Here is a 57,671-nt window from a genome sequence, read left to right on the forward strand (position 1 = left end):
GCTGGTGTACCTGCTCGCCATGCCCGGCGGCTGGTTCGGCGACCGCGTCTGGGGTCCCCGCAAGACCGTCGCCGTCGCCGGCGTGGTCATCATGCTCGGCCACCTCACGCTGGCCCTGCCCTCCTCGGGCACCTTCTACGCGGGTCTCGGCCTGGTCGCCATCGGTTCGGGTCTGCTGAAGGCCAACATCTCCACGATGGTGGGCCACCTCTACAAGGGTCCGGACGACCCGCGCCGCGACGGCGGCTTCACCGTCTTCTACATGGGCATCAACCTCGGTGCCTTCGCCGCGCCGCTGATCATCGGCACCGTCGGCGAGAGCGTGAACTGGCACCTCGGCTTCGCGCTCGCCGCGCTGGGCATGGGCCTGGGCCTGGTGCAGTTCCTGCTGGGCAGCCGCCACCTGGACGCGCACTCCAGCGTGGTGCCGAAGCCGCTGTCGGCCGAGGAGAAGTCCTCGACGCTGCGCAAGGCCGCGCTGTGGGCGGGCATCGCCGTCGTCGCCTACGCCGCCCTCGGCCTGTCCGGCACCTACACGCTGAACTGGGTCCTGGTCCCGCTGACGCTGCTCGGCGTGATCATTCCGGTGACGGTGCTGGTCCGCATCAAGCGCGACAAGGACCTGGACCGCGCCGAGCAGTCGAAGATGTCCGCCTACGTCTGGTTCTTCGTCGCCGCCGCGATCTTCTGGATGATCTACGACCAGGGCGGCTCGACCCTGTCGCTCTTCGCCGACTCGTCGGCCGACAACCGCGTCCTCGGCTGGGCGTTCCCGGTCTCCTGGTACCAGTCGGTCAACCCGGTCCTGATCATGGCGCTGGCCCCGGTCTTCGCGTGGTTCTGGCTGGCGCTGAACCGGCGCGGCAAGGAGCCGAGCACGATCGTGAAGTTCGCCTCCGGTCTGGTGCTGGTCGGCGCGTCCTTCTTCCTCTTCCTGGCCCCGCTGTCCATCGCCGAGGGCGGGCACAAGGCCGCGGCGCTGTGGCTGGTGGCGATCTACTTCACGCAGACCGTCGGCGAGCTGCTGCTCTCCCCCGTCGGCCTGTCGGTCACCACGAAGATGGCGCCCGCGAAGTACGCCTCGCAGATGATGGGCGTCTGGTTCCTGGCCGTCACCGCCGGTGACGCCACGACCGGACTGCTCTCCCTCGCCGGCGTCGACCTGAACAGGACGGGCATCGTCGCGATGGAGGCCGGCCTGGCCGTAATCGCCGGTGTCGCGGTGTGGGCGTACCGCAACAAGGTCAAGTCCCTCATGGGCGACGTCCGCTGAGCCGTCCCCCGGGGAACGGCGAAGGGCCCCGCGTCCGGTGGACGCGGGGCCCTCGCGCGGGGTGCGGGCGGGGCGTCACCGCGGGTGCGGCAGGCAGGCGAGGACCGCCCCGCGGGACGGACGGGGCGGGACGGACCGTGCGTCACCGCAGGACAGGCGGGACGGAGCGGATTACGCGGGAGTCCCGAGTTCCGCCCAGACCGTCTTGCCGGCGACGTCCGGGGTCCGTACGACCCCCCAGTCCAGGCAGAGCCGCTGCACGATAAACATGCCGTGGCCACCGGGCCGGCCCGCCCGGTGCGGGGTGCGCGGGGCCGGCTGGCCCGTGCCCCGGTCGGTGACCTCGAGCCGGATCACCTTGTTGTCGCAGGTGATGGCGAGATGGTCCGGCCCTTCGGCGTGCAGGCAGGCGTTGGTGACCAGTTCGGAGACGACGAGCAGGACGTCCTCGGCGGCGGCCCGCCGGTCCGCGGTGGCGGCGGGCAGCCAGCCCCACGCGTGCAGCGCCTGCCGGGTGAAGTCGCGGGCGAGCGGAACGACCCCGCTCTCCCCGTCGAAGCTCAGCCGGCGGACCCGGCCGCCGTCCGGGGCCCCCGTGGCACCCGGAGTCCCCGGTGGCCCGGTCCGCGCGGTCACGCCACCGTCGGGCGCGCTCCCCGCCGGCACGCCGCCCCCGGGCACCCCGGAAGCGCCGCCGGGTTCCGGACCGCGGTCGCCCGGCGAGTAGGGCCGGGTGGTGCTCATCAGCGCTTCACCTCACCGTGTCACCAGTTCAGGATTCAAAAAATTCCGTCCTCGATCAGTCACGCGCGCACGACGCATCCGGTTCTGGGCGCCCTCGCGGCCACCGGGACCGGAACGTTCACGTTGTCTCCTGCCCGGGCCGACCCGGCGGACACCCCCGTTTTCACGCGGAAACGCGCCACGGAAGAACCCCTCCGGCAACGGGAGCGGCGGAGCGCCCCGCCGGGCCTGCCCGCGCGGGTCACGCCGAATCGTCGGCCAGGGCCGCCTCGAGCGTGTCGTGGACGGCGAACACCGCGTCCGCGCCCGTGATCTCGAAGACCCGCGCGACCACGGGCTGCATGCCCACGAGATGAACCCCGCCCCCGGCCGCCTCGGCCTTCAGCCGGGCACCGAGCAGCACGTTCAGCCCCGTGGAGTCACAGAACTCCAACCGGGAGCAGTCGATGACGAGCCGCTTGAATCCCTTGGCGAGGCAGTCCTCCAGTGGCTCCCGCAACAGATCGGCGGTGTGGTGATCCAACTCACCCGCCGGAGTCACGACGGCACTGGGGCCCTCTTCTCGCACCTCGACCAGAAGCCGGCCCGACTGTGCGCTGCCGACCGTCCCGCGGTCCATGCCGTCTCTCTCTCCCGACGTCGTGGCTGCTTCCTGACGCCCTCGAACATTACGCCCTCCGGCCACGCTCCGACACCCGAACAATCGCGCACAAACGGACATATGCCAACAGAGCGCACTTGCGGTGGGCTCCGGAAAGCGGGTAGGGCTAGTAAGAACACGTACCCGACACCACGGCCGGCTTTGGAGGCGCCGCACACCGCAGTGCACGTATCGGCTTCGGCAGCCATATGCCGAGAACGATGGAGGACATCATGTCACCCCGGCTCGACGCATCGCCTACCCGGAAAGCGACGTCGGCACTCCCACCGGAACATCTGCACCCCCTCGAGCAGGACGACATGAGTGTCGTCCCGGACGACCTGCTCGCAGGTCTTCCGGAGATCCCCCCGTACGACGAGGTGGGCCCGGTCGACGCGCGGGCCCTGTCCAAGACCCTCTTCGAGCGCCTGGAGTCGCTGGAGGAAGGCACTCACGAGTACTCGTACGTACGCAACACGCTCGTCGAACTGAACCTCGCCCTGGTGAAGTTCGCCGCCTCCCGGTTCCGCTCGCGCAGCGAGCCGATGGAGGACATCATCCAGGTCGGCACCATCGGCCTGATCAAGGCGATCGACCGTTTCGAGCTGTCGCGCGGTGTGGAGTTCCCCACGTTCGCGATGCCGACCATCATCGGTGAGATCAAGCGCTTCTTCCGCGACACCTCGTGGTCCGTGCGCGTGCCGCGCCGGCTGCAGGAGCTCCGGCTCGACCTGGCCAAGGCCGGCGACGAACTGGCCCAGCAGCTGGACCGGGCGCCGACCGTGGCCGAACTGGCCGAGCGTCTGGGCATCGGCAACGACGAGGTGGTCGAGGGCATGGCGGCGTCGAACGCCTACACCGCCTCCTCGCTGGACGCCCAGCCGGAGGAGGACGACGCCGAGGGCGCGCTGGCGGACCGCATCGGCTACGAGGACCACGGACTCGAAGGCATCGAGTACGTCGAGTCGTTGAAGCCGCTGATCGCCGAACTGCCGCCGCGGGACCGGAGGATCCTGTCCCTGCGCTTCGTCGCGGGCATGACCCAGTCGGAGATCGGCGAGGAGCTGGGCATCTCGCAGATGCACGTCTCCCGCCTGCTGTCACGGACGCTGGTCAAGCTGCGCAAGGGGCTGACCGTCGAGGAGTGACGGGACCGCGTCCCGCGCCCCGTCGGCGCCCCGTGCCCCCGCACGGGCACCGGGCGCTCCGCGCGCCTCGTCCCCGGCGCGCCCGGAGCGGTGACGGGCGGCCCGGAGCGGCGCCGGCACGGGTCCGCGTCGGCGTGTGCTCAGCACACGCGGACGCCGCTTCGCCAGACGCCCGCGACCAGCGGGACGCCGGGGCGGTAGGCGAGGTGGACGTGGCTCGGGGCGTCGAGCAGGACCAGATCGGCCCGGGCTCCCGGGGTCAGCCGGCCGATGTCGGAGCGGCGCAGGGCCGCCGCGCCGCCGGCCGTGGCCGACCAGACCGCCTCGTCCGGCGTCATGCCCATGTCCCGCACGGCGAGCGCGACGCAGAACGGCACCGAGGACGTGAACGACGACCCCGGGTTGCAGTCCGTGGACAGCGCGACGGTGACGCCCGCGTCGAGCAGCCGGCGGGCGTCGGGCCACTCGGCGCGGGTGGAGAACTCGGCGCCGGGCAGCAGGGTCGCCACGGTGCTGCCGTGGGCGAGGGCGTCCACGTCGGCGTCGGTGAGGTGGGTGCAGTGGTCGGCGCTGGCCGCGTCGAGTTCCACGGCCAGCTGGACGCCGGGGCCGTACGAGAGCTGGTTGGCGTGGATGCGCGGGTGCAGGCCCCTGGCCCTTCCGGCGGTGAGGATCGCGCGGGCCTGGTCGCCGTCGAAGGCGCCCTGTTCGCAGAAGACGTCGATCCAGCGGGCGTGCGGCGCGCAGGCGTCGAGCATCTCGCCGGTGACCAGGGCCACGTACGCGGCCGGGTCGTCGGCGTACTCGGGGGCGACGACGTGGGCGCCGAGGTAGGTGACCTCCTCGGTGTGGGCGGCGGCCACGCGCAGGGCGCGGGCCTCGTCCTCGACGGTCAGGCCGTAGCCGGACTTGGTCTCGAAGGTCGTGGTGCCCTGGCGGAGCGCCTCGCCGAGGAGGAGGGTGAGGTTCGCCTCCAGTTCCCCGTCGCCGGCGGCCCGGGTGGCGGCGACGGTCGTGCGGATGCCGCCGGCGTGGTAGGGGCGGCCCGACATCCGGGCGTTGAACTCCTCGGTGCGGTCACCGGCGAAGACCAGGTGGGAGTGGGAGTCGACGAAGCCCGGCAGGACCGCCCGGCCCCCCGCGTCGAACCGGTTGTCAGTGGCGGGTGCTTTCCTTGTGTCACCGGTCCACGCGATGCGGTCGCCGTCGATGACGACGGCCGCCTCCCGGACCAGACCGAGGGGAGATCCGTCACCGGAGGAGGGGTCGTTGGTGACCAGCGTGGCGATGTTGGTGATGACGGTGCTCATCGTGTCCTCGTGGGTGGTCATCGGGCGCGCAGGGCGTCGACCGCCCGCGCGAGGGCTCCGGGCACATCGGGTACCAGCGTGTGCGCACCGTCGCGTACGACGTGCCGGCCTCCCACGACCGTGTGCCGTACGTCCGCCGCGGTCGCGGCGAATACGGCCGTCTCGGCTCCCAGCCCGGGCAGCGGGCCCGCGGTTCTGACCGAGTCGAGCGCGATCGTCGTGAGGTCGGCGAGGGCGCCGGGTTCGATGGTGCCCGCCTCGCCCCAGCCGAGGGCGGCGTGTCCGTCCGCGGTGGCGGCCCGCAGCAGGGCGGCGGCCGTCCAGTGGCCCCGGGTGCGGGTGCGCAGGCGCTCGTTCAGCTCCATCGCCCGTGCCTCTTCGAGCAGGTCGATCACGGCGTGGCTGTCGGAGCCGAGGGAGAGCGGGGAGCCCTCGTTCTGCAGGGCCGCGGCGGGCCCGATGCCGTCCGCGAGGTCCCGTTCCGTGGTCGGGCACATGCAGGTGCCGGTGCCGCTGCCGCCGATGAGGGCGATGTCCTCGGCGGTGAGGTGGGTGTTGTGGACGCCGGTGGTGCGGGGTCCGAGGACGCCGTGCAGGGCCAGGAGCTGGGTCGGGGTGCAGCCGTGGGCCTCCCGGCAGGCGTCGTTCTCGGCGGTCTGCTCGGACAAATGCACGTGGAGCGGGGCCCGCCGCTCCTCGGCCCACCGCGCCACGGTCGCCAGCTGCTCCGCCGGCACGGCCCGGACGGAGTGGACGGCCGCCCCGATCCGTGCGTGGTCCCGTTCCTTGAGAAGGGAACAGCGTGTGGCCCACGCGTCCGCGTCGCCGTCGGAGAAGCGGAGCTGGTGGGCGGTGGGCGGCCGGCCGAAACCGGAGGAGAGGTAGGCGGTGTCGAGGAGGGTGATGCGGATGCCGGCGTCGGCGGCGGCCGCGAGGAGTGCCTCGCCCATGGCGTTGGGGTCGGCGTAGGGGGTGCCGCCGGGGGCGTGGTGGACGTAGTGGAACTCGCCGACGGCCGTGATGCCGGCCAGCGCCATCTCGGCGTACACGGCGCGGGCCAGGGCGTGGTAGGTGTCCGGGGTGAGCCGGCCGGCGGTGGCGTACATGACGTCGCGCCAGGTCCAGAAGGTGCCGGAGCCCACCTGGACGGCGGAGCGCAGGGCGCGGTGGAAGGCGTGGCTGTGGGCGTTGGCCAGCCCGGGGAGCGTCAGTCCGCGCAGGACCTCGGCGCCGGGTGGCGGGGTGGGGGTGTCGGGGTGGACGGCGGTGATGCGGCCGTCCTGTACGGCGACGGTCACGCCCGGCCCGATGGGGTTCCCCCCTGCTCGAGCGGAGCCGAGAGCTCGGGGGAGGGCGCCGAGCCAGGCGTGCTCCAGCCAGTACGTCCGCTGGGCGGCAGTCACGTGCGGGCCAGTCCTTCCAGTACGTCGGCGAGTGCCTCCACCCCGGCCACGCAGTCGTCCTCGGCCGCGAACTCGGCCGGGGAGTGCGAGACGCCGGTGGGGTTGCGCACGAACAGCATGGCGGTGGGGACCCGGCCGGAGAGGATCCCGGCGTCGTGTCCGGCGCCGGTGCCGAGGACGGGCACCTTCGGGCCCGTGCCGGTGCCGAGGACGCGGGCGAGTTCGTCGCGCAGGACGTGGTCGAACTCGACGACGGGGGTGAAGGACTCGCGCTCGACGCCGAGGTCGACGCCGTGGGCGGCGGCGTACTCCCGCGCGGCCTTCTCCACCCCGCCCACCACGGCGTCCAGGCTCTCCTGGTCGGCGGCGCGGGAGTCGAGCCAGCCGCGCACCAGGGAGGGGACGGCGTTGACGCCGTTCGGCTCCACGGCGATCTTGCCGAAGGTGGCGACGGCACCGGCGAGTTCGGCCTCGCGGCGGGCGGCGAGGACGGTCTCGGCGTACGGCAGCATCGGGTCGCGCCGGTCGGCGAGGCGGGTGGTGCCGGCGTGGTTGGCCTCGCCGCGGAAGTCGAACCGCCAGCGGCCGTGCGGCCAGATGGCGCTCGCGATGCCGACGCGGTCGCCGGACAGGTCGAGGGCGCGGCCCTGTTCGACGTGGAGTTCGACGAAGGCGCCGATGCGGCCGAGCCGCTCGGGGTCGGCGCCGATGGCGTCGGGGTCGTGGCCGGCGGCCGCCATGGCCTGCGGGAGGGTGACGCCCTCCGCGTCGGTCAGGCGGTGGGCCTGCTCAACGGTGAGCGCCCCGGCGGTGAGCCGGGAGCCGACGCAGGCGAGCCCGAACCGGGCGCCTTCCTCGTCGCCGAAGTTGACGATGCCGATCGGCTTGGTGAACTCGGCTTCCCTGCGCCGCAGTTCGTCGAGGGCCGCGAAGGCGGACACCACGCCGAGGGGTCCGTCGAAGGCGCCGCCGTCGGGTACGGAGTCCAGGTGCGAGCCGGTGACGACCGCGTCCCCCCGCGCCGGGTCGCCGAGCCAGGCCCACTGGTTGCCGTTGCGGTCGGTCTCGTAGGCCAGGCCGCGGTCGCGGGCCTGCTGCTCGAACCAGGCCCGGCAGTCGGCGTCGGCCCCGGTCCACGCGAACCTGCGGTAGCCGCCGGAGGCGGAACTGCGGCCGATCGGCAGCAGTTCCGCCCACATGCTGTGGAAGGTCACGCGTCGTCACCCTCGCGCATGGGAACGCGCACGCCCCGCTCGTCCGCCACCGACTCCGCGATGTCGTACCCGGCGTCCACATGACGGATGACGCCCATGCCCGGGTCGTTGGTGAGCACCCGGCGGATCTTCTCCCCGGCGAGCTTCGTGCCGTCGGCGACCGTCACCTGCCCGGCGTGGAGGGAGCGGCCCATGCCGACGCCGCCGCCGTGGTGGAGGGAGACCCAGGAAGCGCCCGACGCCACGTTGACCATGGCGTTGAGCAGCGGCCAGTCGGCGATGGCGTCGGAGCCGTCGAGCATGGCCTCGGTCTCGCGGTACGGGGAGGCGACGGAGCCGCAGTCCAGGTGGTCGCGGCCGATGACGACCGGGGCGGCCAGCTCGCCGCTCGCGACCATGTCGTTGAACCGTTCGCCGGCCTTGTCCCGCTCGCCGTAGCCGAGCCAGCAGATCCGGGCGGGCAGGCCCTGGAAGTGGACCCGCTCCCCCGCCATCCTGATCCAGCGGGCCAGGGACTCGTTCTCCGGGAAGAGGTCGAGGACCGCCTCGTCGGTCCTGGCGATGTCGGCGGGATCGCCCGACAGCGCGGCCCACCGGAAGGGGCCCTTGCCCTCGCAGAAGAGGGGGCGGATGTAGGCGGGCACGAAGCCGGGGAAGGCGAACGCCCGGTCGTACCCGGCGAGCCGGGCCTCGCCGCGGATGGAGTTGCCGTAGTCGAACACCTCCGCACCGGCGTCCATGAAGCCGACCATCGCCTCGACGTGCCGGGCCATGGACTCACGCGCGCGGGTGGTGAAGCCGGCCGGGTCCTTGGCGGCGGCGTCGGCCATGTCCTCGAAGGCGATGCCGACGGGGAGGTAGGCCAGCGGGTCGTGGGCGGAGGTCTGGTCGGTGACGATGTCGATGGGCGCACCCATGGCGAGCAGCCGCGGGAGCAGTTCGGCGGCGTTGCCGAGGACGCCGACGGACAGCGGGCGGCGGGCGTCGCGGGCCTCGGTGGCGAGCTGGAGGGCGTGGTCGGGGGAGTCGGCCCTGACGTCGAGGTAGCGGTGCTCGATGCGGCGGTCGATGGCGCGGGGGTCGCAGTCGACGCAGATCGCGACGCCGTCGTTCATGGTGACCGCGAGGGGCTGGGCGCCGCCCATGCCGCCGAGCCCGGCGGTGAGGGTGATGGTCCCGGCGAGGGTGCCGCCGAACTTCTTCGCGGCGACGGCGGCGAAGGTCTCGTAGGTGCCCTGGAGGATGCCCTGGGTGCCGATGTAGATCCAGGAGCCGGCGGTCATCTGCCCGTACATCGTCAGGCCGAGGGCCTCCAGGCGGCGGAACTCCTCCCAGTTGGCCCAGTCGCCGACGAGGTTGGAGTTGGCGATGAGGACGCGCGGCGCCCACTCGTGGGTCTGCAGGACGCCGACGGGACGGCCGGACTGGACGAGCATCGTCTCGTCCTGCTCGAGGGTCCGCAGCGTGCGGACCATGGCGTCGAAGGAGCGCCAGTCACGGGCCGCCTTCCCGGTGCCGCCGTAGACGACCAGCTTGTCGGGGTGCTCGGCGACCTCCGGGTCGAGGTTGTTCTGCAGCATCCGCAGCGCGGCCTCCTGCTGCCATCCCAGGGCGCTCGGTTCGGTGCCGCGCGGTGCTCGGACGGTGCGGGGTCCGGACATGGTCTGCCTCCTGGTGCTCGCTCCCGGCTGCTCCCGTGGACCGGGCGGCCCCACGGCAACTACGGATATTCACATCCTCATACTCTGAATAGACCTAGTCAAGAGGTCGGCGCGCCGACCCGCCCGTACGGGTGTCCGGCCGGACACGTGCACGCGGCCACGGAGGACACCGGCGGGGCGGGGGAAGCGGTGGCACGCGGGGAGCGGGCGGACGGGACGGACCCGCGGGCGGACCGGCGCGACGAGGACGCGGTGGGGCCGGCCTGTCCCGCGGGGCAGGAGCTGCCGGAACGGGGGGACTTCGCGGCGGCGCCGGACGCGCGCGTACTGCTCCGCCCACCACTACGCGTACAACTCGCTCCCCCGCGCCGCCGTTCACGGTTTCGTGCCGGACGGGACGGGAGGGGCCGCCTTCGCGCCCGTCCGCCGCGCCCAGACGATCGAGGAGATCGTGACCGAGTCGGGCGGCGCCCACGCCGACGCCCTGACGACGCCCCTCACTCCCTGACGAGGGCACGACGGCACGACGGCACGGCGTCCCACCGGCGGGGCCCGGGCCCCGCCGGCCCGGGGTCGGTCAGGTCAGGGCCGGGGCGCGGCGACGGGCACCGCCCGGGGCCGCGTCACCCGCCGCGATGCCGGTGCTGCGGTAGGCCTTGACCGTCCCGCCGGCGGGGCGGCCCGCGCCGGCGTCCAGCCAGTCGACGCGCACCCACAGCAGCACGCCGTCGGCCTGCTCCAGCCGCCCGATCCAGGCCGCCTTCAGCCACAGCCCCGCTCCGCCGCCGGCGAGCAGCAGCCCCCCGGCGGCGGGCAGCGCGAACGCCGCGCCCAGGGCGGCGAGGAAGGCGAGCAGCAGCCACCAGCGGTGTCCCCGGCGCCAGTTGCGCACGGTCACCGCGCGGTCCTGGAGCACGTCGTGCCTGCCCGCCCGGGCCGCCGTGCGGGCCAGCGCGCGATACCGCCCCCGCCGCCCGTACGCCGCGACGGCCGCCGCCACGAGAAACAGCGCGGCCCCCGCCAGGACGCCGATCCGGCGCCCGGTCAGTCCCGGCACCAGGGCTCCGGTGCCCGCCGCGACCACTCCCAGCCACCACAGTGGCGCCGCCCCGGCCCGCACGACGACGGCCACCCGGGCCAGCCCCTGTCCTCCACGCGTCACGTCCAGCCTCCCGTGTCTCACACAGTGCCGCGTCCGACGTCCGACGACGTCCCCTGAGGGACGGAACCGTAGCGGCGGAAGGTGAGACGAGTCTGAGAACGCGGGCCGGACGGGCCGCGTCCGTCACTCCACGAACAGCCCGCGCGCCGCCGCCTTCGCGTCGAACTCCTCCAGCCGCGCCTGCGCGTCGGGCAGGTCGTCGCACATCGCCTCCAGCAGCACCCGGCCCAGCAGCATCGGCGCGCACGCCGTGTCGAAGGCGAGCCCGGTGCCGACGGCCGCGGGCAGCAGCAGGTCGGACACCTTGGCGACCGGCGCGAACGGGGATTCGGCGACGGTGACGACGGTCAGCCCCGTCTCCTTGGCGTGGACGAGGCTGTCGACGACCTCGCGGGGATGCCGGGGCAGCGCGAAGCACAGCAGCGCGCTGGCTCCGGCCCGGGCGGCGGCGTCGATACGGTCGTGGAGCATCGTGCCGCCCTCGTTGAGCAGCCGTACGTCCGGATGGACCTTGGCGGCGAAGTAGGCGAAACCGTGCGCCTGGGCCGCAGCAGCCCGCAGTCCCAGCACGGGCAGGGGCCGGCTGTCCGCGAGGACCCGTCCCGCCCGCCGCACCGGCCCGGGGTCGGCCAGCGCCTCCGCGAGATGCCGCAGGTTCTCGATCTCGGCCTCGACGGCCTGCTGGTACTCGTTGTACGAGCCGGACTCCGGCGCGGGCCCGGCGGGCACGACCTCGCGCAGATGCCGGCGCAGGGAGGGGTAGCCGTCGAAGCCGAGGGCGACGGCGAACCGGGTCACCGAGGGCTGGCTGACCCCCGCCAGCTCGGCCAGCTCCACGCTGGACAGGAACGGCACATCGGCGGCGCGCCGCACCATGCTGTGCGCGATGCGCCGCTGGGTCGGCGTCAGCCGGTGCCCCTCGAAGAGCGCCTGCAGGCGCGCGGCAGGGCTCTCGGTGCCGCTCATGCCGTGACTCCCCCTCGACCTATTCATCCATCGCAACTCCTGCATGCCGTTATACAACCGCGCGCGGAGTCGCGCCGCCCACGCGTCCCGATGAGTGCGGCAGAGCAAAATGAGAGTGCACTCGATAGCACGAACCCCTAAACGATAGTGACGTAGATCACTTTCGAGGGGGATGTGTGCCGCCACGGCGATTAGCACTGGTCACAGCCCCGCTCGCCGATGAGGCCTTCGAATCACGGGTGGACCGGCTGGCGCGAGCGAACATCTGCCCACCGGCCGAGATCGCCGACCTGATGGGGCTGCGCCTTCGAGGGGTTTCCTCGGACGTCCGGCCCCCGTCTTCGGGGTACAGCGTCCAGGGACCGGTTGCGGAAAGCGGCGACCTGCTCGTCCAGGTGCTTGGCCATCGCGCTGACCTGCGACTTCGACAGCTGAATGACGTCGAGGGACTCGGCGATCTTCTCGACTCCGCGGGTGGAGAGCCCGAGCAGGCAGGCGGTGGCGACCCCGCTGATGAGGGCCTGCTCGGCACGTCGGCGACGCTCGAGTTGAGGGGCTGGACGAAGCCGACGGCCTCCAGCAGGCGCAGGCCATCAGCAACGGTCTCACCGCGCTCTTCCTCGGTGAGGACCTGGGCACCTCCGCGGGCGCCGGTGTCCGGTTCGCTCGGGACCGGGTGCGCATGCCGTTTTTCAGCCCCCGCCACCGCCCGGTACCGGCCCTGCGGCGTGCCGGGCCTTGGGGTTCATCGCCAGGTGTCGCGGGTCGCTCGCCCGGTTGATCGCCGACTCGACGGCTGCGATCCGGTCGGCCAGGAGGCCGAGGGCGGAGACGGCCCGGGTGATGTGGTCGTCCTCGGGTCCGCCGAGGGACTGGGCTCGGACGTGGGCCGCCTTCAATTCGGTCCAGCGGGCCGACTGCTCCCCGGTGAGAGTGGCGCGCAGCTCGGCCAGCTTGAGGAGATTGGCCTCGGCACCGCTGGTGAGGGTCTGGGCCTCGGCCCGGTACTGGTCCTCGATCAGCGCGGCCAGCTCCTCGTCGTTCATGACGGGTTGCACGCGCTGGGCGATCTTGTTCATGGTGCGGTAGGAGCCCTGGAGCCGGAAGGGTGGTTCCGTGCGGGTCGTGTCCGACTGTGCTGCCGAGGCGATGTAGGCCGCGTTCACGGCCAGGACCGTTTCCCGGGCGGTGAGCAGGTGACGCAGTACGGCCAGGATCCGCTCCAGCTCTACGGGGGCGTAGGGATGCGTCAGGCGGTCCGCACGAGCTGCCGGGTCGCGTTGCGCGAGGCGGATCAGCAGGTCGAGGTCGGCGCGGTCGCGGCCGGCGAGCGGGGCGAGGACGGGGTTGGCGGTGAGGGCGTTCTCGATGAAGCTGCGCGCGAAGACGTCGTCCTTGCCGGTCAGGACGTCGCCGAGGTTCCACACGTCGGCGCGGTTGGCGAGCATGTCGGGCACCTGGAAGCGGCTGCCGGACTCGGTGTAGGGGTTGCCGGCCATGCAGACGGCGAAGCGTTTGCCGCGCAGGTCGTAGGTGCGCGGGTCGCCGTCCCGCACACCCTCGATGCGGCGGGTGGCGTCGCAGAGGGGGATGAACTTCTGGAGCAGTTCGGGCGAGGTGTGCTGGATGTCGTCCAGGTAGAGGAGGGTGTTGTTGCCCGCCGCCAGCGCGAAGTTGATCTTCTCGATCTCCTGGCGGGAGGTGGCGTTCGGCGCCTCGGCCGGGTCGAGCGAGGTGACGGTGTGGCCGAGTGCCGGGCCGTCGACCTTGACCAGGATCATGCCGAGCCGGTCGGCGACGTACTCCATGAGGGTCGTCTTGCCGTAGCCGGGCGGGGAGATGAGCAGGAGCAGGCCACCGGAGTCGGTGCGCTTGGACTCGCCGGTGGTGCCGAGCTGCTTGGCGAGGCTGTCGCCGATGAGCGGAAGGTACACCTCGTCGATGAGTCCGCTGCGTACGAACGCCGACATCACGCGCGGCCGGTACTCGCCCAGGCGGAGACGGGCATGTTCGGCGTCCACCAGGGCTGTGCGGCGCTGCTGGTAGGCGCGGTGGCCGGGTACGTCTCTGGTGCGGAAACGCCGTGTGCGGGCGAGGAGTTCGTCGACGCGGACCGTGAGGGCACGGCCGGTGATGCGGGGGTGGGTGCCGAGCAGTCCCGTGACGGTCTGCGTGAGCGGCGCGTCGGACTCGTAACGGGGCAGGCCGGGGCAGAGTTCGGCGGTCACCGCCTCGGCCAGGTCGCCTGGGGTGAGGTCGGTGCCGGTGGCGGTGGTGTACGCCGTCAGCCATGCCTCGACCAGTTGCGCGCGGGCGGCCGGGTCGGTGAGGGCGGTGAGGTCGTCGTCGTAGGCCGAGGTGCCCACGGTGCGGCGGAACTTCTCCAGCAGGGTGCGGGTGCCGGTACTGATGACGAAGCCGGGCGGGCCACTGGTCAGCTCTTCGAAGAGGTACGTGGCCGCCGCTTCTCCGCCCGCTACGTCCGCCAGCTCCCGTTGCAGGTCGGCGATCGCGGGTGCCAGGCCGAAGGTGTCCCGGGCCCGGGCGAGGGACACCGCGCGCCGGGTCCAGCTCTGGCGCTCCCCGTCCGTCGTGCCGTGCGCCCAGAACATCTGGGCGGCTGCTCGCGCGGCCGGTTCGTGGCGCAGCGGACCGGCGCCCTCGTGCAGGCGCAGGAGCGCGGTGAGGATCGCTGTCGCGTCGTGGTCGTGGACCCCGCGCTCGTAGCCCTCGTCGTACGCCGCCTCTGCGGCCTGCCGCACGAGGGTGGGCAGGTCGGCCTCTGCCAGCGCCTGGGGACCGTGTTCGTCCAGCAGGCGGGCGGCGAGGTGCTCGGCCCGGTAGACCTCGGGTGACTCCGAGGGCAGGGGGCGGTCCCAGTACGGGTGGGCGGCGGTGAAGTCGGGTTCCGTGACCGGGGAGCGGTAGTCGGTGCCGGTCAGGGCGAAGGCGAGGGTGTCGCCGTGCGGGACGAGGGTGAGGTCGAGGGGCTGGGTGTTGACGGCGAAGCTGTGGGTACCGAGACGGATCGTGCGGCCGTCGTCGCTGTAGAGGTCGGTGCGGTCGCGCAGGGCTCGGAGCGCTTCCTGGCGGGCGGCCTCGAGGCGGCCGTCGAGCTCCTCGGCTCTCGCTTGGTCGCCGAGGTCGCGCAGTTCGTCGGCGATGCGGCGGACCTTGGCGGGCATCGGGTCGGAGGTGAAGTACGTCGCGACGGTGTCCGTGTCCGTCTGGGCGGCGGCCCGGCGGGTGACGGTCCGCAGGATGCGGGCCGCCGAGTCGGCCAGGCGTTCGGCGCGCCGGGCGCGGGCGTCGGCGAGGGTCTGCTTGCGGGCGGAGAACGCCTCGTGGATCTCGTCGCGCCTGTCGGCGAGGGTGGTGAGGAAGTCGTCGAACTCGGCGAACCGGGACTCCAGGTTCTCCACCTGTACGAGCAGGCGGGCGAGCTGCTCGTCGCAGGCCTCCGGGCTGTCGGCGGCGGTGAGCGCGCCGGTGACGGACTGGCCCAGCAGGGCGAGTTCGGCGGAGAACTCAGCCCGTCCCTCCCGGTCGAGGAGCCCGCGGCGACGGCCGTCGAGGGTGGCGCGGGCACGGTTGACACCGCCGAGGACCTCGGCGATGCGCTCCAGGATCGCGGTGCGGACCGTGGCGTCGGCGATGTCGAGACCGGCGACGACCTCGGTCACCGTGCGCAGCCCGTCGGTGAGTTCGTCCGTGCGGGCTGCGACGGGCGCCGCCTCGGCCACGGTGGCGATCGCCTCGGCGTCGGCGACGAGCCGCTCGGCCTGCGCGTGATGGTCGGCGAAGGCGTCCTCGCGTGCGAGGTGCGCCACGGCACGCCGGCCGAAGGCGGCGAGGTCGGACTCGATGGCGGCGGCCAGTTCATCGATGCGGGCTGTGTCCGCGTACCGCATGTCCTTGAGGGTGAGCAGATGGCCCTGCGCGCGGCGCAGCTCGGTCAACCCGGTCACCCAGCCTGCCGCGCCGCGTGGGGCCTCGCCCCGCAATCGTCGTACGACCTCGGCGACCCGGGCGGCGGCTTCGGCGAGCGCGCCCTCGGCCTGCCGGGTGAGGGCCTGGACGGTCTCGAACTCGGCCAGGACCTGTTGGGCCGTGTCGCGGAGTTGAGCCAGCGGGGTGTGGAGGTCGCCGAGTTCGGGGTCGGCCAGCCAGTGGTGGGTGTCCGTCGCCCGGGCGCAGGCGGCCAGGAGTGCCTCGTACACCTCGGTCGTGGGTGTCGTATCGGCGACGGCGCCCGTGACCGAGAGGCAGTCGGAGATGCCGCGCACGAGGTCGGCGTTGCCGATGCGTGCCAGGGGGCCGGTGCCGGCCGGCTGGGCGGCGGCATGGGTGTCCGAGACGTACGGGGAGTTCCACAGCTGCACGGGGTGGACGCGCTGCGGTTCCCCGGCGTCGGCCCGGAGGACTGCGAGCGCGCCGTCGTCGAAGAGCGCCCAGCCTTGGCAGGGTAGGGGGCCCGCCGTCTCCTTGCGGATCGTGTTGTACGGGAGAAGGAGGCTGCGGCCCTCCACGCGTGCGCGGAAGGCGTAGAGCACGTCCTCGCCGTTCGGGGAGCGGATCTCCCGTTCGAACTCAAGCTCCGTCGTGTCGAGTTCGTACGTCTTGTGGCCGCCGGTGGCCAGGCAGTAGCCGCCGGGGAAGACGATCCCCTGGTCGTCGGGCAGGCGGCGGCACGCCCGGCCGATGCCGTCGAGGCGGACGACGGTTCTGGTGAGGGTGTTGAACACCAGGTGGCGGTCGGTGTCCTCCTTGTAGGGGCGGACTCGCAGGAGGACCAGGGCGCCCACGCGCGCGTGCGCGATGTCCGCGTCCGCGAGGGACTGAAGTGGCTCGTCGACGGGCTCGGTGTACACGCCTTCTGCCGTCTCGGTGTCGTCGTCGACCTTGACGGTCAGCACGCCGCCGACCGTGGAGACGAACACCTCGCCGTGGAGGGAGACGAGCGGATGCCGTCCGAGGACGTGGTCCTCGCGCGTGCTGTCGATCCATTCGACGTCGTGGGACGGGGGGAGGACGTGGTCGCGATCGCCCCGCGCGTCGAGGAAGGTGGCCCGTCCGCCGTCGGAGAGGGCCCAGCGCAGCACCCGCGTGTCGTCCGCCTTCTCACCGGTCTGGAAGACGGCGAGAAGCTTGCCCTCGGTGCGTCGGAGCCGGAGCAGGCGGGCGTGGCGGTAGTAGCGGTGCAGGGCGGCGAACTCGCGGACGAAGGCGGGGTCGTCGAGCAGGCCGGGGACGGCGTCGTCGGGCAGCGGTTCCAGGTTGCGGTCGTACAGGGCCAGGACGTCGCCGACGCGTGTGTCGGCCTCCCGGCTCGGGACTGCGTTGCAGCTGAACAGCAGCGCCTCACCCACCGCGACGACGTCCCGGGGCACCGCCGCGTGCTCGGTGCGCAGTCGCTTGGTGCCGGCGAGCTCGAACCGCGTCGAGCCGAACTCCTCGATGCGGCGGGCGTTGAGCGCCTCGGCGCGCCGGGCCAGCTCGGCGGCCTGGGCAGTGAGGCGGTCGCGCAGCACCTCGTACGTGCCCCTGTCCACGGGGTCGTACGTGCCGGCGTCCGGGACGGTCGTCATGGCATGCCTCTCGGGAAGTCGAGGAACGTGGTCCGGAGCCGCCGTCCCCTGTGCGGCGGCTCCGGGCCGAAGGGGCGGGTCAGGCGCGGACGGCACTGCCGTTCAGGGTGGTGAGCGGCTTGTCCGCCAGGCCCAGCTCGCCGGCCCTGTCGAGCAGCTGCTGGAGCTGCCCCGAGTCGGCCCCGCCGGTCCTCATCAGCTTCATCAGCAGCGCCGAGACCGTCAGGTTCTGCACATCGGCCGTGGTGACCGAGCCGAGGATGCGGCCCAGGTCGTCGGTGAAGCTGGAGGTGCCCTCCAGCCAGGGCCGGGCCAGGGCCTGCGCTGTCTCGGAGTGCTGGACGAACCCGTCGACGCCCTTGCCGAGTGCGATCGAGGACATCAGCCGGTCGAAGAAGACCGACTCGCCGCCGACGATGCTGATGTCGGCGCTCTCCAGCCCGGTGGCGAGCACCGTGGCTTGCGCCTCGGCGACCTGCCGCTGCACGTCGAGGCCCGCGAGGCGGATCTCCTTGTCCGCCTGGACGCGCAGCCGGTACTCCTCATGCCCGCGCGAGGCGTCGTCGAGGGCGGCCATGGCTGCGGCCTTCTGGGTCAGCCCCTCGGCCTCGGCCTTGAGCTTCTCACCGATGGCCGCGGCGTCCGCGAGTGCCTGGGCCTGCGCGCCTTCGGCCTCCGCCCGCAGCCGGGCCTCGGTGGCGGCGGCTTCAGCACGGCCCGCCTTCTCGATGACGTCGGCTTCCTTGTCGCGGACCTGGACGGCGGCGAGCCCTTCGGCAGCGGCCTCCGCCTGGATGCCCTCGGCGAGGCGGAGCTTGGCCTGGGCGTCGAGGTCGGCCGTCTTCAACCGGGCCTGCGCCAGCGTCAGTTCCTCGGCCGCGCGGTGGGTGGCGGCCTGCTCGGCGGCTTCGGCGGCCTTGATGTCCTTGACCAGCTTCTCCTGCGCCTCGGCTTCGGCGGCGATGATCACGGTCTGCCGCTGCCGCTCCGCCTCCTCCACGGCCCGCAGCTTCTTGATGGACTCCTCCTGCTCGGCGACCGTGCGGTCCACGGCGACGCGCTCACGAATGACCTCGGCGATGTCCCGCCTCTCCGCCTCGACCTCCTTCTCGGCGGCGATCCGGGTCAGCTGCGTCTCGCGTTCCCGGCCGATGACTTCGAGGAGCCGGTCCTTCTCGATGCGCTCGTTCTCGATGGCGATGACCCGCTCGCGGTTCTTCGCGGCGACGGCGACCTCGCGGGCCTGGTTCTCACGCTGCACCCCGAGCTTCTCCTCGGTGGCCAGGAAGGCTCCCTGGGCACGCAGCCGCTCCTCCTCCATCACCCGCGCCGTCTCGGCCTCTTCCCGGGCCCGGACGGTGGCGATCTCCCGCTTCTGCTTGGTCTCGGCGTCGGCCTGCCGGCGCTCCAGCTCCAGGATGGCCTCGCGGGCGTCGACGTTCTGCCGGGTGATCTCCTTCTCCTCCGTGCGCTGCGCCTCGTTGGTGCGCACGTGCTCCACGACCGTCAACTCGGTGATCTTGCGGATGCCCTGGGCGTCGAGGACGTTGGCCGGGTCGAGCTGGGCGACCGGCGTCTGCTCCAGGTAGTCGATCGCCGCGTCCTCCAGGTGGTAGCCGTTGAGGTCGACGCCGATGACCTCGATGATCCGGTACCGCAGCTCCTCGCGCTTGGTGTAGAGGTCGGTGAAGTCCAGCTGCTTGCCGACGGTCTTCAGCGCCTCGGAGAACTTCGCGTGGAACAGCTCCTGCAGCGTGTCCCGGTCGCTCGCCCGAGCGGTGCCGACGGCCTGCGCGACCTTGATGACGTCCTCGACCGTCTTGTTGACCTTGACGAAGAACGTGATCCGGATGTCGGCCCGGATGTTGTCCTGGCAGATCAGACCGTCCTTGCCGGTCCGGGTGATCTCGATGGCCTTCACCGAGATGTCCATCACCTCGGCCTTGTGCAGCACGGGCAGCACGACCTGCCCGGTGAAGGTCACATCGACCTTCCGCAGCTTGGAGACGATCAGCGCCTTGCCCTGCTCCACCTTGCGGAACAGCAGGGAGACGAGCAGTACGGCGAGCAGGGCGACGGCGACGAGCACGCCGGCGCCCAGGAGGATGACATTCATGGCATACGTCCTTGAGGCGTGAAGGAAAACGAGGCGTGAGGGGGCCGGCGGGGAGGCCGACGGGGGTACTGCTCAGGCGGCGTGGTCGCGTGTCCGGCCGCGACCGGGCAGGCCGGGTTCGTCGGGGAAGAGCCGGTGCAGGGGACGCACGAACAGGCAGGTCGGTCGCCATGCGACGGGCAGGGCGGCGACGGGCAGGAGCATGCGCAGCAGCCCGGTGACGGCACACGGCGGCGCGCACACGGCCAGCAGGAGGACGCCCCCGGCACTGAGGAACCAGGCCATGGCCGTCGGCATGGTGACGGCTACCGCCACGGGTACGCCGCCCATGCCCCAGGCCCGGAGGCTGGCGTCCGCGTCGAAGGTGCCGACCGAGGTGAGACCCGCGGCGACGAGGAGCCAGAAGCACAGCAGCACGACGAGGGCGGTGGTCAACAGGATCGTGGGCGGGCCGGTGACGACCGACAGCAACGTCCGCATGCCGTCCCCCTGTCTCGTCCGCACTGCCCGTCAACCGCGTCGGCGGAACACCGCTCGCTCAGGGGTCCGGTGCCGGACATCTGCCGGTGTCCGGCACCGCATTCCCCGGCAGCGCTCCCCGCAACCCATGCTGCACCCCCGGCGCCTGCCCGCGCATTGCCGGTTCCCGGCAGTGTTGTCTAGGGTCTGGATGCCGGTCAGCGGCCAAGAAGCCGTCAGCGGTGCGTCAAGAACTTGGGGGGAACATGGTGGATTTGGGGATTCCGGATCAGTATCTGGAGGGTTACGCCCAGATACTCGGCGAGGTCGCGGCCACGGGTCGGCGCCTCACCCGGGAAGAACTGACCTTCCGACGGGTACTCGGAGAGCAGGCGGCTGACGACGGCCACGGGCTGCGGGCCCTGGTCAGCGCCCATCTGACCGCCGCACGCGCCGCATGGCCGTCCGGCCCCGCCTCGGCCGACAGCGTCCTGGCCGCCGTACAGCAGGCGACGGACGCCTTCGCCGAGGGCTTCGAGCGGGCCCAGCGCCAGGCCGTCCGACAGGAAGAGGCCGCCCGCCGCGAGTTCATCGACGACCTCCTCTACGGCCGCAGCGACCTCGGACGCCTCGCCGAACGCGCTGAACGCTTCGGTCTGCGCCTCTCGCATGCCCACGCCGTCGCCGTCGCCGAGGGTCCCACCGCCTACGAGGAGGGCGATCGCGTACCCCGCCAGGTGGAACGCGCCCTCATAGCACGCTTCGGAGACCGCAGTATCCTGCTCACCACCAAGGACGGGCGGCTGCTGTGCATCGCCCCCGGCCCCCAGGACGAGGTCCTCGCCCACTTCGCGAAGCAGGCCCATGCCGCCACCGACGGCGGCCGGGTCGCCATCGGCCGCCCCCAGCCCGGTCCCGGCGGGGTCGTCCACTCCTACGAGGAGGCACTCAACGCCCTGGAGCTCGCCGAGCGCCTCGAACTGGAAGATCCGGTGCTGCGGGCGGCCGACCTGCTCGTCTACCCCGTCCTCACCCGTGACCGTCAGGCCATGGCCGAACTCGTCATCAATACCCTCGGCCCACTCACCACGGCCCGCGGCGGCGCCCAGCCCCTCCTGGACACCCTCACCGCCTACTTCGACTCCGGCTGCGTGGCCGCCGAGGCAGCCCGCCGCCTCACCCTCAGCGTGCGGGCCCTGACCTACCGACTGGAACGCATCCACAAGCTCACCGGCGCCAACCCGGCCGATCCGGCCCACCGGTACATGCTGCAGACCGCGGTGATCGGAGCACGGCTGCTGGACTGGCCCGCCCAGGAACTCTGACGCGCCCTGCGGGCGAGGTCAGGTGCGGGCCACTTCGCCGGAGTTTTGGTGGGCCGCCAGATCCTGGGCGCGCCAAGTCGGTCGGGGCCGGCGCCTGGCGCGTCGTCTCCCTGGAGACCGGGTTCAACACATCCGCCGACAGCCATACTTGAGTACGCGGGGCCATCCCGTGGTGACGTGACTCGGGAGAGGCGGCAAGCCGGTGAACAGCGACACTCAGAGCGTGAGCAAGGCCGAGGTACGGCTCAAGTGGGACCCGAGTCCCTGGAACCAGCCATCTCACCATCTCGACATCATCGCCACGACCTACTCGGCGGATGCCCCCTACGGCCGGCCCGTGTACGTCGTCCACTTCGACAGCCGCTCACCGGACGGCACCATCAACATGGGCCGGCACAGCCAGACCGGTCAGGGTTTCGGCTACGTCGAGGTCATGACCCTGGAACTCGATCGCCTCGCTTCCTCCTTCGCACGGGTGGTCGTGGGCGTGGCGATCCACCAGAACAACGGCCCCCGGACCTTCGGTGACATTTCGAACGCCGGCGTACTGGTCGTCGAGGGGTACAGGGAGCTCCTCAAGGACGACTTCACCCAGGTCTCGGGATCCACCGCGGCGACGGTCGCGGAGTTCACCCGGGACACTTCCGGAGCCTGGGAGTTTCACGAGATGGTCCGCGGCTTCGACAGCGACCCCACGGTCTTCACCGCGGAGATGGGCAACGCCCCACAGTCGTGACCGTTGGTGGTCGGGACGGCCGTGCCGCGACGCACCTTCGCCCTCGGCACGGCCGCCGCGTACGCGGTGGCTGCGCGGCCTGCTCGTTCTTCCGCCGCTGGAGTGACCGCGCCCTGGTGAGAGAGTTGCCCGATCGGCCTCGCTTCTTCGGCTGCCGTTCGCATGCCGCTTGGCGGACTTCTGCGCCAGAGCCCGTCTCTCGGGCGGATCGTGGTGGCGGAGTCGGCCCTGGTCACTGCTCCAGGTTGCGCAGGTCCAGCACGTTGCCGAACTGCGTGAACGATGAGTTCTCTCTGCGCAGAGCGGAAACACGCGCTCGTTCACCGGGCAACAGAGCGAGGAGCAGCAAGGGCCCTGTCAGGTCTCGTCCGGAGATGGCCGGTGTCTCAGGGGCAGCTGGTGTGAAGCGCTCGATTTCGATGAGGTCCGCGTCACCGCTCACCAGTAGCTGCCAAGTACGTACGAGTTCCCCTTCGTCGCCGTCTGAGCCACGCCCGGTGTGGACAAGGGACTCGGATTCCGCGACGACGGACATGGAAGCCCCGGCGAGTGCGTCCTCGACCATGGCCGAAGTGCCCAACTCCGTGCCGACCACGCCCCCACTGAGGTGGCCCGGGCGCTCCCAGACACTGCCGGGGCGCCGCACGGAGCAGTACAGCTCCTCGGCGATGAGACCGTCGTCCCTGCGGTGCAGGAGCAGGACGAACCCGAGATCGCCGCTGATCCACACGTCAGCGACGATGACAGTTCCGGTGGGGACGGCCAAGGGGCGGGCCGCAGCGTGGTCGGTTGGTGGGCGCCCCAGCCGGAGGGCGGTTTCGGCGAGGTCGGCCATCGGCTTTCTCATGATCTTCTTGTTCCTCGTCGAGACGATTGCCGGACCGGCCCGCCGAGGAACTGTGACGCGCACTGCGGACGAGGTCAGGCGCGCGCGAGTTCGGCGGCGCCGAAGGACACGTCGAAGCGGTCGCACCAGATGCTCACGCTGGTGTACCGGGACGGGTCGACGTCGGCGGGCACGGTGTAGTTCTGACTGCCCTTGTTGCCCTTGAGCTTGCCGAGGCTCACGTACGCGCCGTCGTCGAAGACGTGCCAGCCGGCACGCCCTTCCTTCACCGGCGCGTCGGTCAGCCACACGCGCAGATCCGGGCCGTTGCTGGTGTCGAGGTCCTCCAGCCGTACGACATGGGATCCGTCGGCGAGCCGTACGAGCTTCACCCTGCCCGAGGTGGCGTGCTCATGGCTGATCAGTTCGCCGCCGGCCAGCGTCCGGGGGCGGGGTGCCGGGGAAGTCGACGCGGACGGCGCTCCGGCCGGAGGGGCCGCAGGGGCTACGGCACTGGGCAGGGCCTCCTGCACGGTTTCGTCCTGCCACAGCTTCCACGGCTGGAACCAGTACGACCCCAAGCCGACACCGGCGAGCGCTACCACCAGCACTCCGATGACCCACGGCCTGCCCCGCGTCTTCCGTCCACGCCCCATGCCCGCCCCGATCCGTGAGTGCTTCCTGTCTCCATTTAAACGCGGCAGGCAGGCGGTGTGTACCCCGACGCGGACGACGGAGGTCTTACGCCGCCACCGCGCCCGCGAGCCTGGCCGCCTCCTCGATAGATGTCCGATGAACGGAACTCGGGCTCCGTATAACGGTCCAGTACCGTTCGCTGGCACTTTCGATCCTAACTGCAAGTTATATGACCTGAGTCACTAAGCACTTGGCAAAGGGTGTGGTAGAACTGCGCAACTCCGCAGGTGGAACGCTCAACCCCACAGCGCGGAGCGCTCGGCATGCACCGGCAGCACGACCGCGGTGATCACAATCCGCATCCGCGGAGCGCCCGGCCAGCGTCGCCGATCGGACAACGGCGTTCGTTCAGAGACCGCACATCAACCGGCGGCACCACCCCCGTGCCCCGGGCTCGCACCATCGAGGTAGCCACTGTGTCACTCGACTCCGTCACCCAGAACGTCGACGAAGCCGTCAGCGATTTCTTCGAACCGATAGCCAAGTGGCTCGGGGAAGTCGTCTTCTACGCGGTTCCCGTAGGCGGAACCGAACTCCCCCTCATCGTCGCCTGGCTCGTCGTCGCCGGTCTGGTGTTCACCGGCTGGTTCGGGTTCGTGCAGGTCCGCAAGTTCAGACTCGCGGTCGACGTGGTGCGCGGGAAGTACGACGAGAAGGGGTCGGCGGGTGAGGTCAACCACTTCCAGGCCCTGACCGCCGCAGTTTCCGGCACGGTCGGCCTCGGCAACATCGCGGGTGTGGCCGTGGCCGTCTCCATCGGCGGTCCCGGCGCCACGTTCTGGATGATCCTGTGCGGCCTGCTCGGCATGGCCACCAAGTTCGTCGAGGTCACCCTCGGCGTGAAGTACCGCGAGGTGCACGCCGACGGCACCGTCTCCGGCGGCCCGATGCACTACCTGCCCAAGGGCCTCAAGGAGCGCTTCGGCAGCGGCGGCGCCAAGCTCGGCAAGGTGCTCGCAGTCCTCGCCTCGATCATGGTCCTCTTCTTCGGCCTGTTCGGCGGCAACCTGTTCCAGACCAACCAGAGCTACGCGCAGGTCTCCTCGACCTTCGGCGGCGAGGACGGCTTCCTCGCCTCCTCCGCCGGTGCCGTCCTCTTCGGCCTGGTCGTCGCCGCGCTGGTCGGTCTCGTGCTGCTCGGCGGCATCCGCTCCATCGCCTCGGTCACCAGCCGGCTGGTGCCCGCGATGGCCGGCATCTACATCGTGGCCTGCCTGGTCGTCATCCTGGGCAACGTCACCGCCGTGCCGGACGCCTTCCAGACCATCCTGCAGGGCGCCTTCGAGGCCGACGGCGTCGCCGGTGGTGTGCTCGGTGCCCTGATCATCGGTTTCCAGCGCGCCGCGTTCTCCAACGAGGCCGGTCTCGGCTCCGCCCCGATCGCCCACTCCGCGGTCAAGACCAACCACCCCGCGAGCGAGGGTCTGGTCGCCCTGCTGGAGCCGTTCATCGACACGGTCGTCATCTGCACCATGACCGCGCTGACCATCGTCATCGCCAACCCGGCCAGCTGGGGCGAGGCCCGCGCCGGCGAGAGCATCGGCGGCGTCACCATCACCTCCGACGCCTTCGCGACCGTCCTGCCCTGGTTCCCGGCCGTGCTCACCGTCGCGGTGCTGCTCTTCGCCTTCTCCACGATCCTGACCTGGGGCTACTACGGTCTCAAGGCCTGGTCGTACCTGTTCGGCAAGAGCAAGGCCAGCGAGACCGTCTTCAAGGTCGTCTGGAGCCTGTTCGTGGTCCTGGGCGCCCTGATGTCCCTCGACTCGCTGATCAGCCTCGCCGACTCCGCGCTCTTCCTGCTGTCGGTCTTCAACATCATCGGCCTGTACCTGCTCGCCCCGGTCGTCAAGCGCGAACTCGCCTCCTTCCTGGAATTCGTCCGCGCCCGCAAGGCCGGCGAGATCAGCGACGGCGACGCAGACCAGGAGTCGGTGAAGACCACCGTCTGACCGCCCCCCGGCGGCCCGGCTCCTGTACGGGCCCGTACCCACCTCGCGCCTTGGTGGATACGGGCCCGTACGTCTGCCGCCAAGACTGGCGGCCCACGAACAGCCGCCTACGACCGGCCGCCGAGCTCCGCCCTGGCGCGTCGCCGGTCCAGGTAGCCGATGGCCGGGCCGCCATGACGCCGTGCAGCACCACCGAGATCACCACGGTGAGGGCCACGACGGCCCACAGCTCCGCTCATTGATCGTTGAACCGCTGCCTACGGGAACAGGAAGCAGTCACCCGCGGCGCGAACCCGCTCTCGCGGGGCCACAGCCAAGTCGCAGAGGAGCAGGTAAACGGCGGGGCCACGCCAGGATCGATAACGGACACCGGAAGTCCCGTGGGAGGCGTGGACGGGCCCCCAAGGCACACAGGGGCGCCACCACGCTGCTCACCACGGGCCCGCGCGCCCGACCGCCAGGCCCATGCGGAGGCGGCCGCTCACACGGGGGCCGGTGCCTGTGGTGGGCCGCCTGACTCCGGGCCACAGACACGGACGAGAGGGCGGCGCGTAACGGGCCAATGGTGGTGGTCAGCCCCACTCTCATTTCCAGTGTCCCGAACCTGCACTACTTCGATGTCCGTGAAAGTGACAGCGCGCAGGCCAGACGCCTTGTCAACTCTCATCTTCAGCGGCGGCCCTCACCCGACGGGCAGGGATCACACCCTCTGCCGGGTTTCGGACCGGTTCCGGAACTCGACGATTCCGTCACGACGTCACCACGGGCCGAAGGGGCCGGTTAGCGTAACGTCTCGAACAATCACGCGCCTCGCTGCGCAGGCGACCCAGGTGTCACCCGACGGAGGACTGGTACGAGCGTGGACGCGCGAAGCCGTGGACAGGCGGACGGAAACGATCCTGCCGACCAGTGGGCACTCGACCCGGAGACCGGCGCGTACGTACCGCGCCCGGACGGCTCCTCCGCCGAGCGGCCGCAGGTCCCCGCCCCCGCAGCGCCCCCCGCCCCGCCTCCGCCGGCCGCGTCCCCGCCCGGCGGGGCCGCCGCGCCGCACCGGCCCCGGAGGACCCGCCCGGTCCCGGCCACCGCAAGCACGAGCCGCGGAAGAAGAACGGCAGGAGGAAGGTGCTGATGTGGACGGGGGGCGCCCTCTCGCTGGTGCTCGTCGGCGGCTCGGCCTTCGCGTACTACTGGTACGAGCGCCTCCACGGCAACATCAGCACCGTCGACATCGGTGACGTGGGCAGCGACACCGTCCTGACGGACGGGCCGGTCAACCTCCTGATCATCGGCAACGACGTCCGCACCGGCAAGGGCAACGAGAAGTACGGCGACCGGGACAACGTCACCGGTCACGCCGACACCACGCTCCTCCTCCACGTCTCGGAGGACCGCACCGACGCGACCGTGCTGAGCATCCCCAGGGACCTCAGGACCGAGACACCGGACTGCGAGACCAGGCGGTCCGGCGGTTCGAGCGGGGTCGTTCCCGGCTCGGCGGGCACCACCGGGTTCAACGAGTCCTTCGGTGTCGACGGCCGCGCCCCCGGCTGCCCCATGCGCACCGTCGAGAGCATGACGGACCTCGAGATCGACCACTTCATGATGTTCGGCTTCAACGCGGTCAAGACGCCGGCCTGGCTGCGGACCGGCGAGGGCGTCCTCGAGTCCACCAACAGGGGCAACGCCCCGGCCCGGGCCGGCAGGACGCGGCTGGAGTACGCGCCGGACCGGGCCGACCAGGCCCGCGCGCTCGCCGGCCTGATGGGCCTGCCCGCCCCGGCACTCGCGCCCGGCACGCGGGACGCCGCCGCGGCCGGGCCGATGACGCTCACGCTCGGGCCGGACTTCGTCAGGGCCGGCGTTCCCGTCATCCCGCCGAGGAAGGCCGACGCCGGACGGTCCCGCACCGACGAGAAGGTCTGCGGGAAGTAGCCCGGCAGGCCGGTCCCCGCCCACGCAAGGAGTTGCCGTGTCCCACCCCCACACCCCGGCCGTCACCGAGATCCGCGTGGCGGACGGGGAGGCCGGCCCGTACGGCATCACGGCCGGCCCCGACGGAGCCCTGTGGCTCACCCTCGTGCACAGCGGCCGCGTCGCGCGCCTCGCGCTCGACGGCGGCCTCGAGGAGTACGCCCTGGACTCCCCCGGGTGCCGCCCCATGGTCATCACCCCCGGGCCGGACGGAGCCCTGTGGTTCACCCTCAACCAGGCCAACGCGATCGGCCGCGTCACCACCGGCGGCGACCTGCGCACCTTCCGCCTGCCGACGCCCGGCAGCGGCCCCTACGGCATCACCTCCGGCCCGGACGGCGCGCTGTGGTTCACGCAGATGAACACCGACCGCGTCGGCCGCATCACCACCGGGGGAGCGATCACCGAGTTCGCGCTGCCCGTCACGGGCGGCTTCCCCTCGGCCATCACCGCGGGCCCCGACGGAGCCCTGTGGTTCACCCTCAACCAGGCCAACGCGATCGGCCGCGTCACCACCGGCGGCACCACCACCGTGCATCCCCTGCCCACCCCGGGCGCCGCGCCCGTGGGCATCACCAGTGACGGAACGGACCTGTGGTTCGTCGAGATCGCGGCGGGCCGGATCGGAAGGATCACGGTCGACGGCGCGATCACGGAGTTCCCGCTCCCCGACCGCACGGCCAGGCCGCACGCCATCGCCGCGGCCGCCACCGGGGACTGCTGGTTCACCGAATGGGGAGCGGGCCGCATCGGCCGCATCACCGCGAACGGCGGGATCACCGAGTACGGGCTGCCCACACCGTCGTCCGAGCCGCACGGCATCACCGTGGGTCCCGACGGCGCGCTCTGGGCGGCCCTCGAGACCGGAGGGGTCGCACGAGTGGCCCCGTAGTCCCGGGGACCGGCGAACCCGAGACGCGAAAGGGGGGTTACCCCCAATGCCGTCGGCCTCCCGGCTGCCTACCGTGGATCGCATGACCGGAATGGACGCGCGGGACACCGAGCTGAAGAAGGAACTCAGCGCCTCCCTGCAGGCACGCAGGGAACTGGGCGAGGAGTACGAGTCCGCGCTGGTCGACTCGTTCCTGGAGAAGGTCGACCAGCGGATCGACGGCGCGGTGGAGCGCCGGGTGCGCCGGCAGCTCGCCGAGCAGCAGATGACGGCGGCCCGGGACGCGCGGTCGCCGGGGGTCACGGACAGCTGGGGCGAACGCTTCGGCTTCGGGATCGTCTCGCTGGTGCTGGCGGTGCCGCTGTCCGCCATCGGCGGCGGCGTGGCCCACCTGCCCGGCCTGCTGGTCGCCTGGGCCGGCATCGTCGGCGTCAACGTCGTCCAGGCCCTCCGCTCCCACCCGGGCCTGTTCGGCCGCCGGCCGTCCCGGGACGGCGGCTGGGAGGACTGACCGGCCCGCGCCGCGAGGAAGGACCGGGAGACCTGACCGGCCCGCGCCGGGGAGGAAGGGCTGCGCGGGGACCGCCGCACCCCCGTGACCGGGGGGCGGGACGACGGCGGTCCCCGCGGGGGACGCGCGCCGGTCGGGACCGGCTGCGCGTCCTGGGCGTCCATGGAGGTCCGGGAGCCGCTCCGGAGGTCCTTCGACGCCGTTCGGGCGCCGGCCGGGGCGGGGAGCCTCCCCCATCGCCCTGCCGACATCCACCAATGTGCCGGAGCCGTGTTAAGCGCGTGCTGCGCGGACGTGACGCCCTCGTACCACTTCCGCGAAGTCCTCGAAGATCACGAACGCGCCGGGGACGCCCCGCCGGACGGACGGCGGGCGGCCGTTCACGTCCGGTTCACCGGTGGTTCCCCGGACGCCCCGTCACTTCCCCGTGCGGGCCAGGAAGGACAGCAGGTCCTGCCGGCTGACCACACCGGTCGGCTTGCCCTCGACGAGGACGATCGCCGCGTCCGCCCTGCCCAGGACGGCCATCAGGTCGGCCACGGGCTCGCCGGAGCCGACCTGCGGCAGCGGCGCGGACATGTGCTTCTCCAGCGGGTCGTCGAGCGAGGCGCTCTTGCTGAACAGCGCGTCCAGCAGCTCCCGTTCCACCACGGAGCCGACGACCTCGGCGGCCATCACGTCCGGGTGACCGGCGCCCGGCTTGACGACCGGCATCTGCGAGACGCCGTACTCGCGCAGCACCTCGATGGCCTGGCCGACCGTCTCGTCGGGGTGCATGTGGACCAGGGAGGGCATGGAGCCGCCCGCCTTGTCCTCGATGACGTCGCCGACGCGGGCGCTCGGACCCGCGTCCTCCAGGAAGCCGTAGTCGGCCATCCACTCGTCGTTGAAGATCTTGCTGAGGTAGCCGCGTCCGCTGTCCGGCAGCAGCACCACCACGACGTCGTCCTCGCCGAGCCGCTCGGCCACCCGCAGCGCCGCCACGACCGCCATGCCGCAGGAACCGCCGACCAGCAGGCCCTCCTCCTTGGCCAGGCGCCGGGTCATCTGGAAGGAGTCCTTGTCGGAGACGGCGACGATCTCGTCCGCGACGCTCCGGTCGTACGCGGTCGGCCAGAAGTCCTCGCCGACGCCCTCCACCAGGTACGGCCGCCCGGAGCCGCCGGAGTACACGGACCCCTCGGGGTCGGCGCCGACGACCTGGACGCGGCCGTCGCTGGCCTCCTTCAGGTAGCGCCCGGTCCCGGAGATGGTGCCGCCGGTGCCGACACCCGTCACGAAGTGGGTGATCCGCCCCTCGGTCTGCTCCCACAGCTCGGGGCCGGTGGAGTGGTAGTGCGAAAGGGGGTTGTGGGGGTTGGAGTACTGGTCCGGCTTCCAGGCCCCCGGCGTCTCACGCACCAGCCGGTCGGAGACGTTGTAGTAGGAGTCGGGGTGCTCGGGCGCCACGGCGGTCGGGCAGACGACGACCTCGGCCCCGTAGGCCCGCAGCACGTTGATCTTGTCCGTGGAGACCTTGTCCGGGCACACGAAGATGCACTTGTAGCCCTTCTGCTGGGCCACGATGGCAAGACCGACCCCGGTGTTCCCGCTGGTCGGCTCGACGATGGTGCCGCCCGGCCGCAGCTCCCCGCTCTGCTCCGCCGCCTCGATCATGCGCAGGGCGATGCGGTCCTTCACGGAGCCGCCCGGGTTGAAGTACTCCACCTTGGCCAGGACCGTCGCCCTGATGCCCTTGGTCACGCTGTTGAGCTTCACCAGCGGGGTGTTGCCGACGAGGCTGATCATCGAGTCGTGGAATTGCACCGTTGTCTCCGGATGCTTGCAAATGAGGTGGTCCTTGTGGTCAGGCCAGCCTAGGCCCTTTCGGGTCCCCGTCCCGGGCGGGTCGTTCACTCGCCGTCGGGATTGGAGCACGGTCCGTACGGGGCAAGCACTGGGTGTACGGCTCGAGGAGGTGGCGGCGGGGCATGACGAACATGTCGACGGCGAGGGTGGCCCGGCGGATCGCGGCCGGCGCGGCGTACGGCGGCGGCGGGATCGGCCTGGCCGGCGCGGCCACCGTGGGTCTGCTGCTGGCCGAGGCCCGGCTGGCGCGGCGCCGCGTGGGCAACGGCACGGCACCTCACGTGCCGAGCGCGGACGGGCTGTACGGCGCGGCCTACACGGTGGCCGGCGAACCGGCCCTGCGGCTGACCATGCTGGGCGACTCCACGGCCGTCGGCCAGGGCGTGCACCGGGCCGGGCAGACCCCGGGCGCGCTGCTGGCGTCGGGCCTCGCGGCGCTCGCGGAGCGTCCGGTGGCGCTGAGCACGGTCGCGGCGCCGGGGGCCCGCTCGGACGATCTGGACCGCCAGGTGACGCTGGCGCTCGCGGACCCCTCCCGGGTGCCCGACATCTGCGTGATCATGGTCGGCGCCAACGACGTCACCCACCGCATGCCGCCCACCCGCTCGGTGCGCCACCTGTCCTCGGCGGTGCGCCGGCTGCGGACGGCCGGTGCGGAGGTGGTCGTCGGCACCTGTCCCGACCTCGGCACGCTCGAGCCGGTGGGTCAGCCCCTGCGCTGGCTGGCCCGCCGCGCCTCCCGCCAGTTGGCGGCGGCCCAGACGATCGGCACGGTGGAGCAGGGCGGGCGCACGGTGTCGCTGGGGGACCTGCTGGGCCCCGAGTTCGCCGCCAACCCCCGGGAGCTGTTCGGACCCGACAGCTACCACCCCTCCGTGGAGGGGTACGCGACGGCCGCGATGGCCGTCCTCCCGACGCTCTGCGCGGCGCTGGGGCTGTGGCCGGCGGAGGAGGAGCGCCCGGACGCCGCCCGCCGCGAGGGCTTCCTGCCGGTCGCCCGGGCGGCGGCGGAGGCGGCGGCGGAGGCGGGCACGGAGGTCGCCGCGGCGATGCCGTCGGGGCCGCGCGGGCCGTGGGCCCTGCTGAAGCGCAGGAAGCGGCGGCGGGTCCCGGAGGCGGAGCCGGTGGTGCCGCTCCAGTAGGCGCCGATGGCCAAGCAAGCGCTTGGCCAGTTGCGTCCCATGTCACACCGCGTCACCCGTGACCGGACGCATACGTACGGGTAACTTCCCAAGCAGCCCGCACCAGCCATCCGGTATGCCCTCCCTCGCCCGACCACCACCCCTCGACGAGGCGCTACGCGCCGCCCCTCCCCCTGGAGCCGTGATGCCCGAAGCCGTGATCGTCTCTGCCGCCCGCTCCCCCATCGGCCGCGCCTTCAAGGGCTCCCTGAAGGACCTGCGTCCCGACGACCTGACCGCCACGATCATCCAGGCCGCCCTCGCCAAGGTCCCCGAGCTGGACCCGAGGGACATCGACGACCTGATGCTCGGCTGTGGTCTGCCCGGCGGCGAGCAGGGCAACAACCTCGGCCGCGTGGTCGCCGTGCAGCTGGGGATGGACCACCTCCCCGGCTGCACCGTCACCCGCTACTGCTCCTCCTCGCTGCAGACCTCCCGCATGGCCCTGCACGCCATCAAGGCCGGTGAGGGCGACGTCTTCATCTCGGCCGGCGTCGAGACGGTCTCCCGCTTCGCCAAGGGCAACTCCGACAGCCTGCCGGACACGCGCAACCCGCTGTTCGCCGAGGCCGAGGCGCGCACCGCCGCCGTCGCCGAGTCGGAGGGCGCGACCTGGCACGACCCCCGCGAGGACGGCCTGCTGCCCGACCCGTACATCGCGATGGGCCAGACCGCCGAGAACCTGGCCCGCGCCAAGGGGGTCACCCGGCAGGACATGGACGAGTTCGGCGTCCGCTCGCAGAACCTCGCCGAGGAGGCCATCGGGAACGGCTTCTGGGAGCGCGAGATCACCCCGGTGACGCTCCCCGACGGCACGGTGATCGGCAAGGACGACGGTCCCCGCCCGGGCGTCACCATGGAGGGCGTCGCCGGTCTGAAGCCGGTGTTCCGCCCCGACGGGCTCGTCACCGCCGGCAACTGCTGCCCGCTCAACGACGGCGCCGCCGCGCTCGTCGTCATGAGCGACACCAAGGCCCGCGAGCTGGGCCTCACCCCGCTCGCCCGGATCGTGTCCACCGGCGTCTCCGGCCTCTCCCCGGAGATCATGGGCCTCGGCCCGGTCGAGGCGTCGCGGCAGGCCCTGCGCCGCGCCGGCCTGACCATCGACGACATCGACCTGGTCGAGATCAACGAGGCGTTCGCCGCCCAGGTGATCCCCTCCTACCGCGAGCTCGGCATCCCGCTGGAGAAGCTGAACGTCAACGGTGGCGCCATCGCCGTCGGGCACCCCTTCGGCATGACGGGCGCGCGCATCACCACCACGCTCATCAACTCACTTCGGTTCCACGACAAGCAGTTCGGTCTGGAGACGATGTGCGTCGGCGGCGGCCAGGGCATGGCGATGGTCCTCGAGCGCCTGTCCTGACCACCCCGCCGTAGCCGTCACGGAACCCTCCGTGAGGCATTGGCCCGGGACTCCGAGGATCCGGGGGTCCCGGGCCGTTTCGTGATCCAATCTCCCCCAGGATGTGACCTATCCCTCGCACCGCGGGGATCCCCGCAGGTCAGCCTCGCGCCCCTGGCGCCCCCGCGACGAAACTCCCGTCCGTTTCGTGATGTTACGCACTGACAGATGGTTAGTCCGCCCTTCAAGCTGATGTAGGAAGTCGAGGGTCGACTTTGAACCGGGAGTACGTCAGTGAGCGCCATGCCGATCGCCCTGCTGATCACCACGGCCGCCACCGGCGCCGTGGGCGTCGCCGTCCTGCGCAGCGTCATGGTGCTGCGCCGACAGGTCGCGGCCCTGCACACCGAGCTGGCCGGGAGCCGCGCCGCCGGGCGCGTCCCCGCGGCCCGCACGGCCGGCACCGACGAGATACGTGCCGCCGTGGCGGACGCGCTCGCCGAGGAGCGGGAGCGCGAGCTCGCCGAGGCGCGGGCCTTCTGGGCCGCCCAGGAGGTCCGTGACGCCTCCGACGCGCCCTCCCTGCTGGGTCTGGCCGACAGCGAGCTGTTCCTGCCCCGGGGGGCCGATTTCGTGGGCCTGGAGCCGGTGACCGAGCCGGGCGCCGACGCCGAGGAGCTCTTCCCCAGGGACTTCGTCCAGGGCGGTACCCCCAAGGAATCCCCGGAGCTGGCCGCGGCCCGCCGCCGGCACCCCTCGCACCCGGACTTCGTGCCCGGCGCCTCGCCGGTCGGCAACGACCACGAGCGCACCGTGGCCACCCTGGAGGAGCTGGCCGCCTCCCGTACCGAGCTGACCGACGTCCGGCCGGGCCCGCTGGGCACCCTGGACGTCTACGTCTTCGCCGACGGTACGACGCTGTGCATGACGCCGGGCCACCGCGAGACCGCGGAGTGCCTGTCCGCCGCGCTGCGCGCGGGCGAGACCCCGTTCCTGCTGGGCGGCTCCGGCATCTCGGGGGCGTACACCCTGACCTTCGCCTGCGGCGAGGAGAACGTCTACATCCTGGCGGACCGCGTCATCGCGTCCCTCTAGGGCCGCCCCGGCCGGGGTTCGCCCTTGGAGGAGCGGCGTCCGGTGCGGCGGGAGCGCGTGCCGGGCGTCGCGGCGGGGCGGACCCCGGCGCGACACCGGCCACCGGCCCGGCCCGGGCGGGTCTACACTCCGGCGCGTCCACGCGCCTCCTCCACCAGCCGTACCGCTTCCACCACCTCGTCGTCGGACTTCAGTACGAGGGCCAGGTCGTGCCCGGCGACGGTGATCTGGTCGGCGGCGGCGAACATGCCGGCGTCCGGCATCTCCCGGGGTTCGGCGCCCGGCTCCTCGACGAGCTGGGTGCGCCGCGCCAGCTCCCTGGCCAGGGCGAGCGCCTCGGCCGCCCCGCCCCGTTGCAGCCGGCTCTGCGGCGCGGCCCGCAGGCGGTCGGCGAAATGATCCACGGCACGGGTGAGGGGCGTCGTATCAACCACGCGGCGAGCGTACGCGGGGCGGCAGCACTGTTGCCAACGGACGAACGCTCGGGCACGGTGACCTGAAGGACCGGCTTACATCCCATGCGTCCGGAGGCGCCGATGTCCCACGTCTTCTCCGCAGAGACCCATCGCAACATGCTCGCCCGCATCCCCCACTGCACCGGTCGTGAGATCTCCGACTGGCTGCGCACCGTCGAGGACGGCCCGGCGCTCTTCCGCTTCGAGGAGAAGGTCAGCTGGCTCCGCCACGAGTACGACCTGGCGTACGGCCATGCCAAGGCGATCGTCCACGAGTACGACCTGAGGCGGGCCGCGCGCAAGCTGCTCTAGCCGGCGCGCCCGCTCACGACGGAGGGCCCCGGGGCGAACCCCGGAGCCCTCGTCGGTACCGCTGGTGCTGCCCGGTCCGCTAGTCGCTGCTGTTGAGGATCGAGATGATCCGCAGGAACTCCATGTAGATCCACACCAGCGTCAGCGTCAGGCCGAAGGCGGCGAGCCAGGCCTCCTCGCGCGGGGCACCGTAGGCGAGGCCGTCCTCGACCTGCTTGAAGTCCAGGGCGAGGAAGCAGGCACCGAGGATGATGCCGACGACACCGAAGACGATGCCGAGCGGGCCGCTGCGGAAGCCGAGCCCGTCACCGCCGCCGAACACCGCGAACAGCAGGTTCACGGCCATCAGCAGGATGAAGCCGAGCGCCGCCGCCATCACGAAGCCGTAGAAGCGGCGGTTGACGCGGATCCAGCCCGCCTTGTACGCCACCAGCACACCGGCGAAGACCGCCATGGTGCCGAGCACGGCCTGCATGGCCGCGCCGTCGGCGATGCGGTTGTCGACGATGCTGGAGATGACGCCGAGGAAGACGCCCTCGAACGCGGCGTACGTCAGGATCAGCGCCGGCGAGGCCTTGCGCTTGAAGGACTGCACGAGCGCCAGGACCATGCCGACCAGCGCGGCACCGATGCCGATGCCGTAGGCCCGGTTGATGTTGGCGTCGTCGACCGGCAGCAGGGCCCAGGAGAGCGCCGCGGTGAGGATGAGCACACCGAGCGTGCTCGCCGTGCGCACGATGACGTCGTCGATCGTCATCCGGCCGGGGACGGCCGGCGCCTGCGGCGGTGCGCCGTGCTGCAGGTCCTGCTGGGCGTAGGGGTTCTGGGCGTACGGGTTCTGCGCGTACGGGTTGCCCGTCGGCTGCGCGTACGGGTTGGCCTGCGTGGCGACAGCGGGACCCCCGGCCTGCGGCGCGGTGTTGAAGCCCGCGTAGCCGTTGTCGCGGCTGAACCCCCGTCGCGAGAAGACCGGGTTTCTGCTCCTCATTTCACTCCTCCATGGCCACACAGCGTGGCCTTGGCTCAAGAGTAATAGGTAGGCAAAGGATTGACCCTAGTGCTTGGGGAGGATCTTTCCCTCGTTGTGCTGCGCAACACGCTACGCGGCTTCGTGATTCCCCTCATCGCCGGGACCGCAACCCTGACCCACCCGGTACCCGCCCGGTACACACCCGGAACCTTTCCCGGGAACCCTTCCCGGGACCCGCGGGATCCCCGGCTCACTCCAGGGGGAAGCCGGTGTAGGCCTCGGCGAGGTCGGTCCCGGCGGCGCGGGAGGAGGTGACGCGCTCCAGCCGGGCGAGCTGGAGCCGGTCCTCGAAGGCGGTGGCGTCCGGGGCGCGGTGCAGCAGGGTGGTCATGTCGCAGGAGAACCGTTCGGCCTGCCAGACCCGGCGCAGACAGGTCGCGGAGTAGGCGTCGAGGAGGGCGGCGGAGCCCGTCTCCCGCTCGTGCGCCAGCGCCCGCGCGAGGGTCACGGCGTCCCCGACGGCGAGGTTGAGCCCTTTGGCCCCGGTGGGCGGCACGACGTGGGCGGCGTCCCCGGCGAGGAAGAGCCGGCCGTGGCGCATGGGCTCGTGGACGTAGGAGCGCACGGAGGTGACCGACTTCTGGGTGACGGGGCCGCGCCGCAGCGTCCAGCCGTCGGCGGTCTCGAAGCGGCGCTCCAGCTCCCGCCAGATCCGCTCCTCGCTCCACTCCCGCGCGTCGGTCCCCTCGGGCACCTGGAGGTAGAGGCGGGAGACGGCCGGGGAGCGCATGGACAGCAGGGCGAAGCCGCGGTCGTGGCGGGCGTAGACCAGCTCGTCATGGGAGGGCGGCACCTCGGCGAGGATGCCGAGCCAGCCGAAGGGGTACCTCTGCTCGAACACCCGCCCGATCCCGGCGGGAACGGCTCCCCGGGACACCCCCCGGAAACCGTCGCAGCCGGCCACGTAGGCGCACTCCAGGACGTCCTCGCGGCCCTCGTGGCGGAAGCGGACGCGCGGACGGCCGGTGTCCGCGCCCTCGACGGCCAGCGCCTCGGCCCCGAAGAGCAGCGGGCCGCCCCCTTCGAGGTGGAGGGCGATGAGGTCCTTGCAGATCTCGGTCTGGGGGTAGACCGTCACGGACCGGCCGCCGGTGAGGGCCGGGAAGTCGACGCGGTGCCGTCGCCGGTCGAAGCGCAGCTCGATCCCGTCGTGCCGCAGCCCCTCACGGTCCATCCTGGCCCCCGCCCCGGCCGCCCGGAGCGCGTCCACGGTCCCCTGCTCGAGGATGCCGGCCCGCTGCCGCCGCTCGACGTGGGCGCGGTCGCGCACTTCGAGGACGACCGCGTCGATCCCGGCGTTGCGCAGCAGCCGGGCCAGCAGCAACCCGGCCGGCCCGGCACCGATGATGCCGACGGTCGTACGCATCGGTCGTTCCCTTCGCCGGCTGTCCGCGTGGTGAACACCTCTTCGCCGGACGGACGCGGGCGAGGGCCCGGCCGCGTCCGCACGCTGTCGACGGTTTTCCGGGCGCTCCGGGGTCCGGGCTCCGCGGGATCCGGCGATTGGGGCCGTTATGCGCGCCATGTGCACACGCTAAGACGTGGACGCGCCGACGACGCCGAGGCGGGGAGGATGCGGCACCGGCCGGTCGTCGCCGAGCGGCGGCGACGTGCGTAGTGGTGCCCGGAGCCGGACTTGAACCGGCACGCCCGCTGAGGGGCAGCGAGGTTTAAGCTCGCCGTGTCTGCATTCCACCATCCGGGCAGGCCATGGGCTCCGCTTTCGAGGTTCCGAGCCTATCGGGGGACCCTCCCGGGAACAGCGGCGGGATGGACCGATCTTGTCTTATTTTATTGATACCTGAGGGTGCATCAGCACTCGGAACCTGCCGTCAGCACGTGCCCACAGCGTTGCGTGTGACGGTGTGTCACGCATGCGGAATGACGGAATTTCACCGTTCGAACAAGGGCGCTCCACCTGTTCCCGGGCCGCCCCCCGGCTCGGGGTCCGCCGTCATCCCCAGGTATGACACCGCGCCCGGCGGTCCGCCCCGAGTCGCCCCCCGGAACGGGAGCAGCGGGTGACTACACGGCGGCAAAGCGGCGAAACGATGGACCACATCCCCAGAGAACGTGTCGTCCCGACAGGAGAGTCCATCCCGTGACCACCGCACCCACCGCCGAACGGACCACCGCCGTGGCCGCCCGCGCCACGGAGCTGTCGAAGATCTACGGCCAGGGCGAGACCCAGGTGGTCGCGCTGGACCGGGTCTCCGTCGACTTCCGGCAGGCCGAGTTCACCGCGATCATGGGCCCCTCGGGCTCCGGCAAGTCCACGCTGATGCACTGCGTCGCCGGCCTGGACACCTTCTCCTCCGGCTCCGTGCGCATCGGCGACACGGAACTGGGCTCGCTGAAGGACAAGCAGCTGACCAAGCTGCGCCGGGACAAGATCGGCTTCATCTTCCAGGCGTTCAACCTGCTCCCGACGCTGTCCGCCCTGGAGAACATCACGCTTCCGATGGACATCGCGGGCCGCAGGCCGGACAAGCAGTGGCTGGACACCGTGATCCGGATGGTCGGCCTGTCCGACCGGCTGAGCCACCGGCCCTCGCAGCTGTCCGGCGGTCAGCAGCAGCGGGTCGCCGTGGCGCGGGCGCTGGCCTCCCGGCCCGACATCGTCTTCGGCGACGAGCCCACCGGAAACCTCGACTCCCGTTCCGGCGCCGAGGTGCTGGGCTTCCTGCGCAACTCCGTGCGCGAGCTGGGGCAGACGGTGGTGATGGTGACCCACGACCCGGTCGCCGCGGCCTACGCGGACCGGGTGGTCTTCCTCGCGGACGGCCGGATCGTGGACGAGATGTACGGGCCGACGGCCGACTCGGTGCTCGACCGGATGAAGCAGTTCGACGCCAAGGTCCGCACCAGCTGACGCCCGCCCGCCCCCGCCCGCCCCCACCCCGTACGTCTGGACTCGAGAAGACACCCATGTTCCGTACCGCCCTGCGCAATGTGCTCGCGCACAAGGCCCGGCTCCTGATGACCGTGCTCGCCGTGATGCTCGGCGTGGCCTTCGTGTCGGGGACCCTGGTCTTCACCAACACCCTCTCCGACGCACTGCAGAACCAGTCCGCCAAGGGCTTCGACCACGTCGACGTCGCCGTCACGCCCAAGTGGAAGGACGCCGAGGGCGACAGGGTCGGCGAGTACCGGGAACTGACCCGCGACCTCGTCGACGACAGCGCCCGGGTGCCCGGCGCCGAACGGGCCATCGGGATCGTCACCGGCTTCGCCGCGCTCGCCGACCGGGACGGCAAGCTGATCGGCGACGGCTTCCAGTCGCAGGGCGGCAACTACTGGGGCACCGAGGACCCCCGGTATCCGCTGGTCGACGGCCGCGCGCCGAAGGGCGGGGGCGAGATCCTCATCGACTCCGAGACCGCGAAGCGGGCCGGCTACGAGGTCGGCGACACCGTACGGTTGTCGGTCGACGGTCCCGTCCTGGAGCCGGTGATCGCCGGCGTCTTCACCACCGACGACGGCAACGTCGCGGCCGGCGGCAGTCTCACCCTGTTCGACACGGCGACCGCGCAGAAGCTGTTCGGCGAGGCGGGCGCCTTCCACGAGATCGCCGTCAAGGCGAAGGCGGGCGTCGGCGAGGCCGCGCTGCAGGCCCAGCTGAGGAAGGCGCTGCCCTCCGACGTCGTGGAGACCACGACGGGCACGAAGCTCGCCGCCGACCAGGCGGAGATCATCGCCTCCTCGATGAGCGGCCTGAAGCAGGGACTGCTGGTGTTCGCCGGCATCGCGCTGTTCGTCGGTACGTTCATCATCGCCAACACCTTCACCATGCTGGTCGCCCAGCGCACCAGGGAACTGGCCCTGATGCGCGCGGTCGGCGCCTCCCGCCGCCAGGTCACGCGGTCGGTGCTGATCGAGGCCTTCGTGGTCGGCACGGTCGCCGCCGTCGCCGGGCTGGTCGCCGGTGTCGGCATCGGCGCGGGGCTGCGCTCGCTGATGGGGACGCTGGACGCGCCGATGCCCGACGGGCCCCTGGTGGTCAGCCCGGGCACGATCGGCTCCGCGTTCGTGGTCGGCATCCTGGTCACCATGCTCGCCGCGTGGCTGCCAGGCCGCCGGGCGGCGAAGATCCCGCCGGTGGCGGCGATGGGCTCGGTGCACGCCGCCGCGACCACGAAGTCCCTGGTGCTGCGCAACACCCTGGGCGCGCTGTTCTCGGCCGCCGGTGTCGCGGTGGTCCTCGCGGCCACGACGATGAACGGTTCCGACGGGCAGGCGCCCATGGGGATCGGCGCGGTGCTGCTGATCATCGGAGTCTTCATCCTGACGCCGCTGCTGTCCCGTCCGCTGATCGCCGCCGCCGCTCCGGTGCTGCGCGTCTTCGGGGTGTCCGGGAAGCTGGCCCGGCAGAACTCGGTGCGCAATCCGCGCCGTACGGCCGCCACCGCGTCCGCGCTGATGATCGGCCTCACCCTGATCACCGGAATGACGGTGATGGCGGGCAGCCTGCAGAAGTCCATCGACAAGATGGCGGCCTCCGCGATCGAGGCGGACTACGTGGTGTCCATGGCGAACGGCAACGCGCTGTCGCCCGACGTCGAGAAGAAGCTGAAGCAGACCGACGGCGTCACCGCCACCAGCCCGATGCGCAACGCGGTCTCCCGCATCGACGGCCGGACCGACTTCCTGACCGGCGTGGACGGCCGCACGATCGGCGAGCTGTCGGAGTTCCCGGTCCGGGACGGCGTCTTCGAGGTCGGCGGCACGCGGGTCGCCGTGGACGAGGACACCGCCGAGTCCTACGGCTGGAAGACCGGTTCGGCCTTCACCGTCGCCTACGAGGACGGCGCGAAGCAGAAGCTCACGGTCGCCGGCGTCTACGAGGGCAACGAGATGATGCGCGGCATCATGGTCGACGTCGCGACCCTCGCCCCGCACGAGTCGGAACCGGCCGACATGATGGTCATGGTGAAGACCGCCGACGGCGCCTCCGACGGCGTGAAGGACGCGCTGGAGAAGGCGCTCGGCACCAACCCGGCCATCGAGGTGCAGGACAGGAAGGACCTGTCGAACGAGATCGCCCAGATGTTCACGCTGATCCTGAACATGGTCTACGGCCTGCTGGCGATGGCGGTGATCGTGGCGGTCCTCGGCGTGATCAACACCCTGGCGATGTCGGTGTTCGAGCGCTCCCAGGAGATCGGCATGCTGCGGGCGATCGGCCTGGACCGCAAGGCCACCAAGCGGATGGTCCGGCTGGAGTCCCTGGTGATCTCGCTGTTCGGCGGGGTGCTCGGGATCGGTCTGGGCGTGTTCTTCGGCTGGGCGGCCGGTGAGCTGGTGGGCACGTCGATGGCGACGTACGAACTGGTCCTGCCGTGGGGCCGGATGGCGCTCTTCCTGACGCTGGCCGGGGTGGTGGGCGTCCTGGCGGCCCTGTGGCCGGCCCGGCGGGCGGCCCGCCTGAACATGCTGCAGGCGATCAAGGCCGAGTAGGCGCACGGCGCGGCGCACGGCGTGACGCGTGGCGCGGGCCCCGTCCCCTTCAGGGGACGGGGCCCTTGGTCTCGAAAGGCGCGGGCCGGTGGGCCGTGGTCTGCCGGTGCGGCGGCGCGGTGGCGTTCGAAGGCGAGCGCGGACGCGGCCGTGCACAGCTGCCGGAGGCGGACCCGGTCCGGGCCGGTGAGGGCCACCGCGCGGGCCCGGGCCGGTCCGGGCCGGGCCGGGCCCGCCGCCCAGCGGCGCGGGGTGGTCCCGTCCCGGGCCCCGGCGGGCCCCGCTCCCCGGACACGCCGAAGGGGCCGCCCGCACCACGGATGGCGGGCGGCCCCTTCGGGGAGGTGTGACCGGGGTGGGTCAGGAGGCCTTGGCCTCGGTCTTCTCCTGCTTCGCCGCCGCGGGCGCCGGCGCCGGCTTGGCGGCCTCGTAGAACTCCTCGCGCGGGGTCTCGATCGCGCCGAGCGACACGACCTCGCGCTTGAGGAACATGCCGAGGGTCCAGTCGGCGAAGACGCGGATCTTGCGGTTCCACGTCGGCATGGCCATGCCGTGGTAGCCACGGTGCATGTACCAGGCGAGCCGGCCCTTGAGCTTGATCTTCATCTTGCCCATGACGATCATCGCCACGCCCTTGTGCAGGCCGAGGCCCGCCACCGCGCCCTTGTTGGCGTGGCTGTACTCCTTCTGCGGGAAGCCCCGCATGCCGGAGACCACGTTGTCGCCGAGGGCCTTGGCCTGGCGCAGCGCGTGCTGGGCGTTCGGCGGGCACCAGGCGTTCTCGTTGCCGGCCTTGCGGCCCACGAGGTCCGGGACCTGGGCGTTGTCGCCGGCGGCCCAGATGTAGTCGGTGCCCTTGACCTGGAGGGTCGGCTCGGTGTCGACGTGGCCGCGCGGGCCGAGGGGCAGGCCGAAGCGGGACAGGGCCGGGTTCGGCTTGACGCCGGCCGTCCACACGATGGTGCTGGAGTCGACCTCGAGGCCGTTCTTCAGCACCACGTGGCCGTCGACGCAGGAGTCCATCGAGGTGGACAGGTAGACCTCGACACCGCGGCTCTCGAGGTGCTCCTTGCCGTACGCGCCGAGCTTGGGACCCACTTCGGGGAGGATCTTGTCGGCGGCGTCGACGAGGATGAAGCGCATGTCCTCGCGGGACACGTTCTTGTAGTACTTGGCCGCGTCGCGGGCCATGTCCTCGACCTCACCGATGGTCTCCGCGCCGGCGAAGCCACCGCCCACGAAGACGAAGGTGAGCGCCTTGCGCCGGATCTCCTCGTCCGTGGTGGAGTCGGCCTTGTCGAGCTGTTCGAGGACGTGGTTGCGCAGGCCGATGGCCTCCTCGATGCCCTTCATGCCGATGCCCTGCTCGGCGAGCCCGGGGATCGGGAAGGTGCGGGAGACCGCGCCGAGCGCGATCACCAGGTAGTCGAAGGGCAGCTCGTACGCGTCGCCGACCAGCGGGGCGACGGTGGCGACCTTGCGGTCCTGGTCGATGGTGGTGACCCGGCCGGTGAGGACCTCCGCCTTGGGAAGCACGCGTCGCAGCGGGACGACGACATGCCGCGGGGAGATGCTGCCGGCGGCGGCTTCGGGGAGGAAGGGCTGGTAGGTCATGTACGACCGGGGATCGACGACCGTGACGGTCGCCTCTCCGTAGCGCATCTTCTTCTGAATGCGCCGAGCTGCGTACAGGCCTACGTACCCACCGCCTACTACGAGGATCCTGGGACGCTCCGTGGTGCTCATGCCATCGAGTATCCACCCGGTTCGGAGGGGTACCTCGTGCGCCCCTTCACAAGGTCCGACAGGGCCTGTGCTACACTCCCGCGCTTCTTGATCCAGATCACAGCGCGAAGCGGGAACCGGCGCACCCTTCGGCGCGTTGTCAATGCCGCGTGAGCTGCCTCTCTGCCGGTTCCGAGGCGCCGTGAGGCGGGCCCCCGACGCCACCCGGCAGCCCCCGGAAGCATCCCGCCTTCCACCTTCCGAACGCCTTCAAAGGGGCGTCGGGACCCCGGACGGGTCAACCGAATCCAATTCTTCGATCTACCGGGGCCATTTCCTTGTGAAGAACTTCACGAACTTTCCCGGCGGAGGTCCGCCAAGGGGCCCGCAGAGACCTCCAGGAGCCGCTCAAACGCCGCTCCGACAGCTCAGCAGAGTACTACCGGAGGGTAACAAAAGAGGTCCGCGCCGCGGACGGATCAACGACGCCGACCCGTCGCCCGCGCCGCCGAGGCGGGCGACCGGCGGGACGCCCACCGCGGCCCGTGACGCCCCACCCGACACCGGGACCGCCGGGCACCGCCCCTCACCGCACCTCGCTCGCCGTGAAATAAGCGATGCCGTCCAGGATGTCGTGTTCCGACACCACGACCTCCTCGGCGCCCGTCCGCTCCATGATCGACAGCAGGACGAGGGCGCCCGCGCCGATGACGTCGACCCGGCCCGGATGCATGGAGGGCACGGCCGCGCGTTCGGCGTGGGTGGAGCGCAGCAGCCACTCGGTGATCCCGCGGACGCGGTCCCGGGAGACGCGGGAGTGGTGGATCGCCGCGGAGTCGTACCCGGGGAGGTCCTGGGCGATCGCGGACACCGTCGTGACCGAGCCCGCCAGGCCGACCAGCGTGCGCGCCTCGCGCAGCGGAACCGTCTCCTCGGCGCGGTCCAGGGCGGCCTCGATGTCGGCGCGCATCGCCGCGATCTGCTCCTCGGCCGGCGGGTCCGTCACGGCCCCGTCCCGCACCAGGTGCCGCTCGGTCATCCGCACGCAGCCCACGTCGACGGAGCGGGCCGCCCGCACGTGGTCGTCCCCGACGACGAACTCGGTCGAGCCGCCGCCGATGTCCACGACCAGGAACGGGCGGTGCAGGTCGGCCCGGCCCGTCAGCTCCTTGGTGGCGCCGGTGAAGGAGAACTCCGCCTCCTGGTCGCCGGTGATGACCTCGGGCTCCACGCCCAGGATGTCCAGCACCCCGCGCACGAACACGTCGCGGTTCCCCGCGTCGCGGGAGGCGGAGGTGGCGGCGAAACGGAGGCGTTCCGCGCCGTGCTCCTTGATGACCTCCGCGTACTCGCGGCAGGCGGCGAAGGTCCGCTCCAGCGCCTCGGGCGCCAGCCGTCCCGTGCGGTCGACGCCCTGGCCGAGCCGGACGATCGTCATCCGGCGGTCCAGGTCCGTCAGTTCACCGGTGGCCGGGTCCGCGTCGGCCACCAGCAGCCGGATGGAGTTCGTACCGCAGTCGATGGCGGCGACCCGGGTCACTGGTCGTCCCCCTTCGCCGCAGTGGTCCCGGGGAGGGTCACGCAGGGGCCCTTGCTCCACCACCGGGGCAGCATCGCCAGCGCCTCGTCGCCCAGCGGGTTGACGCCGGGGCCGGCTGCCAGCGAGTGGGCGACCAGGACGTGCAGGCACTTGACCCGGTCCGGCATGCCGCCCGCGCTCGGGAAGTTCCTCAGCTCCTCGATCTCGTCGCGGCGCCGGACGTAGTCCTCGTGCGCCGCGCGGTAGGCGGCCGCCAGCTCCGGGTCGGCGGCCAGCCGCTCGGTCATCTCCTTCATCACGCCGTTCGCCTCCAGCGTGCCGATCGCGGAGTTCGCCCTGGGGCACGTCAGGTAGTACAGCGTCGGGAAGGGCGTGCCGTCGGGCAGCCTCGGCGCGGTCTCCACGACGTCCGGCTGCCCGCAGGGGCAGCGGTGCGCGATGGCGCGCAGTCCGCGCGGGGGCCGCCCGAGCTGCTGCTTGAAGGCCTCGACGTCCGTGTCGGTGGGCTCGGTGCGCGGGGTCGTGGGCGGAGGCGTTTCCATACCTGTCTTTCTGCGGATCTCTGCGGCTTTCAACAAAGGGTCGGCCAGGAGGTCACCGGCCGGCGGCGTCGGCCTTGTCGACACCGTCCCAGACGTTCGCGTACCAGGGGCGGTCGGCGGCGTCGAGGTCGGTGCGCGACTGCTCGGCCGTACCCGGGTCGATGACGATGTAGCCGGTCTCGCCGGGCAGGACGTAGTGCAGCCGGCGGCGGATCTCCTGCTCGGCGTACGCGTCGTCCTGCCAGCGTGCCTTCAGGTCGCGCAGCCGTTCGACCCGTCGGCGGGTCTCGTCCTGCTCCTGCTGGAGGTCGGCGATCTCCGCGCGCTGGGAGGCGTACTGCCGCATGGGGTAGGCGAGGGCCACGATCAGCGAGCAGACCACCAGGGCGAGCAGTGCCGCCCGGCCGGTCAGCCGGGAACGGCGGGCCTGGCGTTTGGTCTGCGAGCGGTAGACCCGGGCCGCGGTCTGCTCACCGATCAGCCGGATCCTGGTCGCGGTGGAGAACCGGTCCCGGTCCTTCACGGCCATGTCTGTCCGCCTCCCGCTCCACCGTCATACGCGCGTACGTCCCCGGACACGGTACGGGACCGAGTACGGGGACGTACGTACGACGCTTCCTGCGGCCGGGGGCTCAGCCCTTGAAGCGGGGGAAGGCGCTGCGGCCGGCGTACACCGCGGCGTCGTCGAGGATCTCCTCGATGCGCAGCAGCTGGTTGTACTTGGCGACGCGCTCGGAGCGGGCCGGGGCACCGGTCTTGATCTGGCCGCAGTTGGTGGCGACGGCCAGGTCGGCGATGGTGACGTCCTCGGTCTCGCCGGAGCGGTGGGACATCATGCACTTGAAGCCGCTGCGCTGGGCGAGCTCGACGGCGTCCAGGGTCTCGGTCAGCGAGCCGATCTGGTTGACCTTGACCAGCAGGGCGTTGGCGGCGCCCTCCTCGATGCCGCGGGCGAGGCGCTCGGGGTTGGTGACGAACAGGTCGTCGCCGACGAGCTGGACCTTGTCGCCGAGCTTGGCGGTGATGGTCTTCCAGCCCTCCCAGTCGTCCTCGAACAGCGGGTCCTCGATGGAGACGAGCGGGTACGCGTCGACGAGCTCCGCGTAGTACTCGGTCATCTCGGCGGCGCTGCGCTCCTTGCCCTCGAAGGTGTAGACGCCGTCCTTGTAGAACTCGGAGGCGGCCACGTCCAGGGCCAGGGCGATCTGCTCGCCGGGGGTGTAGCCGGCCTCCCTGACCGCCTCGAGGATGAGGTCGAGGGCCTCGCGGTTGGAGCCGAGGTTCGGGGCGAAGCCGCCCTCGTCGCCGAGGCCGGTGGCCAGGCCCTTGCTCTTCAGGACCTTCTTGAGGGTGTGGTAGACCTCGGCGCCCCAGCGCAGGGCCTCGGAGAAGGTCTCCGCGCCGATCGGGGCGATCATGAACTCCTGGATGTCCACGTTGGAGTCGGCGTGCGAGCCGCCGTTCAGGATGTTCATCATCGGCACCGGCAGCAGGTGCGCGTTCGGGCCGCCCAGGTAGCGGAAGAGCGGCAGGTCGCTGGCCTCGGAGGCGGCGTGGGCGACGGCGAGGGAGACGCCGAGGATGGCGTTGGCGCCGAGGGAGCCCTTGTTGTCGGTGGCGTCCAGGTCGAACATCGCCTGGTCGATCAGGCGCTGCTCGGTGGCGTCGTAGCCGACGAGCTCCGGGCCGATCTGCTCGATGACGGCCAGCACGGCCTTCTCGACGCCCTTGCCCAGGTAACGGTTGGCATCGCCGTCGCGGAGTTCGATGGCCTCGAAGGCGCCGGTGGAGGCGCCGGAGGGGACGGCGGCACGACCCGTGCTGCCGTCGTCGAGGCCGACCTCGACCTCGACCGTGGGGTTGCCTCGGGAGTCCAGGATTTCCCGGGCTACGACGACGTCGATGGACGGCACGAGCATCTCCTTCGTGAATGTGACGCGGGTGAGCGGGACCGCGGCGGGTCCTGCGAGACCGAGCCTAACCGGCTCCGGGCGATCGGCCATCCGGTCGCCCACCTCATGGACGGAACCGAGAGGAAATTGTTTCCGAACGGAACAAAGACAGGCCCGAAAACCGGGCGGAACGGAAACGGAAAAAGCCCCGCCCCGGTGCGTACGGGGGAGAACGCACCGGGGCGGGGGTCCGCGGGACGGGAGGGGCCTGCGGCCGCTCCCTTACTTCAGGTGCAGCTGCTGGCCGGGGTAGATGAGGTCGGCGTCCTCGACGATGTCGTCGTTCAGCTCGAACAGCTCGGCCCAGCCACCCTCGACGTCGCGCTCCTGGGCGATCGAGCTGAGGGTGTCGCCCTTGGCGACCTTGTACTCGCCGTCACCCTTGGCGACCTTCTTGCCGGTCGGGGTGGTGACGGTCTTCTTCACCGCTTCCCGCTCGGCCGAGCGGGAGGCCTTCTGCTCGGTCTCGCGGGGCTCGGTGGAGCCGGCGCCCTGGCTCTCCTGGGTCTGCGTGGAGCCGCTCTCCTGAGGCTGCGTGGAGCCGCTCTCCTGGGGCTGGGTGGAGCCGCCGCCGCTGTAGGGGCTGCTCGACAGGTTCACCCCGCAGACGGGCCAGGCGCCCTTGCCCTGGCCCGCGAGGACCTTCTCGGCGATCTCGATCTGCTGGGCCTTGCCGGCCTGGTCGGCGGTGGCGGCGTACTGGGTGCCGCCGTACGCGGCCCAGGTGGAGGCGGAGAACTGCAGACCGCCGTAGTAGCCGTTGCCGGTGTTGATGGACCAGTTGCCGCCGGACTCGCACTGGGCGACGGTGTCCCACTCGGCGGCGGTGGCGGCGGAGGCGTTGCCGGCCGCCATCAGGGGGGCGGCGACGGCGGCGCCGGTGACACCGACGACGGCGATAGCGCGGGTGGCCTTGGACTGACGACGGTGCTTGCCCTTGCCGGAAAACAGCATGGATGGATCCCCTCACCGACGCCTGCGAGGTGAGCTGTCGGGTTCGGGCCGGTTGAGTTGCCCGGCCGCGTCCCTGAGGGGACGCGGCTTCACCCCGAGCCGTGTCCGGCGTCAACTGCCCGGACTCGGCGCCTACCTTGGGTCCCCCGCTCCTGCCTACGGCGCATGACGCGACGACTGTTCCCGTGCTGCCACTGGCAGGATTAGGCGTTGCGGCAGCCGGGGCCCGCGATGGCGAGCGATCACGACCGTAGCCACTCGGTCGGTGGAATATCAAAGACGATCAGGGCCTTTGAGACCTATCTCTCACAGCCTTTAAATCGGACATTCACCCCGAATGGTGGCGCCAACTGCCGCTGCCGCCAGGCCTTTCCGCAGGTCACCTTTCGTCCGGTTCGACCCCGACCGCAAGCTCCTGACCGGGCAGGATGAGGTCCGGTTCGGCACCGACGACCTGTTCGTTCACGGAGTAGAGCGCACGCCATCCGCCGTCCAGCCCAAGGGAGTCGGCGATGGACGACAGACTGTCCCCGGAGCGCACGGTGTAGGAGCCGTCCGCGGCGTCGCGCGAGGCGTCGGAACCGCGCGAGACGTGCCGGCCGGACGAGTCGGACGCCCGGCCCCGGCCCTCCCTTTCCTCGGCTTCCGCGGCACCGGTGCCGCGGTGACGGCCGGTGCCGGTGTCCTCGGTGCCGGTGAGGCCGGAAGAGCCGGTGGTCCGCCCCGGCTTGTCCGGCTCGTCGCTCCTCGGAGCGGCTGAGGCGGAGGGAGAGGCAGCGGCATCGGCGTCCGAGTCGGCCGCCGCGTCGGCCGCCGCGTCGGCCGCCGCGTCGCCGGAGCCCGCCGGCTCGCCGGCCGTGCCCCGGGGGGCGTCGGCCCCCTCCGCGTCCTCCGTGCCGGAGGCGGGCGAAGGGGAGGGGGAGGCGGACGCGTCACCGGAGTCCGGCGACTCGGACGCGTCCGGCGCCGGGTCCTCCGCCACACCCGTGTCGACGCCGGCCGACGCCGAGTCCTGCTCCAGGCCCGCGAGCAGTCCGCAGGTGCGCCACGCGCCGACCCCCTGGTCGGCGAGGATTCTCTCCGCCACGGCTATCTGCTGGCCCCGGCTGGCCTGGTCGGCGCTCGGCGCGTAGTCCAGGCCGCCGTAGGCCTCCCAGTCGTCCTGGGTCAACTGCAGGCCGCCGTAGTAGCCGTTGCCCGTGTTCTGGCTCCAGGAGCCGGCGCTCTCGCACTCGGCGACCCGGTCCCAGGTCGCGCCGTCGGCCGCGCTGGCGCTTCCGGCCCCGAGGAGCGGGATCGCGATGGCGGAGCCGGTCACTCCGGCCGCGACGAGGAGAGCCGGAGCCTGGCGGGGGCGGCGGTGCCGACCATTCCCGGAGAGCATGCGGGAGACCTTTCACACGACAGCGATGACCCGCGCGGCGGATGAAACCTGGGTGCCGCGCTGAGGGGTGAACGTATCGGCAGAGGATCACTTGTCACAAGTTCATGCCGCGCAGATAACGTGAAGATCACAGAGTTGAGAGCGTGTCACGTTTGCGCTGGTCCGACGGGGGGCACGGGGAGCGGCGCCCGGTCCTCAGGTGTACGCGGGAGTGAATTCCACCGGCAGCGTGCGCAGTCCGCGCATGATGAGCCCGCCGCGCCACCGGAGTTCGGCCGGATCCACCGCGAGTGCGAGGTCCGGCAGCCGGGTCAGCAGCGTGGCGAGCGCGGTCTGCCCCTCCAGCCGGGCCAGCGGGGCGCCCAGGCAGTAGTGGATGCCGTGCCCGTACCCCAGGTGCTGGTTGTCGCGCCGGCCGAGGTCGAGCACGTCCGGGTCGCCGAACCGTTCCGGATCGCGGTCCGCGGCGGCGAGGACGACGAGGACCGGGTCGCCGGCCGCGATGCGCTGCCCGCCGATGGTGACCGGCTCGGTGGCGAACCGCCAGGTGGCGAGCTCCACGGGGCCGTCGTACCGCAGGAGTTCCTCGACGCCGGTCTCCAGCAGCCCGTGGTCGCCGGCGGCGAGGGCCCGCTGCAGGCGGTCGCGCTGCCCGGGATGGGTGAGCAGGGCGTACGTGCCGTTGCCGATGAGGTTGACGGTGGTCTCGAAACCGGCGAACAGCAGGATGAACGCCATGGCCGCGGCCTCGTTCTCGGTGAGGTGCTCGCCGTGGTCGGAGGCCCGGATGAGACCGGAGATCAGGTCCTCGCCCGGCGCCGGTTCGGCGGGCAGTTCCGCGCGCTTGCGGTGGATGAGCTCGGCGAGGTAGCCGCGCATCTTCTTCACGGACCGTGCCACACCGCCCCGGGGGCCGCCCTGGTGGCGGATCATCATGCCCGCCCAGTCCCGGAAGTCGTCCTGGTCCTCCCGGGGGACGCCGAGCAGGTCGCAGATGGCGTGGATGGGGAGGGGGAAGGCGAAGTCGTGGATGAGGTCGGCGGAGCCGCGGTCCGCGAACCGGTCGATGAGCCCGTCGGTGAGCTCCTGCACACGGGGCGCGAACTCGGCGACGCGGCGCGGGGTGAACGCCTTGCTGACCAGCCGGCGCAGCCGGGTGTGGTCCGGCGGGTCGATGTTGAGCAGATGCGTCATCAGCTCGGCCTGGCGTTCCCCGGGGATGCCGGTCCTGCCCTTGGCGTGCGCGGGCTCGTCGTGGTGCGCGGGGTTCTTGGACAGGCGGGGGTCGGCGAGGGTCTGTCTGGCGTCGGCGTACCGGGTGACCAGCCAGGCCTCCACCCCGCTGGGCAGCCGCGTCCGGTGCACGGGGGCGTGCTCGCGCAGCCAGGCGTAGGCGGGGTAGGGGTCGGCGGCGAACTCCCAGGTGAACAGCTCGGGGGCGGGTCCGTGCGGGTGCGGCGGGGTGGGCTGGTCATGCATTGCGGCGACCTCTGCTGGGGGCGCGGGGCGGTGTCGACGTGCGGCTCCGCCGCGTGGGCGCTGACGGGGGTCCGGGGGCGGATCCCCCGGGGACGGGCGGGGAGGGGCGGCGGGCGGAACACCGTCGCGCGCCGCACCCGGGTCAGCTCTCGTTCCCTGCGCCCTCCGCCGCCCGTATCGCGTCGCGGTAGACCCGGGCCGCGGCCCGCAGCGCCGCCTCCGGGTCGGTCCCGGACTCCTCCGCCCGCGCCGCCAGCGCGAGCAGTTCGTAGCCGATGCCCTCGCCGGCCGGCAGGGGCACGTCCAGCCCCGCCGTCCGGGCCCGTGAGGCCAGCTTCGCCGCCAGTGCCAGGCCGGGCTGGCCCAGCGGCACCCCGTCCGTCACCGAGCTGCGGCGCTTCTCCTCCGCCTTGGCCCGCAGCCAGTGCGCCTTGACGTCCTCCGGGGTGGCCGCCGTCTCCTCACCGAAGACGTGCGGGTGCCGGTGGATCAGCTTGGCCACGATGCCGCCCGCCACGTCGTCGACGGAGAAGGGCTGCTCCGGGTGCTCCTCGGCGATCCGGGCGTGGAAGACGACCTGGAGCAGCACGTCCCCCAGCTCCTCGCGCAGTTCGTCCCGGTCGCCCTCCTCGATGGCCTCGACGAGCTCGTACGCCTCCTCGATGCCGTACTTCGCCAGGCCCTTGTGCGTCTGCCGGGAGGACCAGGGGCATTCGGCGCGGATGCGGTCCATGACCTGCACGAGGTCCAGCAGACGGGCGCCCGGCAGGTCGTAGGAGGCGGGCAGCAGCTCCAGCTCAGGCATCCGGACGCGGCCGGTGCCGGCCAGGCGGGCCAGTCCGTCGGTCAGCGCGGGCTCGCCCTCGCCGGTGGCCACGACCACCACCGTCCGCCCGCCGGCGCAGGCGCCGACGAGGTCCTCGGCGGCCGGCGACGCCTCCTCGACCGGTATCCCCGCCTCCCGCAGATACGGCAGCTGCGGGTGCGCGCCGTCCGCGCACAGCACCCGGTCGGCCGCGTGCAGGAGCTGCCAGGCCGGCCAGGACAGCAGGCCGGGCGCCACGCGGTGGCTGGTGGTGAGCAGGACGATGCGGCCGGGGGCGGCCTCCGGGCCCGGTGCGGAGCTGATTGCGTTCACGGTCCGAAACTAGCCCACGTCGCCGGCAGGGCCCGAGTTGTCCACAGGTCGGCCGTCCGTCTGCCGTCGGTTGTCCACAGGCCGGCTGTCCGCGGGCTGCCCGCGAGCCGGCTGTCCGCGGGCCGGCCGCCCGCGGGCCGGCTGTTCACGGACCGGCCGCCCGCGGCAAGGGGGCCCCGGAGGCGTTCGGCGGCCGGGCGGACCGTCAGAGGGCCTCCGGGATTCCGGCCGGGGTGACGTCCCGTACCCACGGGGTCCTGGCGTCGACGCGGCTGCTCTTCTCGGCGTCCCAGCTGCCGTAGCGCGGGTTGAGGTCGACGTCGAGCTCCCTGCCCGCCTCGGACAGTGCCTTCCAGAACTCGGGCCGGCTGGTGTCGGTGCCGAGCCGCCGGGCGAGCTGCTGGGCCTGCAGCTGGAGGCGGAGGTTGTCGTCGAGGCGCTGCGGCGGGATGCCGTACTGCTGCAGCCAGGCCGCCTCCAGCGCCTCGGCGCCGCCGGCCTGCTGCTCCAGCCCGGACCGCATCTCCTGGACCTCGCGGCGCGTGACGCTCACGCCCGCGTCCCGCGCGGCGCGCTCCAGCACCCGGTCCAGCACCATGGCGTGCAGGGTGTCCCGGGTGAGGCTGCCGGTCCGGGCGACGGCCTGCTGGTACTGGGCCTTGTCGGGGACGGCCGCCCGCTGGGCCGCGCGGACCTCGTCGACCCGGTTCTCCAGCTGCGACACGGTGATCCGCTCCCCGCCGACGACGGCCGCCGCGCCGGGGTGCGCGTCGTTTCCGCAGGCGGTGAGCAGGGGCGCCGCTGCGGCGATCGCGGCGGTGAGGAGGAGCGCGGTGCGACGGCGGCGGTGCAAGGAGACCTCCTGAGGGGAGCTTGTGCGGCGGTGCACAAAGTCTTGCGGTGATCGATGGTAGGCATCGGCCAAGCTCTGGCCAACCCATTCGACCAACGATTCACGGGGACTTCCGGCACCGCCGCGCCCGCACCGCCTCGCCGTGCGGCCTGTTTGCGGCCGACTGCCCCGCTATCCGCGCACCTGTCCCAGCCACTGCAGGGTCCGGCGGACCTCGGCGGCCAGCGGGTGTCCGGGACCGTGGACGCGCTCCACGTCGTGCAGCAGCCGGACCAGCGTGTCGTGCGCGGCGGCGCGGTCGCCGAGGGCGAGCAGCAGGTGGCCGATGCGGCGGCGGACGTCGTGGGCGAGCCGGGGATCACCGGCGGCCACGTACTGGTTCTCGTAGTACGCCAGCAGCGCCCGGTACTCGGCGAGCGCGGCCGCCGGTTCGCCGAGCTGCTCCAGGCACTGCGCGGCCTCGTAGCGGTGGCGCAGGGACTGCGGGTCGGCCTGGCCGGCCTCGGCGGCGCGTTCGTCGGCGAGGCGGCGCAGCTCGGGCAGGGCGCGCCGGTACTGGCCGTCGTCCAGGAGCGTGGCCGCGTACTGCTTGCGCAGAGTGCGCACGACCGGGGAGTGCTCCCCGTGCTGGTCGGCGGCGACGGGCAGGATCGAGCCGAGGATGTCGACGGCCTGGGTGATGCGGCCCTCGCCGAGCAGCCGCTTGACCTCGTCCACGGCGGCGGCGACATCGGCCTTGCCCGCCACGGGCGCGGACGGCGCGGCGGGGGCGGGCTGGGGAGCGGGCGTGCGCGCGCGGTCCGGCCAGGGGGCATGCGGGCGCAGGAAGGGGCGGGTGGGGTCCAGGGGCGCGCCGGTGGGCGTCCCCCGCGCGGGGAGCAGCTGCGCGAGGTGTTCGTAGACCTCCTGCGCGGAGTCCGGGCGGTGCTGCGGGTCCTTGGCGAGCAGGCGCAGCACCAGGGTCTCCAGCGCCTCGGGGACCTCGGGGCGGATCCGCCGCACGGGCACCGGCGGCTCGTACAGGTGCCGGTGCAGCACCCCGAGCGCCGTGGAGCCGGCGAACGGCACGTCGCCGCTGAGCAGTTCGTGCATCAGCACCCCGAGCGCGTACAGGTCCGTGTACGGGCCGACCGCGCCGCCCATCGCCTGCTCGGGCGCCATGTAGGCGGGCGAGCCGATCGGCGAGCCGGTGTGCGTCAGCCGCGTGGTGTCGCTGTCCATGACGGAGGCGACGCCGAGGTCGAGCACGGTGACCGTGCCGTCCTGTTTCACCATCACGTTGCGCGGCTTGAGGTCGCGGTGGACGATCGGCACGGCGTGCACGGCGCTCAGCACGGCGCACAGCTGCGCGGCCACCGCGACTGTCCACTGCCACGGGTACGGGTCGTGCTCGGCGAGGTGGTCGCCGAGGTCGGCGCCGTCGACGTACTGCATGACGAGGAAGAGTTCCTCGCCCTCGCTGCCCGCGTCGTGCACGGTGACCAGACCGGGGTGGTCGACCTGCGCGGTCACCCGGCACTCGCGCACGAAGCGGCGGCGCAGCTCGTCGGCCTCCTGGCCGGCCACCTTGTCCGGGCGCAGCAGCTTCACCGCCACGCGCCGGTCCAGCCGCTTGTCGTAGGCCGTCCAGACCTGTCCCATGCCGCCCTGTCCGATGAGCGTGGACAGTTCGTAGCGGCCGGCGACGACACGTCCCGTCGTCACGCTCACCTTCCGCCCTCGTGGCTGCCGTGGCCGCCCTGCTGCCCGTCCTGGCGGCGCAGGTAGTCGCTGAGTTCGTCGAGCTCGGCACGCACCTGGTCGATCCGGGCCGGCGCGGGACGCTGCGGCGGCGGGGTGTGGGGCGCCGGGGTGTGGAGCGCGGGCGGCTGCTGCGGTACGGGCGTGGGGGCGTACGGCGGGGCGGACTGCGGATAGCCGTACGAGGAGGGGACGCCCGGGGAGTGGACGCCCGGGGAGTGCAGCGTCGTGGTGTGGGGCGCCGGGGGTGCCTGGACCGCGTAGGGGCGGGGCCGGCGGTGGAAGCGTATGTCCACGGTCAGGAAGTAGGCGCCGGCGGCCGCGCCGAGGATCAGGACCGCGGCCAGGGCGACGTCGGTGCGGTAGTCCGACTCCGGCAGCGAACCGACCACCGCCAGGCCGGTGATCGACGCCGGGATGCTCAGCCAGGCCACCGTCCAGTCGAGTATCCGCCCCCGCAGGATCGCGACCCGGAACAGCGGCACACAGGCCAGCAGACCGCACGACAGGAAACCGGCGGCGGCGAACAGCACGCGCAGGGTGATGACCGTTGCCGCGCTGCGGGTGGGCGGCGCCACGCCGTGGCCGTACATGACTGCTCCTGGACGGGTGTAGCCGATGGGAACCCGGCTGAGAGTCCGAGCGTATAGGCCCACGGGGACAACCGGTCCCGGGATGTACCGAACCGTTGCCGTCGGGGCCCGGGTGCCGTCCGGTCCCGGGTGCCGTGACCAGCGGCCGCCCGGGACCGTCCCTCCCGCCCGGGACCGGCCGGGAGGGACGGTCCCGCCGGTCAGGCCGTCGTACATCCCGCGGGCGAGTCGCCCGCCGGGCCGGACCGCCTGCCTGAGCGTCCGCTCGAACTCGTCGAGGGCCCGGAACCGGGCGCCGTGGTGCCGCTGTTCGTCCAGCGGGAGCCGGGGCGGCGGAGGCGGCGGACGTCGAGCCGGGTGGCGGTGGACGCGCCCACCGGGGGCGTCCTGGCCCTCGACTCCCTGGGCCGACCCGACCGGGGCCCACCACGGGTGAGGGTCAGGACCGCTCCTCGGCGTTCAGTCCGCCGGCCTCACCGGCGGGACCCCGCGGCCACCTGTGCTCCGGGGGCCGGGCCATCGGACGCGACGGGTCGGGTCAGGCGCCGCACTGCTGCAGCATCTCGGCCTTGTCCGCTGCGGTGACCGGAAGTTCGTACTTCAGCGCCACTTGCGCGAAGCGCACCGAGTACGCGCAGCGGATCGCCTTCTCGGGCGGGAGCCAGGACGCCGGTCCGGAGTCCCCCTTGGCCGAGTTGGCCCGGCCCTCGACCGGGATCAGGTTGAGGGTGTCGTTCGCCAGTTGCCTGCGTTTCTCCTCCGGCCAGCGCGAGGCACCCATCTGCCAGCCGTAGGAGAGCGGCACGACGTGGTCTATCTGGACCTCGGAGGCCTGCTGTTTGCGCCACTCGATGGTCCTGCCGGTGTACGGGTCGGCCAGGGTCATGGCGACCACCACGCAGTCGGAACCGGACCGGAAGCGCAGGTCCCGGCCATCGCGCTGCAAGAGATCGTTTCGGGTGTCGCAGCCGTTCCTCGCCAGCGGGACCCCGTCGGCCGTGTCCATCCAGGCGTAGCCGAACTCGTCGCGGTCGTACCCCGTCTTCGGTCCGCGGCCCTTGGTCGCCACCTGCTCGATGAGTCCGACGGCCTCCGCCCGGTCCGTCCCGCCGGTCACGGGGGCGAGACCCGGTGCGGTGCCGTCGGGGTTGTCCAGAGGGCTGACGGCGCGCCCGCTTTCTCCGCCCGCCGGGGCGTCCGCGCCCTGGAGTCCGTCGCAGCCGGCGAGGAAAGCCGCCGCGGCGATCACCGCCGCTCCCGTGCGCCGGGTCCTCGCGCCCCACCTCATGTGTCGCGTCACCGCGCCCCTCCTTCGTCCTCCTGAACACCTGCCCCGACGGGGGCGGGCCGATCCGGAGGTTCACCGTAGCGAGGTGAGACCCGGCCCCGGCGGAGAGATCCAGGCCATGCCGGATCCCCATGGGCATTCATCGTAAACCGCGCGTATCGTCTGTTCTGAGTCATCTCCGGAAGGAGCTCTGCATGGGCATCCTCGACAAGTTCAAGAGCAGCAGGGCGGCGCGCGACAAGGTCAAGCGGGCCTCGGACGCCGCGGAACGGAAACTCAACGAGAGGACCGGCGGCAAGTACGAGGACCGGGTCGACACCGGGCAGGAGCAGGCCGAACGCCGGCTCGGCATGGACCGCGACCGTCCCGACCGGCCATAGCACCTCGAGCGTCCGCCAGGGCCGTCCACGGCGACTTCCGCCGTGGACGGCCCCGTCACGCGGACGTCGGGAACCGGACGCCGGGAACCGGACGTCAGGAACCGGACGTCAGGACCCCAGAACCGACGCCAGGAACTCCCCGACCCAGCCCAGCAGCTCCCGTCCGACCAGCGGCTTGCCGCCCACCTTCGCGGTCTTCGGCCGCGGGACCAGCACCTGGTGGGCGGTCGGTTTGATGACCGTGCCCGGATACAGGCGCTTGAGGCGCAGCTCCTGCGACTCGCGCAACTCCACCGGCGCGAAGCGGATGTTCTTGCCCTGGAGCACGATCTCGCCGACGCCGCACGCGCGGGCCAGCATCCGCAGGCCCGCCACCAGCAGCAGGTTCTCCACCGGCTCGGGGAGCTTGCCGTAGCGGTCGGCGAGTTCCTCGCGCACGGCCTTGACGTCGTCCTCGGTGTTGGCCGAGGCGATCGCCCGGTACGCCTGGAGGCGCAGCCGCTCCCCGGGCGCGTAGTCGTGCGGGACGTGCGCGTCGACGGGCAGCTCGATCTTGACCTCGAGCGGCGGCTCCTCCTCGGTCCCGCCGGTCTCCAGCTGACGCCGGTAGTCCGCGACCGCCTCCCCCACCATCCGCACGTACAGGTCGAAGCCGACGCCGGCGATGTGGCCGGACTGCTCGCCGCCGAGCAGGTTGCCCGCGCCGCGGATCTCCAGGTCCTTCATCGCCACGTACATGCCCGCACCCATCTCCGTGTGCTGGGCGATGGTGGCCAGGCGTTCG

Annotated in this window: 46 protein-coding genes, 1 tRNA gene, 2 pseudogenes and 1 riboswitch (2 of these 50 only partly in view); of the genes and pseudogenes, 16 read left to right on the forward strand and 33 right to left on the reverse strand. The window is 72.1% G+C overall.

All coding sequences use genetic code 11. From position 1 onward, the window contains the following. Positions 1–1,273 carry the 3' portion of an oligopeptide:H+ symporter gene (locus tag ACF07S_RS07135; protein ID WP_391963546.1) on the forward strand. It extends 224 nt beyond the left edge of the window, so 1,273 of the gene's 1,497 nt are visible here — the last part of the coding sequence; its start codon lies off the left edge, out of view; it ends in the stop codon at positions 1,271–1,273. Positions 1,274–1,444: 171 nt separating this feature from the next. On the opposite strand, the gene ACF07S_RS07140 is transcribed toward ACF07S_RS07135, so the two are convergent. Both ACF07S_RS07140 and ACF07S_RS07145 read right to left on the reverse strand, forming a co-directional pair. Then, on the reverse strand, positions 1,445–2,017 hold the full coding sequence (locus ACF07S_RS07140) for an ATP-binding protein (RefSeq protein ID WP_391963547.1): 573 nt from the start codon (positions 2,015–2,017) through the stop codon (positions 1,445–1,447). A 241-nt stretch (positions 2,018–2,258) separates the two neighbouring features. After that, on the reverse strand, positions 2,259–2,636 hold the full coding sequence (locus tag ACF07S_RS07145) for an STAS domain-containing protein (protein ID WP_030821652.1): 378 nt from the start codon (positions 2,634–2,636) through the stop codon (positions 2,259–2,261). A gap of 242 nt (positions 2,637–2,878) precedes the next feature. On the opposite strand from ACF07S_RS07145, the gene ACF07S_RS07150 reads away from it, so the two are divergent. After that, positions 2,879–3,805 (forward strand): RNA polymerase sigma factor SigF, encoded by a 927-nt coding sequence (locus tag ACF07S_RS07150; protein ID WP_391973627.1) that lies wholly within the window; start codon positions 2,879–2,881, stop codon positions 3,803–3,805. Between the two features lie 140 nt (positions 3,806–3,945). On the opposite strand, the gene hutI is transcribed toward ACF07S_RS07150, so the two are convergent. Genes hutI through hutU form a run of 4 tightly spaced genes read right to left on the reverse strand, consistent with a single transcriptional unit; the run spans position 3,946 to position 9,393 of the window. Further along, positions 3,946–5,136: an imidazolonepropionase gene (hutI, locus tag ACF07S_RS07155; RefSeq protein ID WP_391973628.1), complete on the reverse strand. Its 1,191-nt coding sequence runs from the start codon at positions 5,134–5,136 to the stop codon at positions 3,946–3,948. After that, on the reverse strand, positions 5,133–6,518 hold the full coding sequence (locus ACF07S_RS07160; protein ID WP_391973629.1) for a formimidoylglutamate deiminase: 1,386 nt from the start codon (positions 6,516–6,518) through the stop codon (positions 5,133–5,135). Before ACF07S_RS07160 ends, hutI begins: the two co-directional genes overlap by 4 nt. Beyond that, entirely contained in the window at positions 6,515–7,732 is a 1,218-nt protein-coding gene (locus ACF07S_RS07165) for an allantoate amidohydrolase (protein ID WP_391973630.1), read from the reverse strand. The genes ACF07S_RS07160 and ACF07S_RS07165 overlap by 4 nt, the downstream gene beginning before the upstream one ends. Next, positions 7,729–9,393 (reverse strand): urocanate hydratase, encoded by a 1,665-nt coding sequence (gene hutU / locus ACF07S_RS07170; RefSeq protein ID WP_391973631.1) that lies wholly within the window; start codon positions 9,391–9,393, stop codon positions 7,729–7,731. Before hutU ends, ACF07S_RS07165 begins: the two co-directional genes overlap by 4 nt. Positions 9,394–9,636: 243 nt before the next feature. Here hutU and ACF07S_RS07175 point away from each other — a divergent pair. Next, positions 9,637–9,901, forward strand: a pseudogene (locus ACF07S_RS07175) (diaminopimelate decarboxylase); the annotation flags it as partial. Between the two features lie 69 nt (positions 9,902–9,970). On the opposite strand, the gene ACF07S_RS07180 reads toward ACF07S_RS07175, so the two are convergent. From ACF07S_RS07180 to ACF07S_RS07205, 6 genes and pseudogenes are all read right to left on the reverse strand, one after another. Beyond that, positions 9,971–10,555, reverse strand: a complete 585-nt coding sequence (locus ACF07S_RS07180; RefSeq protein WP_391963553.1) for a hypothetical protein — start codon at positions 10,553–10,555, stop codon at positions 9,971–9,973. Positions 10,556–10,678: 123 nt separating this feature from the next. Further along, positions 10,679–11,521, reverse strand: coding sequence for a MurR/RpiR family transcriptional regulator (locus tag ACF07S_RS07185; protein ID WP_391963554.1), 843 nt, complete (start codon positions 11,519–11,521; stop codon positions 10,679–10,681). A gap of 344 nt (positions 11,522–11,865) precedes the next feature. Next, a pseudogene (locus tag ACF07S_RS07190) lies at positions 11,866–12,069 on the reverse strand (transposase); the annotation flags it as partial. 144 nt (positions 12,070–12,213) lie between these two features. Next, positions 12,214–17,109: a DNA repair ATPase gene (locus tag ACF07S_RS07195; protein ID WP_391973632.1), complete on the reverse strand. Its 4,896-nt coding sequence runs from the start codon at positions 17,107–17,109 to the stop codon at positions 12,214–12,216. A gap of 79 nt (positions 17,110–17,188) precedes the next feature. Beyond that, complete coding sequence (locus ACF07S_RS07200; protein ID WP_391973633.1) at positions 17,189–19,225, reverse strand: flotillin family protein; 2,037 nt, start codon at positions 19,223–19,225, stop codon at positions 17,189–17,191. A 72-nt stretch (positions 19,226–19,297) separates the two neighbouring features. Further along, positions 19,298–19,705: a hypothetical protein gene (locus tag ACF07S_RS07205; RefSeq protein ID WP_391973634.1), complete on the reverse strand. Its 408-nt coding sequence runs from the start codon at positions 19,703–19,705 to the stop codon at positions 19,298–19,300. A gap of 245 nt (positions 19,706–19,950) precedes the next feature. On the opposite strand from ACF07S_RS07205, the gene ACF07S_RS07210 reads away from it, so the two are divergent. Both ACF07S_RS07210 and ACF07S_RS07215 read left to right on the forward strand, forming a co-directional pair. After that, positions 19,951–21,009, forward strand: a complete 1,059-nt coding sequence (locus tag ACF07S_RS07210; protein WP_391973635.1) for a PucR family transcriptional regulator — start codon at positions 19,951–19,953, stop codon at positions 21,007–21,009. 202 nt (positions 21,010–21,211) lie between these two features. Beyond that, the gene (locus tag ACF07S_RS07215; protein WP_391973636.1) at positions 21,212–21,745 is read left to right on the forward strand and encodes a TerD family protein; all 534 of its coding nucleotides are present in this window, start codon (positions 21,212–21,214) and stop codon (positions 21,743–21,745) included. 232 nt (positions 21,746–21,977) lie between these two features. On the opposite strand, the gene ACF07S_RS07220 is transcribed toward ACF07S_RS07215, so the two are convergent. Both ACF07S_RS07220 and ACF07S_RS07225 read right to left on the reverse strand, forming a co-directional pair. Next, positions 21,978–22,592: a hypothetical protein gene (locus tag ACF07S_RS07220; protein ID WP_391973637.1), complete on the reverse strand. Its 615-nt coding sequence runs from the start codon at positions 22,590–22,592 to the stop codon at positions 21,978–21,980. A 74-nt stretch (positions 22,593–22,666) separates the two neighbouring features. After that, a complete protein-coding gene (locus ACF07S_RS07225; protein WP_391973638.1) occupies positions 22,667–23,227 on the reverse strand; it encodes a DM13 domain-containing protein in 561 nt (186 codons plus the stop codon). Positions 23,228–23,683: 456 nt separating this feature from the next. Here ACF07S_RS07225 and ACF07S_RS07230 point away from each other — a divergent pair, with 456 nt between their 5' ends. From ACF07S_RS07230 to ACF07S_RS07245, 4 genes are all read left to right on the forward strand, one after another. Continuing rightward, complete coding sequence (locus ACF07S_RS07230) at positions 23,684–25,219, forward strand: alanine/glycine:cation symporter family protein (RefSeq protein WP_391973639.1); 1,536 nt, start codon at positions 23,684–23,686, stop codon at positions 25,217–25,219. A 1,131-nt stretch (positions 25,220–26,350) separates the two neighbouring features. Continuing rightward, a complete protein-coding gene (locus ACF07S_RS07235) occupies positions 26,351–27,154 on the forward strand; it encodes an LCP family protein (RefSeq protein ID WP_391973640.1) in 804 nt (267 codons plus the stop codon). Between the two features lie 37 nt (positions 27,155–27,191). After that, positions 27,192–28,085 carry a virginiamycin B lyase gene (locus ACF07S_RS07240; RefSeq protein WP_391973641.1) on the forward strand — a complete coding sequence of 298 codons (894 nt, stop codon included), beginning with the start codon at positions 27,192–27,194 and terminating at the stop codon, positions 28,083–28,085. Between the two features lie 91 nt (positions 28,086–28,176). Continuing rightward, the gene (locus ACF07S_RS07245; protein WP_391963929.1) at positions 28,177–28,596 is read left to right on the forward strand and encodes a hypothetical protein; all 420 of its coding nucleotides are present in this window, start codon (positions 28,177–28,179) and stop codon (positions 28,594–28,596) included. Between the two features lie 417 nt (positions 28,597–29,013). Here the strand turns inward: ACF07S_RS07245 and ACF07S_RS07250 are convergent, their stop codons facing one another. Continuing rightward, on the reverse strand, positions 29,014–30,402 hold the full coding sequence (locus ACF07S_RS07250; RefSeq protein WP_391963556.1) for a cystathionine beta-synthase: 1,389 nt from the start codon (positions 30,400–30,402) through the stop codon (positions 29,014–29,016). 164 nt (positions 30,403–30,566) lie between these two features. Between ACF07S_RS07250 and ACF07S_RS07255 the strand changes: the two genes are divergently transcribed. The 3 genes from ACF07S_RS07255 to ACF07S_RS07265 all read left to right on the forward strand — a co-directional run bounded on the left by ACF07S_RS07255 (position 30,567) and on the right by ACF07S_RS07265 (position 34,065). After that, positions 30,567–31,586 (forward strand): SGNH/GDSL hydrolase family protein, encoded by a 1,020-nt coding sequence (locus ACF07S_RS07255; RefSeq protein WP_391973642.1) that lies wholly within the window; start codon positions 30,567–30,569, stop codon positions 31,584–31,586. Between the two features lie 184 nt (positions 31,587–31,770). Then, a complete protein-coding gene (locus tag ACF07S_RS07260; RefSeq protein WP_391963558.1) occupies positions 31,771–32,991 on the forward strand; it encodes an acetyl-CoA C-acetyltransferase in 1,221 nt (406 codons plus the stop codon). 273 nt (positions 32,992–33,264) lie between these two features. Beyond that, positions 33,265–34,065, forward strand: coding sequence for a hypothetical protein (locus tag ACF07S_RS07265; protein WP_391963559.1), 801 nt, complete (start codon positions 33,265–33,267; stop codon positions 34,063–34,065). A 122-nt stretch (positions 34,066–34,187) separates the two neighbouring features. Here ACF07S_RS07265 and ACF07S_RS07270 read toward each other — a convergent pair whose 3' ends face one another. Beyond that, on the reverse strand, positions 34,188–34,499 hold the full coding sequence (locus ACF07S_RS07270; RefSeq protein WP_391963560.1) for a hypothetical protein: 312 nt from the start codon (positions 34,497–34,499) through the stop codon (positions 34,188–34,190). A gap of 102 nt (positions 34,500–34,601) precedes the next feature. On the opposite strand from ACF07S_RS07270, the gene ACF07S_RS07275 reads away from it, so the two are divergent. Further along, positions 34,602–34,832 carry a DUF4287 domain-containing protein gene (locus tag ACF07S_RS07275; protein WP_391963561.1) on the forward strand — a complete coding sequence of 77 codons (231 nt, stop codon included), beginning with the start codon at positions 34,602–34,604 and terminating at the stop codon, positions 34,830–34,832. A gap of 79 nt (positions 34,833–34,911) precedes the next feature. On the opposite strand, the gene ACF07S_RS07280 is transcribed toward ACF07S_RS07275, so the two are convergent. From ACF07S_RS07280 to ACF07S_RS07290, 3 genes are all read right to left on the reverse strand, one after another. After that, a complete protein-coding gene (locus ACF07S_RS07280; RefSeq protein WP_391963562.1) occupies positions 34,912–35,820 on the reverse strand; it encodes a Bax inhibitor-1/YccA family protein in 909 nt (302 codons plus the stop codon). A gap of 232 nt (positions 35,821–36,052) precedes the next feature. Next, entirely contained in the window at positions 36,053–37,228 is a 1,176-nt protein-coding gene (locus ACF07S_RS07285; protein ID WP_391963563.1) for a 4-hydroxybenzoate 3-monooxygenase, read from the reverse strand. A 252-nt stretch (positions 37,229–37,480) separates the two neighbouring features. Then, positions 37,481–37,567, reverse strand: a tRNA-Leu gene (locus ACF07S_RS07290). Positions 37,568–37,963: 396 nt separating this feature from the next. On the opposite strand from ACF07S_RS07290, the gene ACF07S_RS07295 reads away from it, so the two are divergent. Next, on the forward strand, positions 37,964–38,734 hold the full coding sequence (locus tag ACF07S_RS07295) for an ABC transporter ATP-binding protein (protein WP_391963564.1): 771 nt from the start codon (positions 37,964–37,966) through the stop codon (positions 38,732–38,734). A 56-nt stretch (positions 38,735–38,790) separates the two neighbouring features. Continuing rightward, complete coding sequence (locus tag ACF07S_RS07300; RefSeq protein WP_391973643.1) at positions 38,791–41,319, forward strand: ABC transporter permease; 2,529 nt, start codon at positions 38,791–38,793, stop codon at positions 41,317–41,319. Positions 41,320–41,679: 360 nt separating this feature from the next. Here the strand turns inward: ACF07S_RS07300 and ACF07S_RS07305 are convergent, their stop codons facing one another. From ACF07S_RS07305 to ACF07S_RS07365, 13 genes are all read right to left on the reverse strand, one after another. Further along, positions 41,680–43,065, reverse strand: coding sequence for an NAD(P)/FAD-dependent oxidoreductase (locus tag ACF07S_RS07305; protein ID WP_391963566.1), 1,386 nt, complete (start codon positions 43,063–43,065; stop codon positions 41,680–41,682). Positions 43,066–43,630: 565 nt separating this feature from the next. Then, positions 43,631–44,584, reverse strand: a complete 954-nt coding sequence (locus tag ACF07S_RS07310) for an exopolyphosphatase (RefSeq protein ID WP_391973644.1) — start codon at positions 44,582–44,584, stop codon at positions 43,631–43,633. Continuing rightward, positions 44,581–45,126: a DUF501 domain-containing protein gene (locus tag ACF07S_RS07315; protein ID WP_391973645.1), complete on the reverse strand. Its 546-nt coding sequence runs from the start codon at positions 45,124–45,126 to the stop codon at positions 44,581–44,583. Before ACF07S_RS07315 ends, ACF07S_RS07310 begins: the two co-directional genes overlap by 4 nt. Before the next feature lie 52 nt (positions 45,127–45,178). Continuing rightward, positions 45,179–45,655 carry a septum formation initiator family protein gene (locus ACF07S_RS07320; protein ID WP_391963569.1) on the reverse strand — a complete coding sequence of 159 codons (477 nt, stop codon included), beginning with the start codon at positions 45,653–45,655 and terminating at the stop codon, positions 45,179–45,181. A gap of 103 nt (positions 45,656–45,758) precedes the next feature. Then, positions 45,759–47,039, reverse strand: coding sequence for a phosphopyruvate hydratase (gene eno, locus ACF07S_RS07325; protein WP_391963570.1), 1,281 nt, complete (start codon positions 47,037–47,039; stop codon positions 45,759–45,761). Between the two features lie 261 nt (positions 47,040–47,300). Further along, positions 47,301–48,032 (reverse strand): transglycosylase family protein, encoded by a 732-nt coding sequence (locus ACF07S_RS07330; protein WP_391963571.1) that lies wholly within the window; start codon positions 48,030–48,032, stop codon positions 47,301–47,303. Positions 48,033–48,036: 4 nt separating this feature from the next. Next, positions 48,037–48,206, reverse strand: a riboswitch (cyclic di-AMP (ydaO/yuaA leader). A 205-nt stretch (positions 48,207–48,411) separates the two neighbouring features. Further along, positions 48,412–49,416, reverse strand: a complete 1,005-nt coding sequence (locus tag ACF07S_RS07335; RefSeq protein ID WP_391973646.1) for a transglycosylase family protein — start codon at positions 49,414–49,416, stop codon at positions 48,412–48,414. Positions 49,417–49,611: 195 nt separating this feature from the next. Beyond that, positions 49,612–50,895, reverse strand: coding sequence for a cytochrome P450 (locus ACF07S_RS07340; RefSeq protein WP_391973647.1), 1,284 nt, complete (start codon positions 50,893–50,895; stop codon positions 49,612–49,614). Positions 50,896–51,037: 142 nt separating this feature from the next. Continuing rightward, the gene (locus ACF07S_RS07345; RefSeq protein ID WP_391973648.1) at positions 51,038–52,033 is read right to left on the reverse strand and encodes a nucleoside triphosphate pyrophosphohydrolase; all 996 of its coding nucleotides are present in this window, start codon (positions 52,031–52,033) and stop codon (positions 51,038–51,040) included. 205 nt (positions 52,034–52,238) lie between these two features. Next, positions 52,239–52,886, reverse strand: coding sequence for a SurA N-terminal domain-containing protein (locus tag ACF07S_RS07350; protein ID WP_391963575.1), 648 nt, complete (start codon positions 52,884–52,886; stop codon positions 52,239–52,241). 171 nt (positions 52,887–53,057) lie between these two features. Beyond that, complete coding sequence (locus ACF07S_RS07355) at positions 53,058–54,554, reverse strand: protein kinase (protein ID WP_391963930.1); 1,497 nt, start codon at positions 54,552–54,554, stop codon at positions 53,058–53,060. A 38-nt stretch (positions 54,555–54,592) separates the two neighbouring features. After that, positions 54,593–55,219 carry a hypothetical protein gene (locus ACF07S_RS07360; protein ID WP_391973649.1) on the reverse strand — a complete coding sequence of 209 codons (627 nt, stop codon included), beginning with the start codon at positions 55,217–55,219 and terminating at the stop codon, positions 54,593–54,595. Positions 55,220–55,757: 538 nt separating this feature from the next. Then, the gene (locus ACF07S_RS07365) at positions 55,758–56,507 is read right to left on the reverse strand and encodes an HNH endonuclease family protein (RefSeq protein ID WP_391973806.1); all 750 of its coding nucleotides are present in this window, start codon (positions 56,505–56,507) and stop codon (positions 55,758–55,760) included. 194 nt (positions 56,508–56,701) lie between these two features. Here ACF07S_RS07365 and ACF07S_RS07370 point away from each other — a divergent pair, with 194 nt between their 5' ends. Then, entirely contained in the window at positions 56,702–56,887 is a 186-nt protein-coding gene (locus tag ACF07S_RS07370; protein ID WP_391963577.1) for an antitoxin, read from the forward strand. A gap of 108 nt (positions 56,888–56,995) precedes the next feature. On the opposite strand, the gene mfd is transcribed toward ACF07S_RS07370, so the two are convergent. Continuing rightward, positions 56,996–57,671, reverse strand: the end of a protein-coding gene (gene mfd / locus ACF07S_RS07375) for a transcription-repair coupling factor (RefSeq protein ID WP_391973650.1). 2,882 nt of this gene lie beyond the right edge of the window; the window shows 676 of its 3,558 coding nt (coding positions 2,883–3,558); its start codon lies off the right edge, out of view; the stop codon is at positions 56,996–56,998.

The sequence above is a fragment of the Streptomyces sp. NPDC016640 genome, assembly GCF_043076215.1.
In the GTDB taxonomy this organism is placed as follows: Bacteria; Actinomycetota; Actinomycetes; order Streptomycetales; family Streptomycetaceae; genus Streptomyces.

Coding starts and splice junctions, on each gene's coding strand:
- ACF07S_RS07255 (WP_391973642.1), top strand. CDS start 30,567: ATGACGAACATGTCGACGGCGAGGGTGGCCCGGCGGATCGCGGCCGGC.
- ACF07S_RS07305 (WP_391963566.1), bottom strand. CDS start 43,065: ATGAGCACCACGGAGCGTCCCAGGATCCTCGTAGTAGGCGGTGGGTAC.
- ACF07S_RS07260 (WP_391963558.1), top strand. CDS start 31,771: ATGCCCGAAGCCGTGATCGTCTCTGCCGCCCGCTCCCCCATCGGCCGC.
- ACF07S_RS07225 (WP_391973638.1), bottom strand. CDS start 23,227: ATGGGGCGTGGACGGAAGACGCGGGGCAGGCCGTGGGTCATCGGAGTG.
- ACF07S_RS07335 (WP_391973646.1), bottom strand. CDS start 49,416: ATGCTCTCCGGGAATGGTCGGCACCGCCGCCCCCGCCAGGCTCCGGCT.
- ACF07S_RS07285 (WP_391963563.1), bottom strand. CDS start 37,228: ATGCGTACGACCGTCGGCATCATCGGTGCCGGGCCGGCCGGGTTGCTG.
- ACF07S_RS07235 (WP_391973640.1), top strand. CDS start 26,351: ATGTGGACGGGGGGCGCCCTCTCGCTGGTGCTCGTCGGCGGCTCGGCC.
- ACF07S_RS07370 (WP_391963577.1), top strand. CDS start 56,702: ATGGGCATCCTCGACAAGTTCAAGAGCAGCAGGGCGGCGCGCGACAAG.
- ACF07S_RS07330 (WP_391963571.1), bottom strand. CDS start 48,032: ATGCTGTTTTCCGGCAAGGGCAAGCACCGTCGTCAGTCCAAGGCCACC.
- ACF07S_RS07275 (WP_391963561.1), top strand. CDS start 34,602: ATGTCCCACGTCTTCTCCGCAGAGACCCATCGCAACATGCTCGCCCGC.
- ACF07S_RS07195 (WP_391973632.1), bottom strand. CDS start 17,109: ATGACGACCGTCCCGGACGCCGGCACGTACGACCCCGTGGACAGGGGC.
- ACF07S_RS07140 (WP_391963547.1), bottom strand. CDS start 2,017: ATGAGCACCACCCGGCCCTACTCGCCGGGCGACCGCGGTCCGGAACCC.
- ACF07S_RS07360 (WP_391973649.1), bottom strand. CDS start 55,219: ATGTACGGCCACGGCGTGGCGCCGCCCACCCGCAGCGCGGCAACGGTC.
- ACF07S_RS07300 (WP_391973643.1), top strand. CDS start 38,791: ATGTTCCGTACCGCCCTGCGCAATGTGCTCGCGCACAAGGCCCGGCTC.
- ACF07S_RS07220 (WP_391973637.1), bottom strand. CDS start 22,592: ATGAGAAAGCCGATGGCCGACCTCGCCGAAACCGCCCTCCGGCTGGGG.
- ACF07S_RS07365 (WP_391973806.1), bottom strand. CDS start 56,507: ATGAGGTGGGGCGCGAGGACCCGGCGCACGGGAGCGGCGGTGATCGCC.
- ACF07S_RS07340 (WP_391973647.1), bottom strand. CDS start 50,895: ATGCATGACCAGCCCACCCCGCCGCACCCGCACGGACCCGCCCCCGAG.
- hutI (WP_391973628.1), bottom strand. CDS start 5,136: ATGACCACCCACGAGGACACGATGAGCACCGTCATCACCAACATCGCC.
- ACF07S_RS07245 (WP_391963929.1), top strand. CDS start 28,177: ATGGACGCGCGGGACACCGAGCTGAAGAAGGAACTCAGCGCCTCCCTG.
- ACF07S_RS07210 (WP_391973635.1), top strand. CDS start 19,951: ATGGTGGATTTGGGGATTCCGGATCAGTATCTGGAGGGTTACGCCCAG.
- ACF07S_RS07205 (WP_391973634.1), bottom strand. CDS start 19,705: ATGCGGACGTTGCTGTCGGTCGTCACCGGCCCGCCCACGATCCTGTTG.
- ACF07S_RS07320 (WP_391963569.1), bottom strand. CDS start 45,655: ATGGCCGTGAAGGACCGGGACCGGTTCTCCACCGCGACCAGGATCCGG.
- ACF07S_RS07150 (WP_391973627.1), top strand. CDS start 2,879: ATGGAGGACATCATGTCACCCCGGCTCGACGCATCGCCTACCCGGAAA.
- ACF07S_RS07280 (WP_391963562.1), bottom strand. CDS start 35,820: ATGAGGAGCAGAAACCCGGTCTTCTCGCGACGGGGGTTCAGCCGCGAC.
- ACF07S_RS07145 (WP_030821652.1), bottom strand. CDS start 2,636: ATGGACCGCGGGACGGTCGGCAGCGCACAGTCGGGCCGGCTTCTGGTC.
- ACF07S_RS07185 (WP_391963554.1), bottom strand. CDS start 11,521: ATGAGCGGCACCGAGAGCCCTGCCGCGCGCCTGCAGGCGCTCTTCGAG.
- ACF07S_RS07315 (WP_391973645.1), bottom strand. CDS start 45,126: ATGGAAACGCCTCCGCCCACGACCCCGCGCACCGAGCCCACCGACACG.
- ACF07S_RS07200 (WP_391973633.1), bottom strand. CDS start 19,225: ATGAATGTCATCCTCCTGGGCGCCGGCGTGCTCGTCGCCGTCGCCCTG.
- hutU (WP_391973631.1), bottom strand. CDS start 9,393: ATGTCCGGACCCCGCACCGTCCGAGCACCGCGCGGCACCGAACCGAGC.